The 57,671-nt window shown below is 56.9% G+C and carries 47 protein-coding genes and 2 pseudogenes (2 of these 49 running past the window's edge); 19 read left to right on the top strand and 30 right to left on the bottom strand.

Annotation, left to right across the window (positions count from 1 at the left end; translation table 11 throughout):
• From istA to AC5JQH_RS12040, 10 genes and pseudogenes are all read right to left on the bottom strand, one after another.
• On the bottom strand, nt 1–1,362 hold the 5' portion of the coding sequence (gene istA / locus AC5JQH_RS12085; protein WP_493805627.1) for an IS21-like element ISSpu5 family transposase. The gene continues 180 nt to the left of window position 1, outside the view; the window shows 1,362 of its 1,542 coding nt (coding positions 1–1,362); it begins with the start codon at nt 1,360–1,362; the stop codon falls past the left edge of the window.
• Between the two features lie 151 nt (nt 1,363–1,513).
• Nucleotides 1,514–2,029, bottom strand: a pseudogene (locus tag AC5JQH_RS12080) (APC family permease); the annotation flags it as partial.
• A 23-nt stretch (nt 2,030–2,052) separates the two neighbouring features.
• A pseudogene (locus tag AC5JQH_RS12075) lies at nt 2,053–2,337 on the bottom strand (hypothetical protein); the annotation flags it as partial.
• A 165-nt stretch (nt 2,338–2,502) separates the two neighbouring features.
• Nucleotides 2,503–3,606, bottom strand: a complete 1,104-nt coding sequence (locus tag AC5JQH_RS12070) for an ABC transporter permease (protein WP_493805626.1) — start codon at nt 3,604–3,606, stop codon at nt 2,503–2,505.
• A complete protein-coding gene (locus AC5JQH_RS12065) occupies nt 3,606–4,700 on the bottom strand; it encodes an ABC transporter permease (protein WP_008172528.1) in 1,095 nt (364 codons plus the stop codon). The genes AC5JQH_RS12070 and AC5JQH_RS12065 overlap by 1 nt, the downstream gene beginning before the upstream one ends.
• On the bottom strand, nt 4,697–6,427 hold the full coding sequence (locus tag AC5JQH_RS12060; protein ID WP_008172530.1) for an ATP-binding cassette domain-containing protein: 1,731 nt from the start codon (nt 6,425–6,427) through the stop codon (nt 4,697–4,699). Before AC5JQH_RS12060 ends, AC5JQH_RS12065 begins: the two co-directional genes overlap by 4 nt.
• Before the next feature lie 6 nt (nt 6,428–6,433).
• Nucleotides 6,434–7,396, bottom strand: a complete 963-nt coding sequence (locus AC5JQH_RS12055; RefSeq protein ID WP_493805625.1) for an HlyD family secretion protein — start codon at nt 7,394–7,396, stop codon at nt 6,434–6,436.
• Between the two features lie 175 nt (nt 7,397–7,571).
• Nucleotides 7,572–8,276 carry an MBL fold metallo-hydrolase RNA specificity domain-containing protein gene (locus AC5JQH_RS12050; RefSeq protein WP_493805624.1) on the bottom strand — a complete coding sequence of 235 codons (705 nt, stop codon included), beginning with the start codon at nt 8,274–8,276 and terminating at the stop codon, nt 7,572–7,574.
• 113 nt (nt 8,277–8,389) lie between these two features.
• On the bottom strand, nt 8,390–9,634 hold the full coding sequence (locus AC5JQH_RS12045; protein WP_493805623.1) for an alginate export family protein: 1,245 nt from the start codon (nt 9,632–9,634) through the stop codon (nt 8,390–8,392).
• 461 nt (nt 9,635–10,095) lie between these two features.
• On the bottom strand, nt 10,096–11,181 hold the full coding sequence (locus AC5JQH_RS12040) for an OprO/OprP family phosphate-selective porin (RefSeq protein ID WP_493805622.1): 1,086 nt from the start codon (nt 11,179–11,181) through the stop codon (nt 10,096–10,098).
• Between the two features lie 289 nt (nt 11,182–11,470).
• Between AC5JQH_RS12040 and AC5JQH_RS12035 the strand changes: the two genes are divergently transcribed.
• The 9 genes from AC5JQH_RS12035 to AC5JQH_RS11995 all read left to right on the top strand — a co-directional run bounded on the left by AC5JQH_RS12035 (nt 11,471) and on the right by AC5JQH_RS11995 (nt 24,087).
• Nucleotides 11,471–12,109 (top strand): TorF family putative porin, encoded by a 639-nt coding sequence (locus tag AC5JQH_RS12035; protein ID WP_493805621.1) that lies wholly within the window; start codon nt 11,471–11,473, stop codon nt 12,107–12,109.
• A 285-nt stretch (nt 12,110–12,394) separates the two neighbouring features.
• A complete protein-coding gene (locus tag AC5JQH_RS12030) occupies nt 12,395–12,721 on the top strand; it encodes a hypothetical protein (RefSeq protein WP_286715974.1) in 327 nt (108 codons plus the stop codon).
• Entirely contained in the window at nt 12,712–13,476 is a 765-nt protein-coding gene (locus AC5JQH_RS12025) for a TolC family protein (protein ID WP_475106594.1), read from the top strand. The genes AC5JQH_RS12030 and AC5JQH_RS12025 overlap by 10 nt, the downstream gene beginning before the upstream one ends.
• A gap of 63 nt (nt 13,477–13,539) precedes the next feature.
• Complete coding sequence (locus tag AC5JQH_RS12020) at nt 13,540–14,724, top strand: efflux RND transporter periplasmic adaptor subunit (RefSeq protein WP_036208657.1); 1,185 nt, start codon at nt 13,540–13,542, stop codon at nt 14,722–14,724.
• Nucleotides 14,725–14,738: 14 nt separating this feature from the next.
• Complete coding sequence (locus AC5JQH_RS12015; RefSeq protein WP_493805620.1) at nt 14,739–17,846, top strand: efflux RND transporter permease subunit; 3,108 nt, start codon at nt 14,739–14,741, stop codon at nt 17,844–17,846.
• Between the two features lie 17 nt (nt 17,847–17,863).
• Nucleotides 17,864–18,220 carry a P-II family nitrogen regulator gene (locus AC5JQH_RS12010; RefSeq protein ID WP_303291887.1) on the top strand — a complete coding sequence of 119 codons (357 nt, stop codon included), beginning with the start codon at nt 17,864–17,866 and terminating at the stop codon, nt 18,218–18,220.
• A gap of 285 nt (nt 18,221–18,505) precedes the next feature.
• Nucleotides 18,506–19,645, top strand: a complete 1,140-nt coding sequence (locus tag AC5JQH_RS12005) for a TolC family protein (RefSeq protein WP_493791856.1) — start codon at nt 18,506–18,508, stop codon at nt 19,643–19,645.
• A 21-nt stretch (nt 19,646–19,666) separates the two neighbouring features.
• On the top strand, nt 19,667–20,875 hold the full coding sequence (locus tag AC5JQH_RS12000) for an efflux RND transporter periplasmic adaptor subunit (protein WP_493791857.1): 1,209 nt from the start codon (nt 19,667–19,669) through the stop codon (nt 20,873–20,875).
• Between the two features lie 14 nt (nt 20,876–20,889).
• Entirely contained in the window at nt 20,890–24,087 is a 3,198-nt protein-coding gene (locus AC5JQH_RS11995; protein ID WP_493805619.1) for an efflux RND transporter permease subunit, read from the top strand.
• 52 nt (nt 24,088–24,139) lie between these two features.
• Here AC5JQH_RS11995 and AC5JQH_RS11990 read toward each other — a convergent pair whose 3' ends face one another.
• Both AC5JQH_RS11990 and AC5JQH_RS11985 read right to left on the bottom strand, forming a co-directional pair.
• Nucleotides 24,140–25,462 (bottom strand): ATP-binding protein, encoded by a 1,323-nt coding sequence (locus AC5JQH_RS11990; RefSeq protein ID WP_008174544.1) that lies wholly within the window; start codon nt 25,460–25,462, stop codon nt 24,140–24,142.
• Between the two features lie 25 nt (nt 25,463–25,487).
• Nucleotides 25,488–26,159, bottom strand: coding sequence for a response regulator transcription factor (locus AC5JQH_RS11985; protein ID WP_493792037.1), 672 nt, complete (start codon nt 26,157–26,159; stop codon nt 25,488–25,490).
• Nucleotides 26,160–26,407: 248 nt separating this feature from the next.
• Here AC5JQH_RS11985 and AC5JQH_RS11980 point away from each other — a divergent pair, with 248 nt between their 5' ends.
• Genes AC5JQH_RS11980 through AC5JQH_RS11970 form a run of 3 tightly spaced genes read left to right on the top strand, consistent with a single transcriptional unit; the run spans nt 26,408 to nt 29,370 of the window.
• Complete coding sequence (locus AC5JQH_RS11980; protein ID WP_493792038.1) at nt 26,408–26,878, top strand: GtrA family protein; 471 nt, start codon at nt 26,408–26,410, stop codon at nt 26,876–26,878.
• Nucleotides 26,862–27,890 (top strand): glycosyltransferase family 2 protein, encoded by a 1,029-nt coding sequence (locus tag AC5JQH_RS11975; protein WP_475165025.1) that lies wholly within the window; start codon nt 26,862–26,864, stop codon nt 27,888–27,890. The genes AC5JQH_RS11980 and AC5JQH_RS11975 overlap by 17 nt, the downstream gene beginning before the upstream one ends.
• Complete coding sequence (locus AC5JQH_RS11970) at nt 27,874–29,370, top strand: ArnT family glycosyltransferase (RefSeq protein WP_493805617.1); 1,497 nt, start codon at nt 27,874–27,876, stop codon at nt 29,368–29,370. The genes AC5JQH_RS11975 and AC5JQH_RS11970 overlap by 17 nt, the downstream gene beginning before the upstream one ends.
• A 75-nt stretch (nt 29,371–29,445) precedes the next feature.
• Here the strand turns inward: AC5JQH_RS11970 and AC5JQH_RS11965 are convergent, their stop codons facing one another.
• Together AC5JQH_RS11965 and AC5JQH_RS11960 are read right to left on the bottom strand one after the other, a co-directional pair.
• Nucleotides 29,446–30,768, bottom strand: a complete 1,323-nt coding sequence (locus tag AC5JQH_RS11965; RefSeq protein WP_493805618.1) for an ATP-binding protein — start codon at nt 30,766–30,768, stop codon at nt 29,446–29,448.
• Between the two features lie 25 nt (nt 30,769–30,793).
• Nucleotides 30,794–31,465 (bottom strand): response regulator transcription factor, encoded by a 672-nt coding sequence (locus tag AC5JQH_RS11960; RefSeq protein WP_493792037.1) that lies wholly within the window; start codon nt 31,463–31,465, stop codon nt 30,794–30,796.
• Nucleotides 31,466–31,713: 248 nt separating this feature from the next.
• On the opposite strand from AC5JQH_RS11960, the gene AC5JQH_RS11955 reads away from it, so the two are divergent.
• The 3 genes from AC5JQH_RS11955 to AC5JQH_RS11945 are packed head-to-tail and all read left to right on the top strand — an operon-like array spanning nt 31,714 to nt 34,676.
• The gene (locus AC5JQH_RS11955; protein ID WP_493792038.1) at nt 31,714–32,184 is read left to right on the top strand and encodes a GtrA family protein; all 471 of its coding nucleotides are present in this window, start codon (nt 31,714–31,716) and stop codon (nt 32,182–32,184) included.
• Nucleotides 32,168–33,196 carry a glycosyltransferase family 2 protein gene (locus AC5JQH_RS11950; RefSeq protein WP_475165025.1) on the top strand — a complete coding sequence of 343 codons (1,029 nt, stop codon included), beginning with the start codon at nt 32,168–32,170 and terminating at the stop codon, nt 33,194–33,196. Before AC5JQH_RS11955 ends, AC5JQH_RS11950 begins: the two co-directional genes overlap by 17 nt.
• Nucleotides 33,180–34,676, top strand: coding sequence for an ArnT family glycosyltransferase (locus tag AC5JQH_RS11945; RefSeq protein WP_493805617.1), 1,497 nt, complete (start codon nt 33,180–33,182; stop codon nt 34,674–34,676). The genes AC5JQH_RS11950 and AC5JQH_RS11945 overlap by 17 nt, the downstream gene beginning before the upstream one ends.
• 75 nt (nt 34,677–34,751) lie before the next feature.
• Here the strand turns inward: AC5JQH_RS11945 and AC5JQH_RS11940 are convergent, their stop codons facing one another.
• Together AC5JQH_RS11940 and AC5JQH_RS11935 are read right to left on the bottom strand one after the other, a co-directional pair.
• Nucleotides 34,752–36,074 carry an ATP-binding protein gene (locus tag AC5JQH_RS11940; RefSeq protein WP_493805616.1) on the bottom strand — a complete coding sequence of 441 codons (1,323 nt, stop codon included), beginning with the start codon at nt 36,072–36,074 and terminating at the stop codon, nt 34,752–34,754.
• Nucleotides 36,075–36,099: 25 nt separating this feature from the next.
• Nucleotides 36,100–36,771 carry a response regulator transcription factor gene (locus AC5JQH_RS11935; RefSeq protein ID WP_493805976.1) on the bottom strand — a complete coding sequence of 224 codons (672 nt, stop codon included), beginning with the start codon at nt 36,769–36,771 and terminating at the stop codon, nt 36,100–36,102.
• A gap of 207 nt (nt 36,772–36,978) precedes the next feature.
• Here AC5JQH_RS11935 and AC5JQH_RS11930 point away from each other — a divergent pair, with 207 nt between their 5' ends.
• Together AC5JQH_RS11930 and AC5JQH_RS11925 are read left to right on the top strand one after the other, a co-directional pair.
• Nucleotides 36,979–38,844 carry a copper resistance system multicopper oxidase gene (locus tag AC5JQH_RS11930; protein ID WP_493805615.1) on the top strand — a complete coding sequence of 622 codons (1,866 nt, stop codon included), beginning with the start codon at nt 36,979–36,981 and terminating at the stop codon, nt 38,842–38,844.
• An 11-nt stretch (nt 38,845–38,855) separates the two neighbouring features.
• Nucleotides 38,856–39,629 (top strand): copper resistance protein B, encoded by a 774-nt coding sequence (locus AC5JQH_RS11925; protein ID WP_493805614.1) that lies wholly within the window; start codon nt 38,856–38,858, stop codon nt 39,627–39,629.
• 167 nt (nt 39,630–39,796) lie between these two features.
• On the opposite strand, the gene AC5JQH_RS11920 is transcribed toward AC5JQH_RS11925, so the two are convergent.
• Complete coding sequence (locus tag AC5JQH_RS11920; RefSeq protein WP_493805613.1) at nt 39,797–41,179, bottom strand: hypothetical protein; 1,383 nt, start codon at nt 41,177–41,179, stop codon at nt 39,797–39,799.
• Between the two features lie 283 nt (nt 41,180–41,462).
• Here AC5JQH_RS11920 and AC5JQH_RS11915 point away from each other — a divergent pair, with 283 nt between their 5' ends.
• Nucleotides 41,463–41,711 carry a hypothetical protein gene (locus tag AC5JQH_RS11915; RefSeq protein ID WP_092031072.1) on the top strand — a complete coding sequence of 83 codons (249 nt, stop codon included), beginning with the start codon at nt 41,463–41,465 and terminating at the stop codon, nt 41,709–41,711.
• Nucleotides 41,660–42,163, top strand: coding sequence for a hypothetical protein (locus tag AC5JQH_RS11910; RefSeq protein ID WP_104270567.1), 504 nt, complete (start codon nt 41,660–41,662; stop codon nt 42,161–42,163). Before AC5JQH_RS11915 ends, AC5JQH_RS11910 begins: the two co-directional genes overlap by 52 nt.
• Before the next feature lie 208 nt (nt 42,164–42,371).
• Here the strand turns inward: AC5JQH_RS11910 and AC5JQH_RS11905 are convergent, their stop codons facing one another.
• The 13 genes from AC5JQH_RS11905 to nuoC all read right to left on the bottom strand — a co-directional run.
• Complete coding sequence (locus tag AC5JQH_RS11905) at nt 42,372–43,508, bottom strand: NAD(P)/FAD-dependent oxidoreductase (protein WP_158217735.1); 1,137 nt, start codon at nt 43,506–43,508, stop codon at nt 42,372–42,374.
• A gap of 100 nt (nt 43,509–43,608) precedes the next feature.
• Entirely contained in the window at nt 43,609–43,929 is a 321-nt protein-coding gene (locus AC5JQH_RS11900; protein WP_092031077.1) for a P-II family nitrogen regulator, read from the bottom strand.
• A 136-nt stretch (nt 43,930–44,065) separates the two neighbouring features.
• Nucleotides 44,066–45,511: an NADH-quinone oxidoreductase subunit NuoN gene (gene nuoN, locus AC5JQH_RS11895; RefSeq protein WP_413540213.1), complete on the bottom strand. Its 1,446-nt coding sequence runs from the start codon at nt 45,509–45,511 to the stop codon at nt 44,066–44,068.
• Nucleotides 45,508–47,031, bottom strand: coding sequence for an NADH-quinone oxidoreductase subunit M (gene nuoM / locus AC5JQH_RS11890; protein WP_008169470.1), 1,524 nt, complete (start codon nt 47,029–47,031; stop codon nt 45,508–45,510). Before nuoM ends, nuoN begins: the two co-directional genes overlap by 4 nt.
• Nucleotides 47,028–48,896 carry an NADH-quinone oxidoreductase subunit L gene (gene nuoL / locus AC5JQH_RS11885; RefSeq protein ID WP_008169468.1) on the bottom strand — a complete coding sequence of 623 codons (1,869 nt, stop codon included), beginning with the start codon at nt 48,894–48,896 and terminating at the stop codon, nt 47,028–47,030. Before nuoL ends, nuoM begins: the two co-directional genes overlap by 4 nt.
• Nucleotides 48,893–49,201, bottom strand: coding sequence for an NADH-quinone oxidoreductase subunit NuoK (gene nuoK / locus AC5JQH_RS11880; RefSeq protein ID WP_008169467.1), 309 nt, complete (start codon nt 49,199–49,201; stop codon nt 48,893–48,895). The genes nuoL and nuoK overlap by 4 nt, the downstream gene beginning before the upstream one ends.
• Nucleotides 49,198–49,722, bottom strand: a complete 525-nt coding sequence (gene nuoJ / locus AC5JQH_RS11875) for an NADH-quinone oxidoreductase subunit J (protein WP_491713932.1) — start codon at nt 49,720–49,722, stop codon at nt 49,198–49,200. The genes nuoK and nuoJ overlap by 4 nt, the downstream gene beginning before the upstream one ends.
• 18 nt (nt 49,723–49,740) lie before the next feature.
• On the bottom strand, nt 49,741–50,301 hold the full coding sequence (gene nuoI / locus AC5JQH_RS11870) for an NADH-quinone oxidoreductase subunit NuoI (RefSeq protein ID WP_039881756.1): 561 nt from the start codon (nt 50,299–50,301) through the stop codon (nt 49,741–49,743).
• A 9-nt stretch (nt 50,302–50,310) separates the two neighbouring features.
• Nucleotides 50,311–51,288, bottom strand: coding sequence for an NADH-quinone oxidoreductase subunit NuoH (nuoH, locus tag AC5JQH_RS11865; protein ID WP_008169464.1), 978 nt, complete (start codon nt 51,286–51,288; stop codon nt 50,311–50,313).
• Nucleotides 51,285–54,041, bottom strand: coding sequence for an NADH-quinone oxidoreductase subunit NuoG (gene nuoG, locus AC5JQH_RS11860; RefSeq protein WP_273017229.1), 2,757 nt, complete (start codon nt 54,039–54,041; stop codon nt 51,285–51,287). The genes nuoH and nuoG overlap by 4 nt, the downstream gene beginning before the upstream one ends.
• Nucleotides 54,042–54,101: 60 nt before the next feature.
• Complete coding sequence (gene nuoF / locus AC5JQH_RS11855; protein WP_008169462.1) at nt 54,102–55,502, bottom strand: NADH-quinone oxidoreductase subunit NuoF; 1,401 nt, start codon at nt 55,500–55,502, stop codon at nt 54,102–54,104.
• Nucleotides 55,499–56,014, bottom strand: a complete 516-nt coding sequence (nuoE, locus tag AC5JQH_RS11850) for an NADH-quinone oxidoreductase subunit NuoE (RefSeq protein WP_273017227.1) — start codon at nt 56,012–56,014, stop codon at nt 55,499–55,501. The genes nuoF and nuoE overlap by 4 nt, the downstream gene beginning before the upstream one ends.
• Nucleotides 56,014–57,671: the 3' portion of an NADH-quinone oxidoreductase subunit C/D gene (gene nuoC / locus AC5JQH_RS11845; protein ID WP_008169457.1), read on the bottom strand. It continues 121 nt past the right edge of the window; only the last 1,658 of its 1,779 coding nucleotides appear in the window; its start codon lies beyond the right edge, outside the window — the gene reads right to left on this strand; its stop codon occupies nt 56,014–56,016. Before nuoC ends, nuoE begins: the two co-directional genes overlap by 1 nt.

The raw sequence follows: 57,671 nt of genomic DNA, 5'->3' as shown, positions 1-57,671 counted from the left end.
GCTCTGGCCCAGCCGGAGAATGCCCAGACAGGACCGATAGGCCTGTTGCGGATGCTTTCTTGCCCCCAGCGCGGTACGGATAAGCTTTTCAGTTGCCGGTCCAGTCTTGGCTGCCCAGGCGGTCAGTCGCTCTGGGGTCCACTCGCCGGCTTGGCGATGGGACTCCGGCATGTGAGCGGCGATGGTGCTATGCCGACCCTTCTGATCCGAACGCCGGTGGCTGGCGATCCGGTTGCCCCGGTGGAAGCATTCGATGGTGTTGTGGGTGATCCGGACCTCCACCTCTTTCTTGATCAGGGTGTAGGGCACCGAGTAGTAGTGCCCATCGATGGCCACGTGGTAGTCGATGTGTACCCGGGCTTTTTTCCACTCGGCGTAGACATACGGCTCGGCGGGTAGCGGTTGTAGAACCGGCTGGTCCAGCTGTTTGAAGTGATCAAGCCGGCACCCGGGCAACTTGCGGAAGGGGCGGCTATTGAGCTTCTCCAACAGCTCACGGATGGTGGCGTTGAGCTGCCCCAGGGAGAAGTGCTGACGATGGCGCAGGGCCGCCAGGATCCAGCGCTCAACGATCAATACGCCACCTTCCACCTTGGCCTTGTCACGGGGCTTGCGAACCCGTGTAGGGACAACGGCCACGCCATAATGGCCAGCCATATCCTGATAGGTCGGATTGAGGTCCGGCTCGTAGCGATGGGCCTTGCTGACGCCGGAACGGAGGTTATCCGGAACCACCAGTTCCGGCACGCCGCCCAGGAACTCGAAGGCTCGGATGTGGGAGCCGATCCAGTCCGGCAGGGTCTGGCTCCAGGTGGCCTCGGCGCAGGTGTAATTGGACGCACCCATCACTGCCACAAAGACTTGCGCCTCATGGATCTCACCGGTGGTGCGGTCAATGACGGGCACCGTGTGCCCAGCATAGTCCACGAACAGCTTTTCACCGGCTCGGTGGTCCTGACGCATCACCAGATCCAGCTTGCCCTGCCAGGCCCGGTAGTGCTCGCAGAACCAGCTGTACTGGTAGCCATCCGGATTGGCTTCCCGGTACTCCTGCCAGAGCAGGAACAGGGTGACGTTCTTGCCCCGGAGTTCATCGTGGATTCGCTTCCAATCCGGAATGCCTCGGGCCTGTGCCGGCAGATCCGGTGGTGGCGGGAACAGCCGTTGCTCCAGCTGGGCTTCACTCAGATCCTCTGGCAGCGGCCAGCCAAGCTCCGCCTCAGCAGCACGCCGCAGATACTCGCTCACAGTGGGGCGACTGATGCCGCAGGCTGCGGCAACCTGCCGGTTACTCAGCCCTCGCTCCCACTTGAGGCGAAGGACTTCTTTGATTTTACGCATGGATAACCTCTTCGCTGGCATCTGACCCTCTCCGGATGAAAAGGAGCAGAGTACCGTTAGTTATCCCGCGCCGGACGTTTTGATGGGGAAATCAGGCAGCCTGCCAAGGTGGCAGCTTTCGCGTGGAATGGGTGGCAGGCTTCGTCTGGAATCAGTGGCAACCTTGGTCTGGAATACGCATGCCGCCGATTTTCAGGACGCCGATAAAGGAAGCCACACCCTGAATCATCCGGTTACCCAGCAGATTTATGAGAAACGCTGCCAGGATCAGTGACACCCCGAGAATGGGCACCATTCGCCCGCTTTCGTCGCCACCGAAGAGCTGCATGGTGTAGGAGCCGAACGTGCGGGCCAGAAAACTCTGGGCGATCACCATGGAAAAGTACATCAGCAAGGCGTTAAATGCGGTCGGCAGCCGGTTTCCGTAGGCCTTGTGTAAGTACATGCCGATACCGCCCGCAGACGGGTACGCATCGGAAATTTTGATGTAGGAATAAGCACTGAAACTGACGATCACGGCGGCCGCCAGAAACGCCAGGGGGAACAGAACGCCCGTCATCTGTGCCATCTGTCCGGTCAACGCAAAAATACCAGCGCCTATCATGACGCCGGTACCCAGCATGACGGTTCCTGGCAGGGTGAGACTGCCTTCCTGATAGCGAGTGGTTCTGTCTTGCTCCCTGCTCATTCAACCACCGGTTATTGTCGTTTCTATTTACGCTTCATAGGTGGGATTTTGGAACAGCAAAACGGATCATGTTTTGCGTTGGCCCGAACATTGTCGTCTGTAAACCGACACCACGCCAGTTTCCGCTGGGTCCACCACCCGGCCTGCAACCCGCCTCCGTGGGTTTTGATCAGTTCCATTAACTCGTCAAGAGACCAATGGGTTCCATCGTAGACGACATGCAGCTGGTTGTTCGGTTTGCGCTCGGCAAAATCAACACAGGGATGATGGTTGAGTTCATGGATGAAATCGCCCCACTGACTCTCGCCAAATCACTCACCATTTTGGCACGTAGATGCCGGTGAGGTGAGGAGGAGTCCATCCCATTGATTCAGGTTACTGATGAAAATGAATAATCACGGTAATCCTGATGCCTATGCGCCGTATCCTCTTGGCCGTGTAGCGACAAACGTCAGGCACTCACCCAACCGATCTCATTGTACCCGGCGTCGAAAGACCCAAAGGGAGAAAATAAACAGCGTGACACCGATTACCAGCAAGGCGAGAGCCTCATCCCAGAGAACCGCCAGGCCGGCGCCTTTGAGGAAAATACCGACGATGATATCCATGTAATAACGCAGTGGACTCAGCAGGGAGAGGCTTTGCAGGAAAGGCGGCATGGCTTCTACCGGCGTCAAACTGCCCGACAGGAACATCAGCGGGAAAAGTCCGAAAAAGGAGAGCAGCAACGCCTGCTGAAGGGTCCGGCTGTAGGCGGCAATCAGTACGCCCAGCGCAATCGCACTGAGCAAAAAGATGGCGGTCAGCACCAGAAATAAAAGCAGACTGCCCTGAAGGGGCACATCAAAGACTCTGACAATCACCAAACTCGGAAAGATGGACAGTACGCCCATGATCAGCGTGGGTGTGACCTTGGCCAGGAACAGTTCCAGGGTGGAAATGGGCGTCACCAGCAGCTGCTCGATAGTGCCTCGCTCCTTTTCCCGGACAATAGAGGCGGCCGGGTGAATAACGCCCACCATCATACCGGCCAGAGCAATCATCGATAACACGATAAAACCCGATGTTGTCAGATCGGGGTTATACCAGATACGGATCAGGGGTACCGCGACCCCCTTCTTCCCGGCAGCAGGGAGCGCTTCGCGCTCCTGGCGCTGGACGATCTGCAGAGCATCATTGACGGCATTGGCGGCAATGTTGGAATTGGTGCCGTCCTGGAGCAACTGGAGCTGAGCATTCTTGCCAGCGAGAAGAGCACCTTCGAACCCGGCGGGAACGACCAACACCATGGTGGCATCGCCTTTCTCCAGGAGGTCAGTGGCGGTTGCCACACGGGTTTCCTGAAATTTCAGGTCGAAGGTTTCGCTCACCGCAAATTTCTGGATCAACGAGCGACTCAAGGCGCTGCGATCCTCGTCCACCACCGCCAGGGGCAGGTGGCTTACATCAAAACTGAGCGCAACGGCACAAATGACGACTTCAATGGTGTAAAGCCAAAGTATCAGGGTCAGTATCAACCGGTCACGAAAGAACTGCACGAGCTCCTTGCGCAACAAACCAAATAAGGCAATTCCCATCAGGCCACCTTCTGCTTCATTCGCCAGGCCGCGAAGACAAATACCAGGACCGTATAGACGATCAACATCATCAGATTTGGCAGAACGGCTTCAAGGCCGGCTGATTTCAGTACGATGCCCCGGGAGATTTCCATAAAATAACCGGCAGGGAAAAGCCAGCTATACAGTTGCAGGGCAAGAGGCATGGTGAACAGAGGGAACAGAAAACCGGAAAACAAAAACGACGGCATCAAGGTGACAATCAGCGTTATCAACATGGCCGCCAACTGGGTACGGACCAGGGATGAGACCAACAGGCCGATACCCACCGTGGTCAGCACATAAACGAAAGCGGACGTCAGCAGCAGTATCGGGCTGCCGGCAATGGGGACCTGAAACCAGGCAAACCCCACCACCATGACCATAAGAATCTCCAGAAAAGCCACCAGACCGTAGGGCACCAGCTTGCCGACAACAAACTCGGTTGAGGTGACCGGCGATGCATAGATCTGCTCAATCGTACCGGTCTCTTTCTCACGCACGATCGCCAGGGCGGTCAGCAGGGGTGGGAACGCCATCAGGATCACGGCAAATAACCCGGGGATGACGAAATTGACGCTGCGCAGGGAGGGATTGAACCAGACCCTGGCCTGGACCCGGACGGCGCTCTGACGCGGGGCGGGGAAATTTGCGATTACCGCCTCGGCATAGGCCGATGCCAATCGACCCAGAACAGGATAGCCGCCGTCCACGATCACCTGGACAGGCGCCTCGTCGCCTCTGAGCAGTTGCCGGGCCAAGCCGGCTGGAATCACCACGCCCATGCTGATGGTCGAGCTTTGCAGTGCCGACTCCAGATCGCGGAGATCGGTCGTTTTCTGCTCTAATTGAAAATACCGCGAGCTGTCGAAACGGGCTGACAGGTCGCGGCTTGCCGGCGTGTTGTCCAGATCGTAAATGCCCACGGCAACCTGTTCCACATCCAGATTGACCGCATAGCCGAACAGAAAAAGCATGATCAGCGGCATGATCACGGCCAACGCAATGGTAACCGGGTCGCGAATCAGCTCGCGACTTTCCTTGACGATGAGGGCTCCAAGCCGATGAGCCTTCATGGTCCCAACGCCCGGGAATTGGCCGTTCCCGCCTGTTCTATGGCCGCCGTGAAGAGCATCTCCACCGTGGCGTCGGCTTCGAGGCCGAGCGAATGATTCAGCGATGATCGGCTACCGTGTGCAAGCAGCCGCCCGTCCAGCATTAACGCCAAACGATCACAATAGGCCGCTTCCTCCAGGTAGTGGGTAGTGACCAGCACGGTCATACCGCTGGCGGCCAGCTCACGGATAACCCGCCAGAAACGGTACCGGGCGACGGGATCGACACCCGAGGTGGGCTCATCAAGGAACAAGACCCGGGGCCGGTGAAGCAGGCTGCAGGCCAGCGCCAGACGCTGGCGCAAGGCACTTGAAAGATCACCGGTGAGCTTGTCGGGAATATCTGTCAGCCCCGTTACTTCCCTGGCCCAGTCGATCGCAGCCCGCGCCGCGCCTCCGGCCAGGCCGTAGGCATTGGCAAAGAAGCGGAGATTCTCCCAGGGGGTCAGTTCCAGATAGAGTGAAAACCGTTGTGACATATAACCAATTTGCCGGCGCAATGCGGTGCTACCCCCGCCGGAGCTCACCCCGGCCACCCGGGCGTTGCCCTCATCGATGGCCACCAGCCCGCACAAGGCCCTGATCAGGGTTGTCTTGCCCGCCCCGTTGGGCCCCAGCAACGCAAGCAGTTCGCCAGATGGCGCCTCGAAACTCACCCGGTCAACGGCCTTGAAATGTCCGAAGCGGACGCTCAGGCCGGTGGCCACCAGCCCTTCCTCTTTTCCCCTGTCTTGCCGGGCCAATTCCGGAAACTGCTGCTCGCCGGCCCTCCTGTCCGTCCGCAGCACAAACAGATCCTCGAGCCGGGGCTCGGCCGCCGCCAGGTGGGTTCCCTCGGGCAATAACTCGGCGAGCTGGTTTTCAGCGATGTCCGCGTTCATCACCAGTCGCAGGTGATCCGGCAACCACTGCACTGAATGGACGCTGTCAATTTGAGCCAGGATGCCGGACAACTCCCGCAAGCCTCGTCCGGTATCTCCAGCATTTACAGTGAACACCCTTCCGGCGGCGGGCCTCAGCAGCTCTTCCAGCGACCCATCCGCAAGAACGCGGCCCTGTTCCAGCAGCAGTATCCTGTCGCAGCGCTCCGCCTCGTCCATGTAGGAGGTAGCCACAACCATGGTCAGGCCCTGCGACCGGAAGCGGTCGAGCATGGTCCAGAGATGGCGCCGGGACAGGGGGTCGACGCCGAGCCCCGGTTCGTCAAGGATCAGCAGCTCCGGTTCATGGACCAGATTGGTACATAGCGACAACTTTTTCCGCATGCCACCGGACAGTTTGGCGGCGGGCCTGTCAGTAAAGCGGCCAAGCCCCGACATGGATAGCAACCTTTCTGAACGCTCCCGATAGAGTTCGTCGGGCACATCCCGGATGCGAGCGGCAAAGCTCAGGTTTTCCTTGACGCTGAGTCGATCGTAAAGCGTAAATCCCTGGGACATATAGCCAATCCGGGCAGCAACCTGCTTGGCCTCACGACGGGTATCGAAGCCCAGGACCCGGCATTCCCCCACAGTGGGGTCCAGGATGCCAGCCAACATCTGTAACAGCGTCGTCTTGCCAGCGCCATCAGCACCGACAATGCCCACTCGTTGGCCGCGATCAACGGAAACATCCAGTGGCTCGATGACAACATTGTCTCCGAATTGGCGGCCAAGGCCTTTGGCGACGATGGGTTCCGGGGAAGACATGACGGCTCAGCGCGCCGGAACCGAGAGGGTCGCTGGCCACTCGGCGTCCGGATCCCAGCGAATCCAGGCATCTGCCGGCATACCCGGTTTCAGAGCATCGGCCGGATTATCCAGCACCAGGGTAACGCCATAGACCATCCGAACTCTCTCGTCGGGCATGTGGACATCGCGGGGGGTGAACTGGGCGAAATCGTCAATCCTGCCGACTTTGGCGGAAAAGTCCCCGGGCAAACCGTCCACGCGGATTCTGGCGGGATCCCCCAAGCTGATCCGGTTGAGGATATCACCGGGGACATAGACCTTGAGTTCGAGCTGCTGCAGATTCACCATCGTGGCCAGCGGCTGGCCGGTATCGACAACCTCTCCCGTCTCCACCGCCCGGATCAGGATGGTTCCGGAGAGCGGCGCGGCAACCTCCGCTTTGTCCAGTTGCGATTCAGCCAGTGCCACCTGCGCCGCCCTTGCAGCCACCTGTTCTTCGGCGGCATCCTTCTGCCGCTGGAGAGACTCAAGTCGGCCCCGGGCCTCACTGACGGCATTTTCCGCCTGATCCAGATCACTCGAGCTGGCCAGATTGCGGGACCGCAAGTCCCGGATCCGCTGCCGTTGTTTCTCGGCATTCTTGAGATGATGACGCCAGGTGGTGATTTGGCTGTCGAAGCCGTCACGGACTTCCCGCGCCGAGGCCAGCTCGGCCTGTGCCGAGCGCAGGCGGTCTCTGGCATCGGCGGGGTCGATCACGGCTACCGTGTCGCCAGCCGAAACCTTGCTGCCTTCCGCGAGATGGTGCTCGATGACCCGACCGGCCACTTCGGCCTCGATCCGCACTTCCCGCCCCTCGATATGGCCATTGCCATAGACGATTCCCTGCGGCAAGGGCTCTTCCCCAAACAGAACAAAAACCCCATAAGAACCGCCGGCGAGCACCAACACCGCTATCAGAGACCAGAGCCAGGATTGGGATTTCACCAAACACTCCTTATGACATTACTGTTCAGGTTGGAGCCGGGATCAGGGCCACTGCCTCTCACTCCAGCCAATGAGATCGCCCACTCTAGCACACGGCAGCCGCCGCGACCAAGGTCGTTGCCGGATCTTAAGCGGCTCATTCAGGTCGCCCTCGAAGATGGCCGTCAGGGCATCGTCAAAGACGCAAAATGGATTGGTAGCCTGCCACATCCACCTCAAACCGGGTGTTCTGACGCAAGTGATCCTTCATGGCCTCCAGCGCATCAGGGTCTCCATGAATCAAGTTGATCGGCGTTTCGGGGGCTAAGTCACTTTGAGCCAGCCACTGTTCAATCTCTGTGAAATCTCCATGCCCGGAAAGCCCACTCAACACCTCCAGCCGGGCCTTGACCGGAATCCAGTCGCCGTGGATCTTGATCCTTTCCGCTCCATCAACCATTTTGGCGCCTCGTGTCCCCCCTGCCTGATAACCGGCAAAGATAACGGTTGTACGGTGCTGGCCGAGGAGACGTTTGAAGTGATGAAGAATGCGACCGCCCGTTGCCATACCGCTGCCTGCAATAATTACGTGCGGGTAGGCCTGGTCAGCCAGCGCCTTGGAGTCTTGGACGCTGCGGCTATAGTGAACGGTGCTGCACATTTCATGGCATTCTGAACTGCTCAACCGATGCTGATCTTCGTAGCGGCAGTAAATCTCAGAAACATCAATCGCCATGGGGCTATCCAGATAAACTGGCAACCTTGGAATTCGTCCCGCCTTCATCAGGTCGGTGAGCATATGCTGCAAGACCTGCGCTCTGCCCACGGCAAAGGCCGGAATCAGTATATTGCCCCCTTTGTCGACCGTTTCGTTAACGATGTCCGCCAGTTGTGACAGCAAATCCACGTCTTCGTGGCGACGATCGCCATATGTTGACTCCAGCATCTGATGTACTGAAACCAGGTCAGACTGAGCCACCAGGCGAATGTCTGTTCACCGCAATAGTGATAAGGTCAGAACTTGACCTCTCCCCACAACCAGGCCTTGTCCGTATCCACGCCACGACCATCGGCGGCATAGCTGGCGAACTTGGCACCCACCGTGTAGTGCTTGTTGATCGGGTAGACAGCCAGCAGCCCCAGCTCGGAGCCATAGCTCAGGCTATTGATGTCACTGCTGTAGTCATGATAAACGGCCAGCCACTTGACCCCCTTTGCTGAGGCACCCGCCGATACGTATAGATCCTGCAGGCCATCGTCCGGGGTGACCAGGAACTGGTCGGCCCAACCGTTCATCGCGTGAAGCGTCGCCAGAGGCGTCTGGAATGACCGGCCGTCGTCCGACTCCAGAGTCTCCATACCCACCTTAAAGGTCAGGCCGTAGACTGCGAGCCCCACTTCCGCCAGCCAATAAGCGGCCTCAAAGCTTTGCGGGTTGTCTGCATAGTCTTTCTGGATTGCGTACTCCAGGGTGTACAGGACCCTGGCGTCTTCCGATACATCGGTGCCACCTGCGAACCGCAAACCAAAATTCTGGGTTGAGTTGACGTCTGCGTTGGTAAAGTCGAAAAGATAAACGTAAGTGGTCAGGGTTCCGGCAGCCAAGCCATGATACTGTGCGTTGAAAATCGGCGACTGCATTGGGAAATTGCCATTAGGGCTGGCATCCGAGAACACCCGGTTAGCATTGTAAAGATAGCCCGCTGTGATCTTCGTGTCCGGAAGCGACTCGTTGGTGCCGACAAAGGCATCGAAGGTTTGCTCATTCTGGCGCCAGCCAACCGTACCGATAAACCGGTGATTGTCCAGAGCAAAGCGCTGACGGCCGTAGGTCAGGCTGGTATCCGAAAAACCTTTGTAACGCACGTAAATTTGGTTGACTTCGGTTTCCGTCGGATCAGCGACTACTGAGTGATCGGTTATGCCATTGATGGTGCTATTGTAGTTCTCATTCCCCACAGCGGACACATCTTCCGCCTCGGCAAACACCTCAAACCCCTTAAAATCACCAGTCCGGTACCCCAGTCGGGTTCGAACGGTAGAAGCATGGGCTTGATCAAGAGGGTTGTCCTGATCCACAAATTCGTAACGGTAACGAACATCAAGCGAAACCTTTCCCCCGGTTAAGGCTTCGGTAAAGGTCATGGACAGGACAGGCGTTGCGGCAGAGGCCAGAACCGAACCAATGGCAAAGACAAGCAACGACTTCTGATTTTTTTGGCCATTCCTGGCAGTGAGCGGAGTTAGCATCATTTTCATCCTAGTGGTACCTTCAGCGGCCGCATAAACGGTTGAATGGAGTCAATATTTCATCGATAAGTCGCTCATTCAGTTTAGGGCGCCAATGTCAGCGACAACCTTGATATCGGTCAGATTGAACCTGACTCTCAAGGGGTACCTCCATAGGCTCACAGGCAAAAAGAGCTGAACAACGCGCCACCACCTTGTACGTCTTGCAAAGCCGTCCATACGGGCCTCATTTTTTCAGGAATACAGCCGGATCAGAGCTTAACTGCACCTTCAGGCTGTCCAACTGATGGGGTCCACCTCAATGTACACCAGAAACCTCAGATGAACTTTATTAGCGGGGGGTGGGGGTGGGGGTGGGGGGGGGCAGACAAAAGCATGGGCAGATTAATATCTGCCCAAAACCTGAGTATTTCATTAACTCTCAAGAACTATATCAAACCGCAAAACTCATTCAAGCGACCTCCATGCGGTCAAAATGCATATTGTAACCTCGCACGCACTTCATCTCCGCTAGCGCCATTGGCTTCTTCGCCATCCATGTAGCTCATTCCAAGTCGAACATTCTTGTTGGCGTAATAGTTAACGCCCAGTGTTGTTTGCTCACCGTCGGTCGTGGCCAGCCCCACGTCACTGTATTTTCCGTCACCATCCTCAAAGCGGGCAACAACTTCCCAGGCCCCTTTGGGTGATGCCGGTTTTACCCGCTTGAATGCTCCGGCTTTGTAAGGACGGCTTTCGCCGGTGATGATCCAGCCAAGCTGTACGTAATAGCCATCAACATCCACCTGGCCTTCCTCGGAATCGAAATATTCGGCCTGGGCATGGAAGGGCCCGGAAGCGCCGGCGAGCTCCAGATTAAACGTATCGACCTCCTCGGCCTGAGTGTCGGCATCACGCGTGGTATAACCCGCACCAAGATGAACAACCATATTGTTCGTTTGAATCGGTGCAACCGTGCCCCGTGCGGTTACTGCCGTGTTATTGAAATCGTCGCTGCCATTGCCGTCTGCCTCGAAGTAGCCGATACCGTAGGTCCAGTTGCTGCCTTTGCCGCTGAGCTGGATGCCGCCGCTGCGACCGGGGGTATAACGCTCGGTCATGGCGGATCGCTCAAGGGCCGAGATGTCTTTTGAACTCGTTAATTGTTCCAGGCCGAATGGCTCTTTCTGCTTACCAATAGTCACGGTTGCAGCTGAGCCAAATCCCAGGTAGCGAATGTACAGGTCCTCAGCGGTCCCGCCGTCGGCGCCATCACTCTCAGCCACGTTGAACTGGGTCTTGTACGCCCAGTCGCCAAAGTGGCCCTTGGCGTAGAGGCGTGCCCGGCGCACATCGAAATCGGTAGTGTCAACACCGTTGTCGTCAGACTGCGTGGCGTCGTAATCCCACTGAATGCGCCCGCCGAGCTGAAAAGACGCAGAGTTATCCGACACTTTCACTTTGATACCGCTGTCGGTATCGATCACAAGGTCTTCGCCGCTGGTCGTAACGTTTCCGGCCTGTGCAGCAGAAGCGGCAGAAATCGCCAAAGCCAAGCCCAAATATTTCTTGCTCATGATCTGTCTCACCTTTTTCGGTTTGCTTGTGTGTGTTGAAGCGCTATTAAAGTCTATTTGGCAAAGATTACAGAATGGTTACAGAGAATGCATCAAAACAGGGCGCTGGTCCGGGCCGGTGACAGACTCCGCAGGTTCTGGGGCGCTAGGTGTTGGGTCGTTTTTCGGGGGCAAGCTCAGAATGTGCCGATTTGTCTCTATAATAATGATAAAAAAGAATAAATAAGATGTGGCAAGACTTTTGCTCAATCATATTTGGAGCAATGAAACCCAACCGAAGGCATCCATTATGAAGAAGCAGTTTTTCACCAAATCCGGATTTATCAGTATCACTTTGCTTGCAGCACTTCAGGCTGCGGCTGTCCAGGGAGGGTTGGATTATGAGCATGCGTCGGGCTTCTACGCCGGTGGTTGGGGTTCCAATGTCGATTTTGGTGACGGCACCAGCTATGAGCTTGATCTTTATGCCGGATTCTCCGGCTCTGTGGAAGAACTGGGTTATGACGTTGGGTACATTTATTATGCGTATCCTGACGCGCCGGACTCCATCGACTTCGGCGAACTGTACGGCGAGATCAGTTATGGCATTGCGGCCATCGGCCTGGCCTACACGATCAACAGCGACACCAGTGGTGATGGGGTGTTCGTGCAGGGGGATGCCTATTACTACGCCTCTGTTGGGGTGCCTCTGGAGGACAGCTACAGTGCCGGTGTGACGCTTGGCTATTACGACTTCGCTGATGACGGCAAGGCTTCTGTCGGCGAGGCAAGTTATTCACACGTCGCCGCCAACGTTACAAAGGATGCGGGAAACTTCGGTTCTTTCAGTGTTAACGTGGAGTACGCGGACATTGAGTCAACCGACGCGCTTGGCTCTGTCAACTCGGATGATCCGAAGTTCTGGCTGGGTTGGAGCAGGAGTTTCTGATCGGCCAAGTGATCACAAGCAATTCAGATCCAGAATAAAAAGCCGGCCCAAATGACGGGCCGGTTTTTATTTATCATGCAAGAACCCACCATCGTGCGCCTGCCTTGACGCCCGGTGACTCGACATCCTCGCCCTTACCTCTGCCCCCCCCTGCCGCCAAAGCTCATTTCTTATCCGGTGCCTGAATTTCAAACTGTATTAAAGGTTTGTCTGTAAGGTCGTTCCAGATTCCCACGCAAAAATGCTGACTCACTGACCTCAGTCAAACAGCCAGGATGATACTGAATGAACAAACGATTGTTGTTGTGCGCGATGATAGTTCCGGGAGCCTTGGCCGTCTCTCCTATGGTGTCGGCCCAGGCAAAAGAGAGTGTGTCGCTGAAAGAATATCAGCAGGCCAAAGCCAGCCAGGCTGTTTCCCTGAACCAGGCCATGGTGATGGCTTTCGAGAATAGCCCGGTATTGGCTTTGAGGCGGGCCGCGGTCTCGATACAGCAGGGACAGCTTGATCATGCCAGCCGCTGGGCGCCGAGCAATCCAGAGTTTGAGTTGGGGGCCCGTCAGGCCCCGGATCAGGCCGACGAGTCCCTGGAATATGGGAAATGTCCGTAAAACAGGGTAAACAAACCCGGATTGATCTCAATACCGCAGTCATTGGGCTTGCCAGGGCCCGGAATCAAAAAGCCTCGGCGGAACAAAAGCTCGAGCAATCAAAAATTGACCTTACCGAAGTGCTCGGGGTGTCCCCCTCCGATGCCGTTGGGGTGACCGGCGAGCTTGATGTGACGCTCGAAGACCTGCCTCCGACCAGCCAGCTTGTCGAGATGGCACAGAGTCAGAGAGCGGACCTGAAAGCGGCGGCCGCCAGAATTGCAGCGGATGAATCTGGCCTTGAAGTTGCGAAAAGCCTGACGATTCCAAATCTGAAAGTCTTCGGATTTTATGATCGTGAGGAAGGCTCCAACCTTTTCGGTGCAGGGGTGTCGATGCCTTTGACCGTTTTTCATGATTATTCCGGTGAGCAGAGACAAGCTGCTGCGCGGCTGAAAACCTCCGAGCTTGAGGCAGAGGCCTTGCGCCTGGCTACAGAGCGTCAGGTTGTGTCAGCTGTGGCCCGGTACGAATCCACCGCCGTTCGGCTGCGCCAGATGAACGAGTCGATCCTGGAGCGTTCAGAGGAAACATTACAGTTGATGCAGAAAGCACTTCGGGCGGGCAAGGTCGGTGCCTCGGATGTTCTGGCGGCACAGGACAATCTCCTGTCGGTAAGGCAGGAATACGTTCAGGCGCAGAACGATTATATCGATGCCGTCCGGGCGCTGGAGATAAGCACAGGAGGTGCTCTGTCGATGTCAGCCGGTTCCTGAGGGTATGAAACTCAAAATTGACCGTTCTCTTAGTACCGTTCTCTAAATATTGAGGGTGAATGAATGATTCGCAATCTGAAGATACTGTTAATAGTTGTCGGCGCTCTGAGCTTGCAGCAGGCATACGCTGCCGGAGAAGCCGAGGGTGACCAGCACGAAAATGAAGAAGCCGAGCATGCCGGAGAGGAAAACCAGTCCCGCCAGATCCATCTGACGCCGGAGCAGACAGAGTTACTGTCGATTCAGACTGTGGCGGCTGCCAAGGGGCGCGCTGGCGCAATTGTTACGGCACCTGCCGAGATTCAGTATGTGCCGGACCGCGTGGCCGAGGTTGGTCCGCTGCTGGAGGGAAAACTGACAGGGTTGGCGGTTGATCTGGGGGATCGTGTCAATAAGGGGCAGTTACTGGCAACCCTGAACAGTGTGGAGCTGGCCCGGATTCGCTCCCGGTTAATCTCGCTGGAGGCCCGCAAAGAAGCGGCCGAGTCTGACTACAATCGTGAAAGGGAGTTGCAGGGACAGGGTATTTCCAGTGAAGAAGAGTTCCTGGATGCCAAGGCTGCCTTTCTTGAAACAAAAGCGGAGTACGATTCCGTGCGGGAACAACTGGCGGTTTACGGCAGCGAGTCGTCAGGTGACAGTGGGGGGCTGGCGCAATACGCGCTCCGCTCACCCATTGAAGGGCGTGTCGAGCAGATGCATGTTCGTCTGGGGCAAACGCTGAGTCCGTCGGATACGCCTTTCATCGTGGCGGATGCCTCGGTGTTGTGGGCCATTCTTCAGGTGTCCGAATCCGATATTGACCAGATTTCAACGGGAGACGAGGTTCAGATTTCCTCCAGGGATTCAAGTTCTGACCGGTTTCACAGTGGGCAGGTATCCTGGGTGTCGAGCATGCTCGATGAAAAGACCCGCACCATCCCGGTTCGCGTTGTGCTGGAGTCTCCCAGAGGCGACCTTCGCCCGAATACCTATGCCACGGCCAGAATCATGACGGAATCGGAGGCCTCACTGCCGCTGGTTCCGGATGATGCGGTTCAAACCATTGGCGATGACTCCGTTGTGTTTGTTCCGGGCGATGAGAAAGGGGCTTACAAGGCGGTTCCCGTCACGCTTGGCAAGGAGGCAAACGACTGGATCGAGATCAAGTCCGGCATCAGCGCAAACACGGAAGTGGTTTCAGTAGGCGCTTTTGATCTGATGTCGGCCATTACCGCCAGTGGCCGCAGCGCCGCTCACGGACACTAAACCCCGGGGGGAGCATGATCAACGCAATTGTGAATTATGCGCTGAACAATCGTCTGATGACGCTTGTTTTTGCGATCGCCGTGATCGTTGCCGGCGTATTTTCATTTCAAAAACTGCCGGTGGATGCGTTTCCGGACGCGACGCCGACCATGGTTCAGGTGTTTACCACCAGTCCTGGTCTGTCGCCGGTTGATATCGAAACGCTGATTTCCTATCCCGTTGAGATCAGCATGTATGGAATTCCCAAGCTGGAAAAAGTGCAGAGCACGTCGATTTTCGGGTTGTCGCGGGTGACCATCTATTTCGAAGATGGCACCGATATCTACTTCGCCAGGCGGCTGGTAAACGAACGGCTTTCCGAGGCCAAGCGCCAGATTCCCGAAGGGATGGGGCAGCCGGAACTCGGGCCCATAGCGAGCGGTCTTGGGCGCATCCTGATGTATTCCCTGGAAGCTGAGGATAAGGATCAATACAGCCTGCAGGAAATCCGCACGATCCAGGACTGGATTGTCAAGCCCCAGCTCAGAACCGTGCCGGGTGTAACCGGTGTGCTGTCCATCGGCGGCGAGGTAAAACAGTATCAGGTCAATATCGATGCGCAGAAGCTTCAGGCAAGGAACCTGACAGTGTCTGACGTTCGCGGCGCCCTCACCCAGAATAATCGGAACGTCGGCGCCTCTTTCATTACGCGAGGAGGTGAAGAGTATATAGTTCGCGGCTACGGTTGGGTTAATTCAGGTACCGAGGGCATCGAGGACATCCAGAACATCATTGTGTCCAAGAGTGAGGGAGAGTCTCCTATTTATGTCAGGGATGTGGCAGAGGTTAGCCTTGGACCGGCAATTCGCCGCGGCGCGGAGGTGTCCTCGGGCGAGGAGTCCGTGGGCGGCTACGTGATGAAGCTGATCGGAACCAACACCAGTCAGGTACTCGAGGACGTCAACGCAAAAATCGATGATCTGAACAAGTCACTTCCCGAAGGGCTGAAAATAGAGGCTTATTACTCCCAGGCGGAGTTGGTGGGCAAGGCCATAGGCACTGTCGAGAAAGCATTACTTGAGGGCTCGGTTCTGGTGCTGGTGTTCCTCTATCTGTTCCTCGGAAATATACGTTCCACACTGATCGTGGTGGCGACCTTGCCGTTGTCTGTGCTTTTCGCATTCATTGCGATGCGGATTTCGGGCCTGTCCGCCAATCTGATGAGTCTGGGGGGGCTGGCTATCGGCATCGGTATGATGGTGGACGGCGCCGTTGTGATGATAGAGAACATCTTCCGACATCTGGAAGAACGATCAGAGGAAAAGGTCAGTGTTCTGAGGCTTGTAGGTGAATCTGCCCGGGAAGTGGCTCGTCCGATTGTGTTTGCCATTGGCATCATTATTATCGTTTTTCTGCCGCTGGTTACGCTGCAGGGCGTTGAGGGCAAGCTGTTTTCGCCCATGGCCTACACCATCAGTTTTGCGTTGATCGGTGCGCTGTTACTCGCGTTGACGTTGGTGCCGGTTCTGGCCTCGCTGTCATTCAAGATGGGTGGACAACACAAAGAGCCGAAGCTGGTTCTGTTCCTGAACCGGCTATACAAGCCGGTGGTGAATACTGTCGTCAAAGCCCCTAAAATTGTAATGGGCGTGGCCGTCATTGCCTTTGCCGGCAGTCTCCTGCTGTTTCCCTATCTCGGGAGCGAGTTCGTGCCCACGCTCAGGGAAGGCACGTTCCAGATTCGCTCGACACTGCCTCCTGGAGCCAGTCTTGAATCCGCCATCAAGTATGGCAAACGGATTCAGTCCGTTGTCGATGAATTTCCAGAGGTCACCGGCACCTATGCCAGGATCGGTCGTGCCGAGGTGGGCGGTGATCCTGAACCCGTGAACGTTGTCGCGACGCTCGTCAATCTGAAGCCTCTGGATCAGTGGCGAGAAGATGTGAGCTATGAGGACCTTCAGAGCCGGATTGCGGAGTCTTTGGATGAGCGGGTTCCCGGGCTTGCCAACAATCTGTCACAACCGATTCAGCTCAGAACCGACGAACTCCTCTCAGGCGTTCAGGCGCAACTGGTTGCCAGCATTTTCGGCGACGACCTCGACGAGTTGGGCCGGATCGGCAAGGAAGTGGCGGCCCTGGCGAAAGAGGTGCCGGGGGCAACGGATGTGCGCGCTCAGCAGAGCGCAGGTAAAAAACAGATCGTTATTCGCCCCGACCGTGAAGTGCTGGCGCAGTTTGGCATCAGCATTGATAACCTGATGAGTACGGTCGAAACCGGGATTGGCGGTAAAGGCGCGGGGCTGGTCTTCGACGGTGTCCGGCGATTTGAGATCTTCGCCCGGCTGCAAGAGTCCTATCGCGGGTCCATCGATGAAATCAGAAAGCTTCCCCTCCGGGGTAATAGTGGCGAGCTCATCCCGCTTTCACGGGTGGCCGATGTTGAAATGTACGCTGGCCCCAAAAAAATTTCGCGCTCCAATGCCAGTCGGCGACAGTACGTGCAGATGAACGTACGTGGTCGCGATATGGGCGGTGTTGTTCAGGATTTGCGCAAGCGGATCGAGGAGCAAGTGGACATGCCGCCGGGGTATTTCGTGGAGTTCGGCGGTCAGTTTGAGAACCAGGAAAGGGCCATGGCGCGGCTGGCGATCGTTGTGCCCATTACCCTGGCGCTTATTTTCCTGCTTCTCTTTTCGGCATTCAGTAGTCTTCGCTATGCGGCGCTGATCTTCATGAATGTGCCCTTTGCGGTTACTGGTGGCATTGTCGCGCTGTTTGTGACGGGGCTTTACCTCTCTGTGCCCGCTGCCGTGGGATTCATCGCGGTGTTCGGCGTAGCCGTACTGAACGGTGTGGTGATGGTGAGCTACATCAATCAGTTGCGGGACGAAGGCTACGAAGTCATTGAAGCAGTCAAGTTGGGTGCTCAACGCCGTTTGCGGCCGGTTCTGATGACCGCCTCTGTGGCTATTCTGGGGCTGATTCCCCTGCTGCTGGCCGATGGCATTGGCTCTAATGTCCAACGGCCACTGGCAACGGTTGTGGTTGGCGGTCTGATCACTTCAACGCTGCTGACGCTGGTGGTGTTGCCCAGTGTGTACCAGTGGTTTGCATCTGAACGTCGTGACGTTTCAGTCTGATAGTCAGGAGACGGTTTATGTATGAAATAAAAGCGTATGTCAGAGAAGTGATGGCAGGGCATGTGGTTGATGCTCTGGCCAGAGTCAAGGGCGTGACAAGCATTGCTGTCGTGTCTCTCAGCGAATTTGGTCATCTGGTCGGCGATGAGTCGCCTCTGGAGAAAGTGAAGATGGTCAAGCTGGAAATAGACGTAGCGACCGATGATGTCGCTGGTGAAGTTGTGGAACTCATTGTCAGAACGGGCAGAACCCAGAATGGGCACCCGGGTGACGGCAAGGTACTTGTATCCCGCCTGGTTCGGGCTGTTCGTATCGACGATGGTGCGACCGACGAGAGCGCACTTCAACCGGCATCAAACCAGCGCTTTTCCTAGATTGGATGGCGGCATCGTGGCCATGAGTCGCGATGCCGCTTCTCCCCGCCCTTATTGAGGAGCACTTTCAAGTTCCCTGAGCTAATGCCTTCCAAATTCAAGTTCATTTCAACCTTTTCACTTACTATCTCCACCTCTACCTACCTTGTCATGGGCGTCTCGCCCCCATGAATTGTGGCTAACAACCCCTTCGGGAGAAAGTCGATGAAGGCAAGCAAGCACTCGCCCAGAGCGTTGCTGTGTTCAGTACTATTGTCCATTCCTCTGTTCGGTCAAGCGGAGACTGTGAATTGGACAAATTGGCTCACTGGCCAGATAAGCAAGCATCCGGATGTCATGGCGGCGACAGAGCAGGCGGCAGCCCGGGATGCGGATGCTGAGGCAAGCGAACAACCGCTGTATAACCCGGAGCTGTCTGTTGGAGCAGACAGAAATGGCAGTGACAACAACTTTGTGGCAGGGCTATCACAAACGATCGATTGGTCTGATCAACAGGGTGCGCTAAAGGACAAGGCAAAGCTGATCAGGCTTTCCGCTGAAGCTGATTTGAACGAGGCGGTTTTGGCACAAACGTCCGAGTCGCTGTTTGCGCTTGTCGAGTGGCGCGCGGCGACGCGTGCCGAAGAAATTGCGGAATCCCAGCAACACCGTCTGGATGCCTTGCTGGAGCAGGTTGAGCAACGCCAGCAGGCGGGCGACCTGGGGAGTACCGATGCAGAGTTGCTTTTTTTAAGCCTTTCTCAGCAGCTCAGTGAACTCGCCCAGGCAAAGGCTGCGGTTGATCAGGCGCAAGCCCGGGTCAGAGAGCTTCTGCCGGATTGGCGGCCTCAGGATGGGGGGATCCCCGGGCACATTTGGCCGGCTCTTGCTTCCAGGGTCGATAACGACAATTTGCTGGATCATCCGTCAATTGCTGCTGCCCGCGCGAGGTGGCAGGTGCTGCGGAGCGAAGCCGAGGTGGTCAGTCGCAGAGCGACGGCATCTCCCACGGTCGGGCTGAGCGGAGGGCGTGATGGCGGTGAGAGCCTGGTTGGCCTGACGTTCTCGATCCCTCTGAATGTCCGTAATAACTACCGTGCCGAAGTCCAGGCTGCCAACCGACGATCATTAGAGGCCGAAGCTCGGTTTCAGGCACTTTATCGGAAGCAGCAGTATGGTCTGGCGGGCGCCCGAGCTGCCTGGAAGCGATACGACACCCAACTCAGCCGATGGACAGAACTCTCCCAGGGGCGTGTACAGCGAAGTGCTGATTTGCTTGAGAAGCAGTGGCAGGTCGGCGACCTCTCCACCTCTGAGTATCTCCAGGCGCTGGGCCAGCGCGCGGAGAGCCTGAAAACCGGTATTGAACTGGAAAAGCAGGCGCAGTTGGGTCTGATTGAGCTCTTGAGCCAGTCTGGCGAACTGATCACCCTCTTCCAATACTAGTCTGGAAACTGGATATTCATTATGAAAAAAACTCTGATTTCTGTATTCGCATTGACGTTGCTTACAGCCCCACTTTCTTTTGTACAGGCAGAGGAAGATGCTCATCAGGAAGCCGGTCATGATCATGCTGCCAGTGGCGACGATCATCAGGAAGTCACCGGTGAGAAGGGCGAGCATAAGGAAGATCATGGTGAAGAAGGTGAGCATGAAGAGGAAAAAGCAACTACCGCAAGCATCAATGCCAAACAGAAAGAGCTCGCCGGCATTGAAGTAGCAACCCTCGAAAGCAAGCGCGTTGACTATGAAATCTACGCTCCCGGTGAGCTGCTGACCAACGGCTATACCAGCTATCACGTGTCCCCCCGGGTTGCCTCAGTGGTGCTGCGGCGTCACGTGGAACTGGGTGAGCACGTAACCAAGGGCCAGCCGCTGGTAACCCTGTTCAGTGAGACGGTGGCACAGGCGCAGGCGGATTACAGGAAAGCTTTTCCTGCATGGAAGCGAATCAGCGGGCTGGGTCGTTCCGTGGTTGGCGATCAGCGGTTCAATACAGCGAAAGCCAACATTGAAGCAGCAAGGGCGACTCTGCTTGCTTACGGGCTGAACGATGATGACATTGGTGCGTTGAAGGCCAGCGGGGTGGATAGTCTCGGTGAATACATGCTCAGGGCTCGCGTGGATGGTGCAGTACTGACCGATGAGTTTGAGCAAGGACAAAGAGTTGAGGCTGGCCAGCCGCTGGTGACTCTTGCTGATGAGAGTGAGCTTTGGGTAGAAGCCCATCTGCCAGCAAGCTCCGACATTGTTCTAGAGAAGGGCGCGGAAGCCGAAGTCAGGGCAGCGGGTCGTATGGGCGTGGCAACGGTGTCCCAGGAAGCCCACACCATTGATCCTGTGACCCGCACGCGGATTGTCAGGCTGGAGCTGGACAATCCTGAAGATCGTTTTCATCCAGGAATGTTCGCAGATGTGTATTTTCGTTTTAAGACCAGCGAGCCGGTGCTTGCCGTGCCGGAGACTGCATTGATGCGTGGCGCGGACGGCGACTGGACGGTCTATGTGGAAGAGGCCGAAGGCGAGTATGAACCCGTGGAAGTGGAACTGGGCCGCTCAATTGGCGGGCTCCGTGAGGTTTCCGGCCTGGCTGCGGGTCAACGAGTCGTTTTGCGGGGCGCATTTTTTGTGGCCTCTGAGATTGCCAAAGGCGGCTTTGATCCGCACAACCACTGATTCCGGGAGCCATTATGTTCAACCGAGTTGTCGACTGGGCGGTTCAGAACCGCCTGTTGGTTCTTATTGCGCTTGCAGTGCTTATCGCCACGGCCGCGTTTCAGATACCAAAACTGAATCTTGATGCTTTCCCCGACGTTACAAACGTCCAGGTCGCTGTTAATACAGAGGCGCCCGGACTTGCGGCTGAGGAAGTCGAGCAGCTGATCACCTATCCCATTGAAGCGGTGATGTATGCGTTGCCGGATGTTGAGGAGGTTCGGTCCATCTCCAAAACCGGGTTGTCTGGTGTCACCGTGGTCTTTAAAGAGGGCACGGATATCTATTTCGCGCGCCAACTGGTTTTCGAGCGGTTGCAGGCCGCGCGGGAGCTGATTCCGGACGGGGTCGGGGTGCCTGAAATGGGGCCGAATACGTCCGGTCTTGGCCAGGTCTACCAGTACTTGCTGATAGCGGACCCGGATTCGGGGTACGACGCAATGGAATTGCGCAGCTTGCACGACTGGCTGGTCAAACTGTTGCTGATACCGGCTGAAGGGGTTACGGAAATCCTGTCGTTTGGCGGAGAGGTCCGCCAGTACCAGGTTAACCTGAACCCGGCGCGAATGCTGTCCTATGACTTATCACAGAACGACATCATGGAAGCTCTGGAGAACAACAACTCCAATGTCGGCGGTTGGTACATGGGCCGCGGGCAGGAGCAACTGGTTATCCGTGGTATGGGCTGGTTGGGCAGTGGCGAGGAGGGCCTGGAGCAGATCCGACAAGTACCCGTGAAAACCAGTGATGGCATTACAGTGACAGTGAACGATGTCGCCGAGGTAGCGCTGGGCACTGAAATTCGCCAGGGTGCGGTAACCATGACCCGGAAGGATGAAGCCGGTCAGGTTGAACAACTGGGTGAAGTGGTTTCTGGCATTGTACTCAAACGAATGGGGGCCAACACAAAAGCCACCATCGACGGCATCGAGGCCCGCGTTGATCGCATAAACCAGGCGCTTCCGAGTGGGGTTCGTTTTGAGCCCTATTACAACCAGGCGGATCTGGTGACCAAGGCCGTAGAGACGGTGACCAATGCGCTTCTGTTGGCTTTTGTGTTTATTGCGATCGTGCTTGCCCTGTTCCTGATGAATCTGCGGGCAACAACGCTGGTGCTGCTTTCAATCCCGATTTCCATCGGGATTGCCCTGATGATCATGGCCTGGTTCGGTCTCTCGGCCAACCTGATGTCTCTGGGCGGTATTGCTGTGGCAATTGGCATGCTGGTGGATGGCTCTGTTGTTATGGTTGAGAACATGTTCAAGCATCTGACCCATCCTGATGCTAAGCATGACGACCATCGGGATGAGTTGGCTGGAGATGACCCCGATCCATTGGACGCGTCACACGATGATCATGGCATTGCCCATCGTCTCCAGGAAGCCGGCCGGGAAGTGGCGCGGCCGATTTTTTTCGCGACGGCGATTATCCTGGTCGTTTTCATGCCTCTGTTCAGCTTCGAAGGTGTGGAAGCCAAGCTGTTCCAGCCAATGGCAATCAGCATCATGCTGGCTATCGTGTCGGCGGTGATCGTCGCTCTGGTGGTTGTACCCGCGCTGGCGTCATACATGTTCCGTAAGGGTATCCGGGAGCGGGAAAGCTTCATTCTAAAACCCCTGGAAAAGCTCTATCGCATGGGGCTTGCCTGGTCACTGAAGCATAGCCGCGTGGTTGTTGGCGCGGCGGCGGTTCTTGTTGTACTGGCGGCGCTGATTGTTCCACGACTGGGCACGGAGTTCGTGCCTGAACTGGAAGAGGGCACGATTAACCTCCGGGTGACCCTGGCCCCTTCATCAAGCCTCGATACGGCGCTTGAAGTGGCGCCGAAACTGGAGGCCATGCTGATGGAATTTCCAGAGGTGACCTACGCCCTGTCCCGGGCTGGCCGAGCGGAAATAGGCGGCGATCCGGAGCCCGTCAACAACATCGAAATCTACATTGGCCTCAAGCCAACAGCCGAGTGGACCAGCGCCAGTAATCGCTATGAATTGCAGGCCCTGTTTGAGGCGAAGCTCGAACAGCACCCGGGGCTACTGTTTAACTTTTCTCAGCCTATTGCAACTCGGGTTGATGAATTGCTGTCAGGTGTCCGCGCGGAACTGGCCATCAAACTCTTTGGCCCGGATCTCGACGTACTGGCGGAGAAAGGCCAGCAGATTGAAGCGGCGGTCCGAACAGTTCAGGGAACACGAGACGTGGCCATGGAGCAGATTGCCGGTGAAGCGCAGTTGGTGGTTCAGCCAGACCGTCAGGCACTTTCCCGGTACGGACTCGCCGTGTCTGATGTGATGAGTGTCGTCCGGGACGGACTGGGTGGTGCCGCCGCGGGCCAGATCATCAACGGAAATGAGCGGTACGATATCTATGTGCGCCTGGCCAAACGTTTCCGGGAAGACCGGGATGCCATTGCTGATCTCAGGTTGCAGGCGCCTTCCGGAGCCTGGGTGAGACTCGGTGATGTGGCCGATGTGTCTATTGAGTCCGGCCCGCCCCAGGTGCGCCGCGACGACGTTCAGCGCCGTGTGGTCATTCAGTCCAATGTGCAGGGTCGTGACATGGGCAGTGTGGTTGTCGATATTCAGGATACCATCGCGTCAGAAGTGAACCTTCCCCCCGGCTATTCGGTGGATATTGGTGGTCAGTTCGAAAACCAGCAGCGAGCTCAGAAACGATTGACCATTGTGGTACCTGTATCTCTGGGGCTGATTGCGCTGTTGCTCTACTTCGCTTTCAGTTCGGTTGGTCAAGCGCTGTTGATTCTGGTCAACGTGCCGCTTGCCGTAATTGGTGGTGTCTTTTCGCTCTGGGTCTCCGGCCAGTATCTTTCAGTGCCCAGTTCCGTTGGATTTATCACACTGTTTGGTGTGGCGGTGCTTAACGGGGTCGTTATGGTCGAAAGCATCAATCAGCGAATACAGGATGGGTTGAACGTGGATGCCGCGGTGTTTGAAGGTGCCGTCTCCCGTTTACGTCCTGTCTTGATGACAGCAATAACCTCGGCGCTCGGCTTGATACCGATGCTGTTGTCGACGGGCGTGGGAGCGGAAATCCAGAAGCCACTGGCCAGCGTGATTGTTGGTGGTCTCGTGACTGCAACTTTCCTGACACTCTTTGTTTTGCCGGTTCTGTTCGGTCGCTTTTCAAGAGCCAAGGTGAGTGATATCCAACGGTAAAAAATGGGAGAAGCCGCGCTGCGTCATCGACGGTTGCCTTTCTGGAGGTTTTCTAATCCGGAAGTGGCAGTAGAATGACAATGCTGGCTCCTCCGTTTTTTGAGGTACCCATGTTCATCTGTCCGAGGTTGTCTTCGACAATCTCGGACACGATGGACAATCCGAGCCCAAAACCGGCGACCGTTTCATCCAGCCTGGTACCCCTGTTCATGACAGTGGCTGCCGCCTCGGGAGAAATTCCGGGGCCATCGTCCGCTACTTCTATGGAGAGTCCTGATGACGTGCGGGCGATTGTAACGTCGACGGTTGTCTGGCACCACTTCCCGCCATTTTCGAGTAAATTGCCAAGTAGCTCTGAAAGATCCTGCCGTTCCATTGGCCAGCTGAAGTTTTCAGGTAAGTTGGTGTGGAGGCGAAAAACCGTGTCAGGGAAGATTTTTTCCATAACGGTGATGACACTTGCCGTGATTTCAACCGGCATGCACGTCCGTCCCATCTGTCTGCCTGATATGTCTGCTTTGCTCATCCGGTATTTCAGGGATTTGTCAAGCTCCCGCAAGTTAGAGGCCATAAACACAACATCCTCCCGGGACGGAGGCAAGGTATCGATATCCGACAAAATGGCAAGATTGGCAGAAATAGAGGTTTTGACCAGGTGAGAGAGATCGGAATTCAGGCGGCGGTGGCGGTCCAGCCGCCGGTTTGACAGCTCGAGCAAATCATTGAGCTGCCGGATCAGCGGACGAAACTCTTCCGGCACGTGAGGGTTCAGACGACTTTGTTTCCCGGATTGGAGCCGTCTCAGGTCCTCTTTTATCCTACTGATGGGCTTTAACGTCAGATGTGTGGTGGTTCCAATCAGTGCCAGCAGTATCGCCAGAAGAACGGCCGAGGCACCGAGCAATGTCAGGTGGGCCTTCAGCGGTCGTTCAGAGAGCGCCCCCTCGGTTTCAAGAACGGTGATTGAGGCCAGCTTTCCAGTAGCAGTGAACGTACGTCTAAGCCCAAAAAGCGTGTTCGCGCCCTGCGCTATGTGAATAAAACCCTCGGGCTTATCCACAACGCCCTGCATTTGGCTCAGGTCAAAGTTGTTGCTCGTCAGGACGCTCCCGCCTGCCGTTTCGATGATGATGGCATGCCCCAGAAGCATTTCAAACTGATGGATCATGTTCCTGAGGTCGTCAGTTGTCGGGGACTCGGCTTCAATGATTGCCTGAAAGTTTTCCAGCTCTTTACTCAGGTGTTGTTTCCTGGACTCGTCCGATAGTTGTTTTATCACGTAGGCATGTGAAAAGAATATCAGGGTGAAATAGACGAGGCTGAAAACAGCCCCATACTGAATGGCTGTTCTTCGGATACTCTTTGGAGCTGGCATATGTTGACCTGGTTCGTTCGGGCGTTCAGCCAGTAGGATCTTTTTCGAAGAAGTAGCCCTGGCCACGCAAAGTCTTGATTTTATTGCCCCCTATTATTTTTCTAAGCCGGGTTATGTAAACCTGAACGACATTTCTGGCGGGGCATCTTTCTATGTTGTAGAGGGTTTCAACCAGTTCATCCTGTGAAAATACCCTGTCTGGTGAACGCAGGAAACACTGCAAAAGGCGGAATTCAGTGGCTGTCAGTCTGAACTCTTTCTGGTCGGGCGTGGTCAGCGTTCGGTAGCTGGCGTTGAGACGAAATCCGTCGACACTGATTTGATCTGTTGTTCTGCCATCCTTCCTTCGGATAATTGCATTGAGCCGGGCTTTCAGTTCATCAAACTCAAACGGTTTGGGAAGGTAATCGTCGGCACCCGCGTTCAACCCTTCTACTCTCTCAGTCCAGTTGGAGCGTGCGGTTAGAATAAGGATGGCCTCTTTTTTCCCGTTTTTTCTCCATCTTTGCATTAAAGACAGTCCATTTTCATCGGGCAGTCCGATATCGAGAATAACGGCCTGGTAGGAGCTTGTTTCAATCAACGAGTCTGCTTCTTTGCCGGTTTTGGCGACATCGACTGTGTAGTGCGCCTGCGCAAGCCAGTCCGATATTTTTTTGGCAAGTACCGCATTGTCTTCAACAATCAGAATTTTCATTTGTAAGCGCCGTTTTTCGTGGTGGGAAAGTTTCGCCAGTCTGCCATGGATTGTACCAGTAACGGCAACTCCCCAGAAAAACAGCAACCCGTTAAAAATGGGGGGTTACCGGTCGACTTTTCAGTTTGATTTCGGTTTCACCTGGTAGGATCAATAGTCGAGTCACGAACGCAAGAAGCTGTATATACATGGTTTTAGGAGCAACCTATGAGCGATGGACATTTCTATGCAGGTGTGTCCAGATTCTGGTGCCCGATGTTTCTGAAGAGTCAATGTTCACCATTTCCGGAATTGTTGTTGAAACATCGGGCACGGGTGTGTCGGCCAGGATGAAGAAGGTTCCCTTTAAAAGAATAAGTGGATTTATTGCCGCCGGAGGAATGGCAACCCTTTTCCATTGGGCGGCCATGTCCGGCCTGGTTCTGCTTGGCATGGCCCCCGTAGCAGCCACCTTTTCTGGAAGCGTTGTAGGAGCGGTTACCAACTACTGGTTGCAGCGAACTTTGGCCTTTCCAAACGCACGCCCACACATCCAGGCCATCTGGCGATATGCCTTTTCCTGTTCACTCGCAGCTCTCCTGAACGTTCTGATCTTTTTAGTCCTGCATCAACTGTTTGAAATCTCTGTTGTGCCTGCTCAGCTTCTAACCACTGCGGCTGTCGCTGTATTTAACTATGTTGTCTACCAAAGGCTGGTGTTTCATGAACAAACCTCTTGAGACTTCCCGTGCGCCGAATGAATCAGAGCTGCTTTCCCTGGTGGTTCCGGTGTTCAATGAGCGTTCGATGCTTCCCCTATTCTTTGAGCATGTATTGCCGATCCTTGCGAGCCTCGATATTCGCTCGGAGATCGTGGTTGTGGACGATGGTAGCGAGGATGGCAGTGCCGAATTTGTTAGGACTTTCATTAAAAGGAAATCGAGCATCCGTCTCGTCAAGCTAAGCCGCAACTTTGGCAAAGAGGCAGCGGTAACAGCAGGGCTGGAGCATGCCAAGGGGGATGCGGTGATCGTTCTGGATGCGGACCTTCAGGATCCACCTGAATACATTCCCGAGATGGTCAGGAGTTGGAAGTCCGGCTTTGATGTCGTTCTGATGCAACGTCGATCACGTGTAGGCGAGAGTTTTCTCAAGCGCTGGAGTGCGCACCTTTTCTATCGCTTGCTGAATAAGACCAGTCGCACTGAAATCCCGGTCGACACGGGTGATTTCCGATTGATGAGCAGGCGGGCAGTTGATGCCCTTCTCCGGTTAGGAGAGCGCAACCGCTACATGAAGGGACTCTTTGCCTGGGTTGGTATGCCAGCGACGATCATCGAATACGACCGGGCATTGAGAGTGGCTGGCGAGAGTAAGTGGGACTACCCGGGCCTGGTCGGCCTGGCCCTTGAAGGCCTGACTTCCTTCTCAGTGTCACCTCTCAGATGGGCAACGCTTGTCGGCTTGCTGGCCGCCTCCGTTGGTGGATTGTTCGGTGTCTGGATTGTAGCGAAGGCAATAATGCTCGGCGATCCGACTGACGGCTACCCATCGTTAATCGCCCTCATCAGTTTTCTGGGCGGCATACAACTGGTGAGCGTTGGTATCGTTGGTGAGTATGTGGGCAAAACCTACATCGAATCGAAACAGCGACCACTGTATCTGACCGAAGAAGTGGTCGAGAACAAAGAGGTATCAAGCCGAGACCAAATCAGCAACTTCAGAGGCGTCAAGAATGATAAAGCGATTTGAGCCCTGGTTCTGGGTACTGGCTGCCGTATTGTTCAGTCGCTTTATCGGAATGACGCTGTTTCCCTTCGTGGATACAACGGAGCCCCGATACGCTGAAATCGCTCGGTTAATGGCTGAATCCGGGGACTGGATAACGCCCTGGTTTGAACCCGGCGTTCCGTTCTGGGGGAAGCCTCCCCTGTCATTCTGGGCTCAAGCGGCCTCTCTAAAGATATTTGGACTGTCTGAATTCTCATTGCGGCTACCGGCATGGTTCGCCACGATTGGAATCGTATGGCTGACGTGGTGCCTCGCAAATCATGCGCGAGGTGCTGCGGTCGCTCGGTGGTCTACTCTTGTGCTTTCCACGATGGCACTCACTTATATCAGTGCTGGCGCAGTCATGACGGATACATTCCTGGTTTTTGGAACGACCCTCTCTCTGGTGAGCATGTGGTTCGTGCTTTCGGGCCGGTCTGACTATTGGCGCTGGTGGTTTTTCGTGGGCCTGGCTATCGGCTTGTTGTCAAAGGGACCGTTGGCTGTTGTATTGACCGTTACCCCCCTGGTGCTATGGGCTGCTATTTTCAGGCAGCAGTTACAACCGTTAAAAAAATTACCCTGGCTTCTTGGCTCACTTCTGACACTGGCGATTGCCGTGCCATGGTACGTGCTCGCTGAATTGAAAACGCCCGGGTTCCTCAACTATTTCATCATTGGCGAACACTTTAGCCGGTTTCTGCACCCCGGGTGGGCTGGCGATTTGTACGGTAGTGCCCATGACCGGCCCAAGGGCATGATCTGGATATTCTGGCTTTGGGCTTCATTCCCCTGGGGTATCATTGGCTTGGTTGGCTTTGGCCTTGCGGCGGCGCGAGGCAAAACAAAGGATATATTCACTGGTGCTGTTCAAGACGCCTCAACGCTGTATCTGTTGTTTTGTGCGATAACGCCAATGCTGTTCTTTACCCTGGCAGGCAACACGCTCTGGACTTACATACTTCCTTCTCTGCCGTTCTCGGCCATTCTGATTGCCGGATGGGTGTCGCAGCTCAATTTACGTCCCTGGTCCAGAATCAGGTCGGGTGCTGTATTACTTGCACCCGTTCTCATTACCCTTTATGTGTTCATAGGTGTGAGCGGAGTAAAACCACTAAAAACCGAGAAGCAATTGATAGGCCGGTATGAGAGCATTCAGCAAGCGGGAGACGGTCCAATCTTTTACATTGGCAAGATGCCATTTTCCGCACGTTTTTATTCGTTGGGCGACGCTGTCGAAATCACCTCCACAGAATTCGACAGTCTGCTGGACGCTGACGGGTACGCCAGGGTCTTTGCCGCAATTCCAAACGATGCGGTAGATAAGGTTCTTGGTCCGCGGGCCACTGACGCTCAGAAGTTGGGGGAGAACGAACGGTACCAGCTATTCTCGATCGATCTTCCGCCAACAGACAGCCAGAATGACCCCGTTGATTCTGAATTAAACTCGAAGAATGATTAATGACGCAGCTGATTACTGCTAAAACTGAGTCTTTGAAGGCCGGATTTTCAAGATGGCTGGCCTTTTGGCAGTGATCTAGTCCGGAAATGGCAGTAAAATCAGAATCCTGGCTCCTCCGTTTTTCGAGGATCCGATTTCCAGGTGTCCGAGGTTGTCTTCGACAATCTCGGACACGATGGACAATCCGAGCCCAAAACCCGCGACCGTTTCATCCAGCCTGGCACCCCTGTTCATGACAGTGGCTGCCGCCTCGGGAGAAATTCCGGGGCCATCGTCCGCTACTTCTATGGAGAGTCCTGATGACGTGCGGGCGATTGTAACGTCGACGGTTGTCTGGCACCACTTCCCGCCATTTTCGAGTAAATTGCCAAGTAGCTCTGAAAGATCCTGTCGCTCCATTGGCCAGCTGAAGTTTTCAGGTAAGTTGGTGTGGAGGCGAAAAACCGTGTCAGGGAAGATTTTTTCCATAACGGTGATGACACTTGCCGTGATTTCAACCGGCATGCACGTCCGTCCCATCTGTCTGCCTGATATGTCTGCTTTGCTCATCCGGTATTTCAGGGATTTGTCAAGCTCCCGCAAGTTAGAGGCCATAAACACAACATCCTCCCGGGACGGAGGCAAGGTATCGATATCCGACAAAATGGCAAGATTGGCAGAAATAGAGGTTTTGACCAGGTGAGAGAGATCGGAATTCAGGCGGCGGTGGCGGTCCAGCCGCCGGTTTGACAGCTCGAGCAAATCATTGAGCTGCCGGATCAGCGGACGAAACTCTTCCGGCACGTGAGGGTTCAGACGACTTTGTTTCCCGGATTGGAGCCGTCTCAGGTCCTCTTTTATCCTACTGATGGGCTTTAACGTCAGATGTGTGGTGGTTCCAATCAGTGCCAGCAGTATCGCCAGAAGAACGGCCGAGGCACCGAGCAATGTCAGGTGGGCCTTCAGCGGTCGTTCAGAGAGCGCCCCCTCGGTTTCAAGAACGGTGATTGAGGCCAGCTTTCCAGTAGCAGTGAACGTACGTCTAAGCCCAAAAAGCGTGTTCGCGCCCTGCGCTATGTGAATAAAACCCTCGGGCTTATCCACAACGCCCTGCATTTGGCTCAGGTCAAAGTTGTTGCTCGTCAGGACGCTCCCGCCTGCCGTTTCGATGATGATGGCATGCCCCAGAAGCATTTCAAACTGATGGATCATGTTCCTGAGGTCGTCAGTTGTCGGGGACTCGGCTTCAATGATTGCCTGAAAGTTTTCCAGCTCTTTACTCAGGTGTTGTTTCCTGGACTCGTCCGATAGTTGTTTTATCACGTAGGCATGTGAAAAGAATATCAGGGTGAAATAGACGAGGCTGAAAACAGCCCCATACTGAATGGCTGTTCTTCGGATACTCTTTGGAGCTGGCATATGTTGACCTGGTTCGTTCGGGCGTTCAGCCAGTAGGATCTTTTTCGAAGAAGTAGCCCTGGCCACGCAAAGTCTTGATTTTATTGCCCCCTATTATTTTTCTAAGCCGGGTTATGTAAACCTGAACGACATTTCTGGCGGGGCATCTTTCTATGTTGTAGAGGGTTTCAACCAGTTCATCCTGTGAAAATACCCTGTCTGGTGAACGCAGGAAACACTGCAAAAGGCGGAATTCAGTGGCTGTCAGTCTGAACTCTTTCTGGTCGGGCGTGGTCAGCGTTCGGTAGCTGGCGTTGAGACGAAATCCGTCGACACTGATTTGATCTGTTGTTCTGCCATCCTTCCTTCGGATAATTGCATTGAGCCGGGCTTTCAGTTCATCAAACTCAAACGGTTTGGGAAGGTAATCGTCGGCACCCGCGTTCAACCCTTCTACTCTCTCAGTCCAGTTGGAGCGTGCGGTTAGAATAAGGATGGCCTCTTTTTTCCCGTTTTTTCTCCATCTTTGCATTAAAGACAGTCCATTTTCATCGGGCAGTCCGATATCGAGAATAACGGCCTGGTAGGAGCTTGTTTCAATCAACGAGTCTGCTTCTTTGCCGGTTTTGGCGACATCGACTGTGTAGTGCGCCTGCGCAAGCCAGTCCGATATTTTTTTGGCAAGTACCGCATTGTCCTCAACAATCAGAATTTTCATTTGTAAGCGCCGTTTTTCGTGGTGGGAAAGTTTCGCCAGTCTGCCATGGATTGTACCAGTAACGGCAACTCCCCAGAAAAACAGCAACCCGTTAAAAATGGGGGGTTACCGGTCGACTTTTCAGTTTGATTTCGGTTTCACCTGGTAGGATCAATAGTCGAGTCACGAACGCAAGAAGCTGTATATACATGGTTTTAGGAGCAACCTATGAGCGATGGACATTTCTATGCAGGTGTGTCCAGATTCTGGTGCCCGATGTTTCTGAAGAGTCAATGTTCACCATTTCCGGAATTGTTGTTGAAACATCGGGCACGGGTGTGTCGGCCAGGATGAAGAAGGTTCCCTTTAAAAGAATAAGTGGATTTATTGCCGCCGGAGGAATGGCAACCCTTTTCCATTGGGCGGCCATGTCCGGCCTGGTTCTGCTTGGCATGGCCCCCGTAGCAGCCACCTTTTCTGGAAGCGTTGTAGGAGCGGTTACCAACTACTGGTTGCAGCGAACTTTGGCCTTTCCAAACGCACGCCCACACATCCAGGCCATCTGGCGATATGCCTTTTCCTGTTCACTCGCAGCTCTCCTGAACGTTCTGATCTTTTTAGTCCTGCATCAACTGTTTGAAATCTCTGTTGTGCCTGCTCAGCTTCTAACCACTGCGGCTGTCGCTGTATTTAACTATGTTGTCTACCAAAGGCTGGTGTTTCATGAACAAACCTCTTGAGACTTCCCGTGCGCCGAATGAATCAGAGCTGCTTTCCCTGGTGGTTCCGGTGTTCAATGAGCGTTCGATGCTTCCCCTATTCTTTGAGCATGTATTGCCGATCCTTGCGAGCCTCGATATTCGCTCGGAGATCGTGGTTGTGGACGATGGTAGCGAGGATGGCAGTGCCGAATTTGTTAGGACTTTCATTAAAAGGAAATCGAGCATCCGTCTCGTCAAGCTAAGCCGCAACTTTGGCAAAGAGGCAGCGGTAACAGCAGGGCTGGAGCATGCCAAGGGGGATGCGGTGATCGTTCTGGATGCGGACCTTCAGGATCCACCTGAATACATTCCCGAGATGGTCAGGAGTTGGAAGTCCGGCTTTGATGTCGTTCTGATGCAACGTCGATCACGTGTAGGCGAGAGTTTTCTCAAGCGCTGGAGTGCGCACCTTTTCTATCGCTTGCTGAATAAGACCAGTCGCACTGAAATCCCGGTCGACACGGGTGATTTCCGATTGATGAGCAGGCGGGCAGTTGATGCCCTTCTCCGGTTAGGAGAGCGCAACCGCTACATGAAGGGACTCTTTGCCTGGGTTGGTATGCCAGCGACGATCATCGAATACGACCGGGCATTGAGAGTGGCTGGCGAGAGTAAGTGGGACTACCCGGGCCTGGTCGGCCTGGCCCTTGAAGGCCTGACTTCCTTCTCAGTGTCACCTCTCAGATGGGCAACGCTTGTCGGCTTGCTGGCCGCCTCCGTTGGTGGATTGTTCGGTGTCTGGATTGTAGCGAAGGCAATAATGCTCGGCGATCCGACTGACGGCTACCCATCGTTAATCGCCCTCATCAGTTTTCTGGGCGGCATACAACTGGTGAGCGTTGGTATCGTTGGTGAGTATGTGGGCAAAACCTACATCGAATCGAAACAGCGACCACTGTATCTGACCGAAGAAGTGGTCGAGAACAAAGAGGTATCAAGCCGAGACCAAATCAGCAACTTCAGAGGCGTCAAGAATGATAAAGCGATTTGAGCCCTGGTTCTGGGTACTGGCTGCCGTATTGTTCAGTCGCTTTATCGGAATGACGCTGTTTCCCTTCGTGGATACAACGGAGCCCCGATACGCTGAAATCGCTCGGTTAATGGCTGAATCCGGGGACTGGATAACGCCCTGGTTTGAACCCGGCGTTCCGTTCTGGGGGAAGCCTCCCCTGTCATTCTGGGCTCAAGCGGCCTCTCTAAAGATATTTGGACTGTCTGAATTCTCATTGCGGCTACCGGCATGGTTCGCCACGATTGGAATCGTATGGCTGACGTGGTGCCTCGCAAATCATGCGCGAGGTGCTGCGGTCGCTCGGTGGTCTACTCTTGTGCTTTCCACGATGGCACTCACTTATATCAGTGCTGGCGCAGTCATGACGGATACATTCCTGGTTTTTGGAACGACCCTCTCTCTGGTGAGCATGTGGTTCGTGCTTTCGGGCCGGTCTGACTATTGGCGCTGGTGGTTTTTCGTGGGCCTGGCTATCGGCTTGTTGTCAAAGGGACCGTTGGCTGTTGTATTGACCGTTACCCCCCTGGTGCTATGGGCTGCTATTTTCAGGCAGCAGTTACAACCGTTAAAAAAATTACCCTGGCTTCTTGGCTCACTTCTGACACTGGCGATTGCCGTGCCATGGTACGTGCTCGCTGAATTGAAAACGCCCGGGTTCCTCAACTATTTCATCATTGGCGAACACTTTAGCCGGTTTCTGCACCCCGGGTGGGCTGGCGATTTGTACGGTAGTGCCCATGACCGGCCCAAGGGCATGATCTGGATATTCTGGCTTTGGGCTTCATTCCCCTGGGGTATCATTGGCTTGGTTGGCTTTGGCCTTGCGGCGGCGCGAGGCAAAACAAAGGATATATTCACTGGTGCTGTTCAAGACGCCTCAACGCTGTATCTGTTGTTTTGTGCGATAACGCCAATGCTGTTCTTTACCCTGGCAGGCAACACGCTCTGGACTTACATACTTCCTTCTCTGCCGTTCTCGGCCATTCTGATTGCCGGATGGGTGTCGCAGCTCAATTTACGTCCCTGGTCCAGAATCAGGTCGGGTGCTGTATTACTTGCACCCGTTCTCATTACCCTTTATGTGTTCATAGGTGTGAGCGGAGTAAAACCACTAAAAACCGAGAAGCAATTGATAGGCCGGTATGAGAGCATTCAGCAAGCGGGAGACGGTCCAATCTTTTACATTGGCAAGATGCCATTTTCCGCACGTTTTTATTCGTTGGGCGACGCTGTCGAAATCACCTCCACAGAATTCGACAGTCTGCTGGACGCTGACGGGTACGCCAGGGTCTTTGCCGCAATTCCAAACGATGCGGTAGATAAGGTTCTTGGTCCGCGGGCCACTGACGCTCAGAAGTTGGGGGAGAACGAACGGTACCAGCTATTCTCGATCGATCTTCCGCCAACAGACAGCCAGAATGACCCCGTTGATTCTGAATTAAACTCGAAGAATGATTAATGACGCAGCTGATTACTGCTAAAACTGAGTCTTTGAAGGCCGGATTTTCAAGATGGCTGGCCTTTTGGCAGTGATCTAGTCCGGAAATGGCAGTAAAATCAGAATCCTGGCTCCTCCGTTTTTCGAGGATCCGATTTCCAGGTGTCCGAGGTTGTCTTCGACAATCTCGGACACGATGGACAATCCGAGCCCAAAACCCGCGACCGTTTCATCCAGCCTGGCACCCCTGTTCATGACAGTGGCTGCCGCCTCGGGAGAAATTCCGGGGCCATCGTCCGCTACTTCTATGGAGAGTCCTGATGACGTGCGGGCGATTGTAACGTCGACGGTTGTCTGGCACCACTTCCCGCCATTTTCGAGTAAATTGCCAAGTAGCTCTGAAAGATCCTGTCGCTCCATTGGCCAGCTGAAGTTTTCAGGTAAGTTGGTGTGGAGGCGAAAAACCGTGTCAGGGAAGATTTTTTCCATAACGGTGATGACACTTGCCGTGATTTCAACCGGCATGCACGTCCGTCCCATCTGTCTGCCTGATATGTCTGCTTTGCTCATCCGGTATTTCAGGGATTTGTCAAGCTCCCGCAAGTTAGAGGCCATAAACACAACATCCTCCCGGGACGGAGGCAAGGTATCGATATCCGACAAAATGGCAAGATTGGCAGAAATAGAGGTTTTGACCAGGTGAGAGAGATCGGAATTCAGGCGGCGGTGGCGGTCCAGCCGCCGGTTTGACAGCTCGAGCAAATCATTGAGCTGCCGGATCAGCGGACGAAACTCTTCCGGCACGTGAGGGTTCAGACGACTTTGTTTCCCGGATTGGAGCCGTCTCAGGTCCTCTTTTATCCTACTGATGGGCTTTAACGTCAGATGTGTGGTGGTTCCAATCAGTGCCAGCAGTATCGCCAGAAGAACGGCCGAGGCATCGAGCAATGTCAGGTGGGCCTTCAGCGGTCGTTCAGAGAGCGCCCCCTCGGTTTCAAGAACGGTGATTGAGGCCAGCTTTCCAGTAGCAGTGAACGTACGTCTAAGCCCAAAAAGCGTGTTCGCGCCCTGCGCTATGTGAATAAAACCCTCGGGCTTATCCACAACGCCCTGCATTTGGCTCAGGTCAAAGTTGTTGCTCGTCAGGACGCTCCCGCCTGCCGTTTCGATGATGATGGCATGCCCCAGAAGCATTTCAAACTGATGGATCATGTTCCTGAGGTCGTCAGTTGTCGGGGACTCGGCTTCAATGATTGCCTGAAAGTTTTCCAGCTCTTTACTCAGGTGTTGTTTCCTGGACTCGTCCGATAGTTGTTTTATCACGTAGGCATGTGAAAAGAATATCAGGGTGAAATAGACGAGGCTGAAAACAGCCCCATACTGAATGGCTGTTCTTCGGATACTCTTTGGAGCTGGCATATGTTGACCTGGTTCGTTCGGGCGTTCAGCCAGTAGGATCTTTTTCGAAGAAGTAGCCCTGGCCACGCAAAGTCTTGATTTTATTGCCCCCTATTATTTTTCTGAGCCTGGCTATATAGACCTGAACAACATTTCTGGTGGGGCATCTTTCTATGTTGTAGAGGGTTTCAACCAGGTCGTCCTGGGAAAACACCCGGTCCGGTGAACGGAGGAAACACTGCAAAAGGCGGAATTCCGTAGCTGTCAGTCTGAACTCTTTCTGGTCGGGCGTGGTAAGCGTTCGGTAGGTGGCGTTGAGATGAAATCCGTCGACGCTGATCTGGTCTGTCGTTCTGCCGTCCTTTCTGCGGATAATCGCACTGAGCCGGGCTTTCAGTTCATCAAACTCAAACGGTTTGGGAAGGTAATCGTCGGCACCCGCGTTCAACCCTTCTACTCTCTCAGTCCAGTTGGAGCGTGCGGTCAGAATAAGGATGGCCTCTTTTTTCCCGTTTTTTCTCCATCTTTGCATTAAAGACAGTCCATTTTCATCGGGCAGTCCGATATCGAGAATAACGGCCTGGTAGGAGCTTGTTTCAATCAACGAGTCTGCTTCTTTGCCGGTTTTGGCGACATCGACTGTGTAGTGCGCCTGCGCAAGCCAGTCCGATATTTTTTTGGCAAGTACCGCATTGTCTTCAACAATCAGAATTTTCATTTGTAAGCGCCGTTTTTCGTGGTGGGAAAGTTTCGCCAGTCTGCCATGGATTGTACCAGTAACGGCAACTCCCCAGAAAAACAGCAACCCGTTAAAAATGGGGGGTTACCGGTCGACTTTTCAGTTTGATTTCAGTTGCACCGGGTAGCGTCAACAATCGAGCCACGAACGCGAGAAGCTGTATATACATGGTTTTAGGAGCAACCTATGAGCGATAGACATTTCTATGCAGGTGTGTCCAGGCGGCGCCTTATCCAAGGAGCTGCCACGATGGGACTTCTTGCCGGTTTCGACAGCTTGTTGCCGGCCTATGCTAGAGGACAACTGGACAACACGAACGCATTTCACACCGTGCGTAATGGCGCTGACATCTACGACCTGACCGTCGCGAGAACACCTCTCAAGATAGGGGGCAGAGTCTCGGAACAGCCCATCACCATCAACGGCACTCTGCCAGCGCCTCTGGTGCGCCTCAAACAGGGGCGCGAGGCAATCTTGCGTGTCACCAATACGCTACCGGAGGCAACATCCATTCACTGGCACGGTCTGATTCTGCCGTACCAGATGGATGGCGTTCCTGGCGTCAGCTTTCCCGGCATCATGCCCGGCGAAACGTTTGAGTACCGTTTCCCGGTCGAACAGCACGGCACCTACTGGTACCACAGCCACTCTGGCCTTCAGGAACAGCTGGGCCATTATGGGCCGATTATCATTGATCCTGCCGAGCCGGAATCGGTGGCCTACGATCGCGAATACGTTGTGGTCCTCTCCGACTGGACCTTTGATTCTCCCGACGACGTATTCCGGAATCTGAAAGTGGCGGAGGGCTACTACAACTACAACCAGCGCACCGTTGGCGACTTCTTCAAGGATGTTGAAACCATGGGCTGGGATGCTGCGTGGAGCAAAGCCGGCATGTGGGGCAGAATGCGAATGAGCCCCCGGGATATTCTGGATGTAACCGCTTCTGAATATACCTACCTGATGAACGGGTCGCCTTCCGCCAGCAACTGGACCGGGCTGTTCCGTCCCGGCGAGAAAATTCGCCTGAGATTCATCAATGCCTCGGCGATGACCTTCTTTGATGTCCGTGTCCCGGGCCTCCCGATGACGGTTATTTCCGCTGACGGCCAACCAGTGCAACCCGTAGAAACGGATGAATTCCGCATTGGCGTGGCGGAAACCTACGACGTGATTGTACAGCCAACCGACACGGCTCACACCGTGTTTGCCCAGTCACAGGATCGGTCGGGGTATGTGCACGGAACGTTGGCTACCCGCAAGGGAGTGGAGGCGCCAGTGCCGCCCATGTATCCGCGAACCGAGCGCGGTATGGCCGCCATGGGCATGGGCGCGATGAGCATGGGCGCCATGGGCAAGGACGGCGATATGAACATGGACAGCGGCATGGACATGGGTGGCAAGATGGAAATGATGTCAGGCAGCAACGACAAAGCCCATGGCAAAATGATGATGGATGGCACCGGCTCGGGAATGAGCAAGATGAACTCCGACAAAGCAACGATGAATGAGGTCCCGACGGCGGGTCGGCCGATATCCCATGGCCCCGACAATCACGGTCCCGGCGCAGCCATGGTGGCTTCCAGCCCGCAATCGCGTCTGGATGACCCTGGTGTAGGCTTTGAAACAGCCAACCATCGGGTGCTGACTTATTCCCAGTTGCAGAGCATTGAGGGCTGGCCCGACAAGCGCCCGGCCGAACGCGAGGTGGAACTGCACCTTACCGGCAATATGGAACGTTACATGTGGTCGTTCGACGGCAAAAAGTTCTCTGAAGTCGATGGCCCGGTCAAGTTCTACCATGGCGAGCGCCTGCGATTGATCCTCGTCAACGACTCGATGATGGATCACCCCATTCACCTGCATGGCATGTGGATGGAACTGGAAACCGGTGCAGGTGAATATCGTCCACGCAAACACACGATTTCCGTCAAACCCGGCGAGCGTGTATCCGCGCTGATCACAGCGGATGCACCGGGTGACTGGGCTTTCCATTGCCACCTTTTGTACCACATGGACGCAGGCATGTTTCGTGTCGTGTCGGTCGTTTAACGGGATAGGGGATGAACATTATGATGAATCGCATCAAGTGGGTTGTGGGTGCCTCAGCCTTAGCGCTTGCCTCGGGAGCCGGCGCCGCCGGTACTGGCGTTCAGGCCGAACCGGACTGGACGCTGCCGATACACGACAACCAGGTGTTTGGCCAGGTTCTGTTTGACCGGATGGAATACCAGCGTGACGGCGACAACGAATTGGCCCTGTGGGACGCCCAGGCCTGGATTGGTAAAGATCGCAATCGGCTCTGGGTCGAAACGGAAGGTGAGACTGATCTATCCAGCGACAGCGGCGACATCGAAAATTTTGATGTGCAGTACAGCTATCGCTTCGATCGCTTCTGGGATATACAGACAGGATTGGGTGCCCAGACAACGTTTGGCCCCAGCCCTAATAAGGAGCGCTATTCGGCCATTGTTGGATTGCAGGGACTTGCCCCCTACTGGTTTGAGGTAGACACAAATCTCCGAGTCACCGACGACGGTGACGTGTCATACGATCTTGAAGCCGAGTACGACTGGCTGCTGACCCAAAGGCTCATTTTGCAGGGCCGCGGCGAAACGCTCGTTGCCTTCAGCGATGTTGAGGAGTGGGGCGTCGGTAGTGGCATCAATAATGTGGGCCTGGGGCTCCGTCTGAGATACCACTTTTCGAGGGAGTTTGCGCCCTACGTGGGTGTTTCTTACACCCGCTTTCTGGGCAACACAGAGGACCTTCGTGAGCGCGAGGGGGAAGACGTCGAGTCCTCCAGCTTCGTGGCGGGCGTCCGGTGGTGGTTTTAGTACGATAATGCCCAGTAGAAAAGGCTGGCCCCTTTGCGTGGGTCAGCTAGTGTCCTCATTTGGAGGATTTCGTCAAAATCATTGCCGACCTTCCGCATGTTCGGCTCAATGACAAACGGCCGGACTAAGGCCCGGCCGTTGTATCAGATCATGAAATTACACGTTGATCAGTAACTGATATTGACCATAGCTACGACCTTATAGGTATCCTCCGGGTTATCTCCGTAGAAGTCTCCCATGAAACCGTAAGAACCGCGGAGGCTGATGTCATACACGCCGGCAAACTTTTTACCAAGCTGAGCAGCGACTTCAGTACCAAGGGTTGAGCCGTTGGCCTGAGCAGCGCTGTCGGGCGCGTCGTCGGCAGCGCGGAAGTATCCTGTGCCGTACTTCAGGTAGTAGTCGTTGGAAAGTTCCTGATGACCCGAGACTATCAGCCCCATCAGACCATACCCTTGGTAAGCCGCATCCTTAACTGACCTAGCACCCTGGGCACCATTGTTGTAGTAGAAGTCTGTTCCGAAGATTTGCAGATTGCTGCTATTCAGCTCCCAGCCTGACTGGTTTGCCGCGAAGCGATCTGCACCGTTGCTGCTGTCGTCAGCCGGGATGTAGATGCCGTGAATCTTGAGGCTTGCATTGCCCCAATGCCTCTGGGCATACAGATTCAACATGTACGTGTCGCCATCTGTTGCGTCAGAGTCACGCCCGGACGACTTTTTGTAAAGTACCGAGCCGCTATAGGCCATTTTGTTATAGGTAAAATCGGCGTAGGCACCGAAATAGTTGTCATCCGTTCGAGCCGCCGTACCATTCAGAGCATCCGGACTGCTGTTGCTGATCTGAGCTCCGGTAAGGCCGTAGTGGAAAACCTCGCTGGGATGAAGTTCGGCACTCAACATGTAGAAGTCCACGTCGTCCGCAGAATCTCTATCGTTTTCTTCCCACTTGAACCAGCCACCTGTCAGCGTGGCCATACCAACATTGCCCGCAAAGGAGATGCCATTCATGTCGTCGTTGGTAACAAGGCTCTCGTACTTGCCGAAGCCATACCCCTGGACGCCCGCTCGCACCTTCCAGTCGCTGTTCGGCACCTTCAGTTCAGCGTAGACATTTTTGGTCTCAACGCCAACGCCGTCGGCGCTGAGTTTGCCGCAATTGTCACCCTGGCAGCTTCCCTTCTCACCCCAGGGAGAATCGAGCTCACCGTACCAAACCAGGCTCACGTTATCGTTGAGGTCGCCGGTGATCTTTGCACGCAGGCGCTGATCAACAAAGGCTTTGCTGCTATCACTGGGCGCGCCAAACTCTTCTCCACGCGCGGCCAGATTTTGTGTTTCTGAGGTAGCCTGAAGGCGGTAATAACCGTTCACCGTGAAGGGGGAATCGCCTTTCTTGAGCTCTTCCACTTCAGCCGTCAGTTGATTTATTTCAACCTTCAGGTCTTCTACGGTTGGTGACGCACGCCCGACCGGCTCCGCGGCCAACGCCGGTGTTGCTACTAAAGCTATCGCCAGCGGAGCGCTTATTGATTTGAAGATTTTGCTCACCTGAAACTCCTTATTTTAATTTTCATATCGACAACGATTTATTGCCTCAATATGGATGTGCCAGTTAAACGGCATTTAATCTTGACGCACAAAGTTTGTAGTGGTCAACTGAAACGAACCTGAATTTTCAGCTAAATTTCATTTTCCCGATTTTCGTACTGACATCCCCACCCGTCAGACTGTCAGACCTGCCGACGCATCAAAGAGGCTATTTCGCCCCCAGCGCCCATCTTGGAGAGGTGCTATGATTGCTCACTATTGAAAGGCATACTGGGCGCCAAGCATGCAATCCGACCATTTGGCGCATGAAATCGAGATGGCCGCAATGAACCGACGAGTTATCTCCTTGCTGCTGCCGTTGTTTTTGGGTGGACCGGTTCTGGCCATTTCCGAATTATCGGGTGGTCAGGAGGCCGCTGCGATGAAGGGTTGCGATTTCAACTTCGGCTGCCTGAAGTTATTAGATTGGCTGGATAGATTATGCATTGTTCACGTCGACCATCACGTAGAGGCTGGTTCCTGTTTTTTTTAATCTGGTCTGTCAGCTTTTTGCTGCATTTTTTTTGGGAAATGATCCAGGTGCCTTTCTTTACAGGGATGATGGAGGCGTCCCATGGTGCGGTCGTCTGGCTGTGCACGCGGGCGGCAATCGGCGATGCCAATATTGCACTATTTGCCTATGGCGTCGCCGCAGCGGCAACTAAAGATGGCTTTTGGATACAGGGGCGGTGGCGCCGCCATGCTTTAGGAGCGTATTTTGCTACCGGTCTGCTTATAACCATAGTCTTTGAAGCCTGGGCCACAGGCGCAGGCCAGCGCTGGAGCTACAATGATTCTATGCCCCTGTTTCCCTTCCTTGGCACAGGTATCGCCCCTCTAGCGCAGTGGATTATCGTTCCAACAGTCTCGCTCTTTGGTTTGCGTTGGCTCTACAGAGGCTGGCTTGATCTCAGACGTCAGGGCCGCGATCACCCCCAGCAATGAATGCCGGAGCCCCGGGCATCATATAAACCGCCCTACAGACAACTGCACATCCACACCAATCACGAGTGTGGCGGTCAGCGACACTACACTATTGATGATTGCCACCATTGCCAGACGTAGACAAGTACGATCACAATAATACGATGTTCCACTGTGACTGATCGACTCATCCATCACTCAACTCCGAAGTCCTTGCGAACGGTTGGCATTACGTATGCCACTCCCGGCCATGCCGGCACCAGATACAGCCGCAGTCGACGTGATTGCAGCTTATATCCCGTCGCTGGCTCCGCAAATGCAAACCCGCCAACGGCGCCAGCAGACGCCTGGCAAGTGTGGGCCGGTAGAGACGGCGCAAAAACTCGCGCGCATCCAGATGGTTTTCCTGGCGGCGCATGCACCAGCGATAACCGCGGTTACCCAGCAGCCCATAAAACGCGCGGTTCACCAACGCCGCCGCCATCGGACGCTCCAGGGATTCTCGCCAAAGCCGGTTGTAGTCGTCACCATGCAGCAGACTGCGTGCGGCCAGCACGCCGGAGGTGATGGCCGCGCGCATCCCGAAGCCCCACAGCGTATCCTGGAAACCGGCCTGCTCACCCGCTACCGGGTGCACCCCGGACAATGCGGTTACAGGGATACGGAAGTTTCCAACACCGCCGTGCGGCTGAGGATTCATCATCTCCATGCCGGCCAGCCTCTGAAACGCACTGACAGTTCGCTCCACATACTTTGCTTCATCCCTGAAACCAGTAAACATGCAACTCTTTACCGTTCCCTTGCCTCCCATTACCAAAAGGTAGGCATACCCTTTAGGGGCAAGGTTGTTATCACAAATTGCCCAGAAACCGTCCGGCATGGATGTATCGAAATGATAGCCGACCGCAATGGCATCGGCGGCCTTTGGGCCAGTCGCCAGGATGGCCGGGCCCCGGGCATGCCGCAGCCGGCTTTTGAAATGCACCTGCACGCCCAGTTCCCTGGCCTGTCTCAGCAACGCCGTGTCCAATGTGTCTGGCCCGGAGCCACGCTCCACCAGGTAGAACAGCGGCTCAATGCTCTCAATGGCGTACGGGGAATCCCAGGCATCAAAGGCGGTACCCCGGCGGCATGGAACTCGCTTGAAGTCGGTGGTGATTCCGAGTTCCTGCAACACCGCCAGGGCATCCTGCTGCGTGCTCCAGTTCTCCAACCCCTGAAGGTCCCGTTTGAAGCGGTGCCCCACCTCGGCCCGGGCCTCATGCACGATGACTGACCGCCCCGCGCGCGCCAGTGTGATGGCGGCTGCCAGCCCGGCCGGCCCGGCGCCGGCAATCTCGACCGCGCCATTTCTGTTGTCTGACATCATGGCTCCGATACCAGTCCCAGCCTCGTTGACGCCCATCATGTCCGCACCCGCCTTCCCCTCACCTTGTCACAAAGACATAAGACACAGCGATACCCGATCACTGGGCCTCCTTGAAGTCACGGATGTGCAGCAGGTCTTCCACCGGCAGCACGGCTATGATTCCGTCGCTGGCAAGCCCCTTGTGCACCGTTCGGGCAATGAGGTCAACGATCTCGTCTGCCTGCTCGGCTTCCGTGAATATCTCCACGCGAACGGAATCGGCCATGGTGTCCTTGGCATAGTAGTTTTTATATCTGCCACGGCCATGGGTTTTAGACACAGTCATACCGGAAAAACCAGCCGCGATCAGCGCATCCTCTACTTTCTTCAAGTCCAGGCTGGAGAAGATCGCAGTCACTTTGCAAAACTTCGTATTCATTTCGCCTCCTCGTCAGTGAGCTGAAGAAGGATCGCTCCGGTTCTTCGGCTTGAAAATGACAGTTAATCACCCACAACTGAACTGACACTGAAAATAGGGAACAATCTGAAACCAGCCGAGGCTATACTGATTTAAGTCAAAGAAGCCTGGCCGCCCAGGCGAGACCCGCCACCCAGTCAATAAACGGCACCGGGTAAATACCCAGCAGCAGTATTGAGACGGCAACAATCAGAAGGGCGAGTTTCTCTACCCGACCCCGGCCGGCATCCGCCACCGCCTGCTGCATACCCGGTTCGCGCAGATACAGGGTGACGATCACCCTCAGGTAGTAGAACAGCCCGATAACGCTGCCGATAACGATCCCTCCAACAAGCCACCACCGGCTGCCTTCCACACCCAGGGCGATGATATAGAATTTACCGAAGAATCCGGCGGTCAGCGGAATGCCGGCCAGGGACAACATGCTCAGAGTCAATAATGCTGCCAGCCAGGGGCTGTGCCAGAACAGTCCCCTGTAATGGTGCAACCCGGAGGCATCCTCGCCACTGCCGGTGCCGGAGACATGCATAATCACGCCAAACGCCCCCATGGTGGCCACAATATAGGTGAACAGGTAAACCCCGGTGGTTTCCAACGCCAGGGGGCCACCTACTATAACGGCCACCAGCAGGTAGCCCATATGGGCGATGGAAGAGTAGCCCAGCAGGCGCTTCAGGTCAGGCTGGAACAGGGCCAGCAGGTTGCCACCGAACATGCTGAGAAGAGCCAGCAGGCTGATCAGGCCAAGGAGCCATCCACTGCCGAAGACCGGGGCCACCAGTACCAGCCGCAGCAATACCAGAAACACCGCCAGTTTGCTCACCGTGGCCAGCACAGTGGTCGCCGGCGCCAGACCTCCCTGGTATACGTCCGGTGTCCACTGGTGAAACGGTATGATGGACAACTTGAACCCCAGCCCCACCAGTAACAGTGCGGCGCCGCCCAGAATCCAGGGGTCCGGACTGCCAGCAACCCCCGCGGCGAGTGCCGTCAGCTCAAGGTGGCCGGTGCGGGCATAGATCAACGCCATGCCAAACAGCAGAAAGGCGGTGGCGGCGGCGGACAATATGAGGTATTTGATCCCCGCCTCCAGGGACCGTTCTGTCCGGAAACTGTACGCCACCATGCCGTACAAAGGCATCGACAGCAATTCAAGGCTGATGAACAGGGTGGCCAGGTGGTTGCTGGCCACAAGGCCCAGGGCACCCGTTACCGCGCAAAGCAACAGCAGGTAAAACTCTTCCCGCGGCCCCCTGTAGCCGGCCAGGTAACCATGGCTCATGGCGGCGATAAACAGGCCGCTCACCAACACCAGCGCGCTGCCCATGAGGGCAAGGCCGTCAAAGATCATCAGCGGCGGCGAAGAGGGCGCGGCCGAGGCCAGCGGCAGGCTCGCCAGGGCCAGGGCCAGACCGCTGACAGTGACCGCCGCGGTACCACCGTGGTGGCGTCGCCAGGCGACGCCCAGCATTACCAGTACGGCTGTCGAGGCGACAATAAGCAGGGGCAGCAGCCCCACAAGATCGATCAGGGTCAGCATCAGTTCATCCCTCCTGCCCGGACCGGGCCCGCCATGAACAGGTCCGCCACCGGCCGGACCATTGACGCCGTGGTATCAAGCAGGGGTTGCGGATTCAGGCCCACTGCCAGGGTGAGTCCGATCAAGGCCAACATCATGCCGTACTCCCGCACATCCGGACCCGCGAGCAGGCCCGGTTGTTGTTCGCGACCGAAATGCACCCGCTGCATCATCAGCAGTGAATAGATCGCGCCAAGCACCAGCCCGGCGCTGGCGATGACCACCACCACCGGAGCGCTGCGGAAGGTACCGAACAGTACCATGAACTCGCCAAGGAAATTGGCCGTGGCGGGCATCCCCAGAGAGGCCGCCAGGAAAAACAAGGTCACGCCGGGCAACACCGGTATTCGGCCCCAGAGCCCGCCCATGCGACGCATATCCCGGGTATGAATGCGTTCAAAGAGCTGGCCACTGAGAATGAACAGAGCGGCACTGGAGAACGCATGGGCCACCATGAGTACGATTGCGCCCTGGATCGCCAGTTCGGATCCGGAATAAACGGCAATCAGCACGAACCCCATATGGGATATGCTGGCATAGGCAATCAGCCGCTTGATATCCTGCTGGCCGCAGGCCAGGACCGCGCCGTAAATAATACCCACGACCCCCAGCGCCATGGCCACCGGCGCAAAGGCCTGGGACTGTTCCGGAAACAACGGAATCGCAAAGCGCAGCATGCCGTAGGCGGCGGTTTTCAGCAGAATGCCCGCAAGGTCCACGCTGCCGGCAGTGGGCGCCTGGGCGTGCGCATCCGGCAGCCAGCCATGAAAAGGCACGACAGGCAGCTTCACCGCAAAGGCAATAAAAAACCCGAGCATAATCCAGAAGGACAGATTGTCGGGCACGTCGGCGTTCAACAGTGCGTCATAGCTGAAGGTTATCTCGCCGGAGCTGGTGTAATGCACGAACACCAGCGCAAGGATCGCCACCAGCATCAGCAGGCCGCTGGCCTGGGTGTAGATGAAGAAGCGGGTGGCGGCACGAATCCGGGTTTGCCCCGGGGAGCCGCTGTGCCCCCAGAGGGCAATCAGAAAATACATGGGTACCAGCATCACTTCCCAGAACAGGAAGAACAGGAGCAGGTCCAGCGCCAGAAACACACCCACCACGCCGCCCAGAACAAACAGCAGATTCAGATGAAAAAAGCCCACCCGCTCGACAATCTCTTTCCATGAGCAAAGTACCGCCAAGGCACCGAGAAAGCCGGTCAGCGCAATCAGGATCAGCGACAAGCCGTCCAGAGCCAGATGAATCTCGATGCCAAAACGAGGAATCCAGGGGACTCGCCACTCCAGCAGCCACGGTCTCTCGCCGGCGCCATAGGCGCTGAAATCACCGCCTGCCCAAAGCACGACGCTGACCGCCAGCACGAACAGCATGGTGGCCAGGGCAATCCAGCGCGGCGCCTGTTCGCCCCAACGCTCCGAGTGCCAGCACAGCATGCCACCGAGGAAGGGAATCAGAATCAGCCAGAACAGAATCATGCGCCACCTCCCTGAGTCATTACCAGGCCAACCAGTATCACCGTGGCACCGAATACCATCACTTTGGCGTAAGTCCGCAGCTGGCCGTCCTGGGACCGCACCAGGCCCGCATTGCACAGGCGGGCAATCACGGCCGGCAGGTTCATCCCCAGGTTAATAAAGTCGAAACGCAGCACGCGTACCAGGGCCTGCCAGGGCCGGACCAGTGTCCGGTCGAACAGGGCATCGAAGCCCCAGGCCCGGTTGAACAGGATCCAGAGCCGCGCCCCCAGGCCCCGACCGACCTTTGCGTCAAGCCACCGGCGCCGCGCCAGGAACAGCCAGCCAGCCAGAGCCAGGCCAGCAAGCACCGCTCCGGTCGCCAGGAACTGAAACAGGGTGTGGCCGGCGTTCGTGGCATCATCGGGGGGCGGCGGGAACACCACCTCAAGCCCCGGGTACAGCCAGGCACCAACGAAGGTGGAAAGCACGGCCAGGATTGCCAAAGGCAGGTGATGCCTGAGGGGACTGGTGCCCGGCCGGGGATGGCGTGCATGATCACTGCGGGGCTGGCCATGAAAAATGCCCAGGATCAGCCGCACCGTGTACAGGCCGGTTAGCACGGCTCCGGTCAGACCCGCCGCGAACAGTCCGTAGTGGCCCGAGGCCATGGCCTGCCAGAGAATCTCGTCCTTGCTGAAGAAGCCCGCGGTTACCAGCGGCAATGCCACCAGCGACGCGCCCCCCGCCAGGAAACCGGCATAGGCGACCGGCAGTTTGCGCCAGAGCCCACCCAGCCGGCTCAGATCCTGTTCATGGTGGCAACTGATGATAACGGCCCCGGCTGAAAGGAACAGCAATGCCTTGAAGAAGGCGTGGGTCATCAGGTGAAAAATGGCCGCGTCAAACGCCCCGACCCCCAGCGCCAGGAACATGTAGCCGATCTGGCTCATGGTGGAATAGGCCAGCACCCGCTTGATGTCGGTCTGGGCCAGGGCCGCGAAGGCCGCCAGCAACAGCGACAGGGCTCCGATGATGCCCACCAGCCACATCACATCCGGTGCCAGCAGGAACAGCCCGTTCAGGCGTGCAATCAGATAAACGCCGGCGGTCACCATGGTGGCCGCGTGGATCAGGGCCGACACCGGAGTGGGGCCTGCCATGGCATCCGGCAGCCAGGTGTGCAGCGGCACCTGTGCAGACTTGCCCAGGGCACCGCCAAGGACCAGCAATGCCGCAAGATTGGCAGTGACACTCCCCTCGGCCCAGACCCGTGGTGCCTGCTCCAGCACCAATCCGATATCGAGGGTGCCGAGTTCCACGAAGATCAGGAACAGCCCCAGGGCAAGGAATACGTCACCTGTGCGGGTCACGATAAACGCCTTGAACGCCGCCCGCCCATTAGCTTCGTTCTGATAGTAGTAGCCGATAAGGCCGTAGCTGCAAAGGCCAACGCCTTCCCAACCGAGAAACAGCAACAGCAGGTTATCGGCCAGCACCAGCACCAGCATGCTGAACACAAACAGGTTCATCCAGGCATAGAAGCGGGTTATACCGGCCTCGCCCACCATGTACCAGACAGCGAACAGGTGAATCAGGAAACCCACGCCGGTGATGATCGACATCATGACCAGCGAGAGACGATCAACCACCACGCCCATGGTCGGCTGGAACTCGCCCACGGAAACCCAGGTCCAGAGCGTGAACCCCTGGCTGTCGCCGGAGAAGGTCAGCAGGGCCCAGGCGGTGGCCAGCGCGGCCAGCCCCACGCTGCCCACGCCAATGGCCGCGCTGGCCCGCGGTCCCAGCCGCCCGCCGGAAAAGCCGAGAACAATGGCACCGGCCAGAGGTAACAGAAATGACAGTAAAGTCGCAGCCATCATCATCCACGCATCCTGCTGACTTCGTGCAGCTCAAGTGAACGGAAACGCTGGTAAAGCTGTATCATCAGCGCCAGGCCGACGCTGGCCTCGGCTGCCGCCAGGGTGATGACCAGCAGGAACATGGCCTGCCCGTCCGGCTGGTTCCAGGCGGTGCTGCCCACCACAAAGGCCAGCGCGGCGGCATTGAGCATGACTTCCAGGCTCATGAGAACGAACAGCATACTGCGCCTCAGCATCAACCCGGCCAACCCCAGGCTGAACAGAATAACGGCCAGGATCAGGCCATGCTCCATCGGGATACCAGTCATCGGGTGCCTCCACGGTTGCGATTGCCCCGGGGTTTGTTGCGCCGGCCCACGTGGGACGCCGTCACCAGCGCCGCCAGCAGCAGAATGGCGGCCAGCTCCACCACTATCAGCCATGGGCCGAACAGGGTGAGGCCGATGTCCCGGGCGGTTATCAGCTCACCGTCAATGGTCATGCCTGCCTGCCCGTCGCTGATCAGCGCCACCAGCGCCACCAGCAACACCAGAGCCAGCAGCGACGGCCCGAGCCAGTAGCCCGGACGTAGCCACAGGGGATCCCGCTTGGCCTCCGGACGCAGGTTGAGCATCATCACCACGAACACGAACAGCACCATTATGGCGCCGGCATAGACGATAATCTCGAGAGCACCGGCAAAGGGCGCACCCAGGGCGAAGAACACCAGGGCGACGGCAATCAGCGAAACAATCAGGTACACCACCGCATGCACCGGACTGGAGCCGCTGATAAGACCGACCGTGGCCAGCACCGCCACCAGGCCGCTAAGGTAGAATCCCGGTTCCATCAGTAGTTCCTTTTTTGGTCAGGGTAAAAGCGTACGGACATCCTCCGGGACCTCCTCGTTCTGTGCCTCACCTTTATCCTTGCCGGCGATAGCCATGCCGGCAACCTTGTAAAAGTGGTAGTCGTGGTCCTTGCCGGGGCCGTTGATCAGCAGATCTTCCTTCTCGTACACCAACTGCTGACGCTGGTACTCGCCCATCTCGAAATCCGGTGTCAACTGGATGGCGGAGGTGGGGCAGGCCTCTTCACACATGCCGCAGAAAATGCAACGGGAAAAGTTGATGCGGAAGAACTCCGGATACCAGCGGCCGTCGTCTTTTTCACCTTTCTGCAGGGAAATACAATCCACCGGGCAGGCCACCGCGCAAAGGTTGCACGCCACGCATCGTTCTTCGCCGTCCGGATCCCGGGTGAGTATGATGCGGCCCCGGTACCGGGGAGGCAGATAAACCTCCTCTTCCGGATAGTTCACGGTTTCCCGCTTGCGGAAGCCGTGCATGAATACCATCCACATGGTACGCAACAGCGACCAACTGGCCGGTATCAGCCATAACACCGACAACACCTTGTTTTTTCGCATCTTTCCTCCCTATGAACCGGTCAGTAGCAGCACCGCCCCGGTAGCCAGCAGATTGACCAGGGTCAGCGGCAGACACACCCGCCAGCCAAAGCTCATCACCCGGTCATACCTGGGCCGTGGCAGCGATGCCCGGAGCAGGATAAACAGCATCAGGAAGAAGCTGGTCTTGAGGGCAAACCACACAATGGGTGGCAGCCAGGGGCCCTGCCAGCCGCCGAAAAACAATGTCACGATCAGCGCGGAAACCAGCACCATGCCCACGTATTCGCCAATGAAAAACATGCCGAACTTCATACCGGAGTACTCGACATGGTAACCATCCGCCAGTTCCTGTTCCGCCTCCGGCTGGTCGAAAGGGTGGCGGTGTGTCACCGCGATGCCGGCGATCAGAAATGTGACGAAACCCAGGAACTGGGGAATCACGAACCACAGGCCTTCCTGGGCCGCGACGATGTCGCGCAGGTTGAAGGAGCCGGCCATGGCCACCACACCCATGAGCGACAGCCCCATGAACACTTCGTAGGACAGGGTCTGGGCCGAGGCTCGCAACGCGCCGAGCAAGGCATACTTATTGCCACTGGCCCAGCCACCGATTAACACCGCGTAGACGTTGATGCCGGCCAGCGCGAGGAAGAACAGCAGCCCGATGTGCATGTCCGCCACCCCCCACCCCGGTGTTATGGGGATAATAACGAAAGACAGCAGCAGGGAAGCGAAGGCAAGGTTGGGTGCCAGCATAAACAGGGCGCGGCTGGCAAAGGGCGGAGTCCAGTCTTCCTTGAAAAAGATCTTCAGCATATCGGCAATCAGTTGAAGAGTGCCGAATGGCCCTACCCGGTTGGGACCATAACGATCCTGCCAGAGGCCCAGCAGCCGACGTTCGACCACGGTCAGTGCCGCTCCCACCACGACCACGGCAAGCAGGATCACCAGCGCCTGGAACATGGCCCAGAGAGTGGCTGCCAGTTGTGGAGTCCACCAGCTCATGACTCACCTCCCGTGGGTTTTCCTAAAGTGAGTGTCGCGCCCTGCCCCAGGCCGGGCAACAATCCCGCGGGCAGGCCAGCCCAGCCGGGGGGCCAGTCTTCCTGCTCCGATACCGTAATGTCCGGACCGCCAAACAGCATCAGGCTGTCGCCCTCACGCACACCAAGCAGCGTCAGACTGTCGCCGTCGCGCACGCCCAGCGCCTCGGCATCCGGGCGGGCCAGGATGACCACCGGCGCGGTCATCCGCTGCCGGACAGGTTCAGCCCGGGCAGACGTTTCCTCGCCCCCGAACACCCGTGGCAACACCAGCGCCCGCAGCCCGCTGCTGTCAGTGGCGCCGTCATCAAAGACCGGGTCGGGGTATTCGCGATGGCCGGGCTGAGGCCGAATCAATCTTATGCCCGGGTCCCCTCCGCGCAGGTGACCGCCCACTTCATCGGTGAACTTGTTCCACGCCTGCGGGGAATTCCAGCCCGGCGCCCAGGCGAAAGGTATCTGCTGCCGGGGCCGGTCAAATCCGCTGTAGCCTTCCATGGAGTAAGCGAAGGGTGTATCGGTATCCTGTGGCGGGCGGGGTTCATTTACATCGAGGTTGGCGCGCATGGCGGTGCGGCCGCTGTAACGCTGGGGCTCACGGGCCAGCCGCAGGCCCTCTATGCGATAATCGGGCCCGGGCGCGGCATCCACAATCCCGGCCAGGCCTGGATGGGCCCCGGCGCAGGCCCGGGTGGCCAGATCCAGGCTGATATCCCCGGGGGCTTCGCCCCGCAGCCCGGCGGCCAGGGTGTGTAACCAGCGCCAGCTCTCGTGAATTCGGGTCTCGGGGCGCAGGTAGGCCGGTTCGAACACCCGGAAGAAGCGCTGGGCCCGCCCTTCCAGATTTACCAGGGTTCCGCTCCCTTCCGCGAAACTGGCAGCAGGCAGGATGAAGTCCGCCCCCTCGGCGGTTCTCGTCCGCTGGTGGTCCAGCACCACGCGGGTGTTGGCACGGGCCAGGGCCTGCTCCACCCGGTCGGCGGGCAGGCGTTGATACAGGTCGTTCTCCAGCACCACCACCGCATCGGCCCGGCCCTCACTCAACTCATCCAGCGCCCAGTCCAGTGTCTGCCCCCCCATGAGCGACAGCCCGGTGCTGTTGGCCTCCCGCCGGATCAACACCAGCCCACCCTGCGCTGCCCGCCTGGACAGGGCCCGGGCAACCGCACCGGCGGCTTCCAGGATGGCCTCGCTGGCGAGGGAGCCGCCGCTGACAACCAGCGGCCGCGCCGCTTTTAACAGGCTGACGGCGATTTCTCCGGCCCGCTCCTGGCTGGCCGGGTCGAGGCCGTCCACCGGGGGCGCCGCCGGGTCGATGGCATGAGCCACCGCGAAACCGAGCCGGGCGATATCATCCGGCGCCAGGGCATGGCGGGCGACAGCGACACTGTCCAGCTCGGTGGGCGCTGGCCAGACAATGTGCAGCGGGTGGTACCGGTCCTGCCCCAGGGTCTTGACGGCCTCGGCATTCCAGGCCGGCACGCCGATCTTTTCAGCCAGTTCTTCCCGCCGTGACAGCACAGCCTGACGCAGATTCAGCCCCAGGCGCGCGGCGCTCTGGACCGGGTCCTCGCCCAGCACCAGAATGGCATCGTGGCGTTCTATTTCCCGGGGTGTCGGGGTGGGCAGTCCCGACGTTTCCTGCAGCCGGTTCATTATGGCCAGGCACGCCTGCTCCCGGGACTCTATCCCGGTGGAAAAGTTTTCCGGCCCCACCATGGCCAATAGCTGGTGATTGCTTTCCAGACTGGCCCGGGGCGATCCGATGCCGATGATGCGCCGGGCCTGACGCAGGGCGCCGGTGATACGCTCCAGGGCCGGATCCACCCCCAGCGTCACGGCCTCCTGCCCCGGCCGTTCGGTCCATTCCGGAACCCGTGGCCGGTCGGCGCGGTTGACGTATCCGTAACCAAACCGGCCGCGGTCACAGAGGAAGTGGCTGTTAACCTCACCGTGGTAGCGGTTTTCGATGCGGCGAATCTCGCCGTAGCGTTCCCCGGGGCTGATGTTGCAACCGACCGCGCACTGGTGGCAGATGCCGGGGGCATACTGCAGGTCCCACTTTCGGGTGTAGTGATCGGAATGACTCTGGTCGGTGAACACCCCAGTGGGGCAGACTTCGGTGAGGTTGCCGGAGAACGGGCTTTCCAGTGTGCCTTCGGCGTATCGTCCGAAGTAGATGTTGTCCCGGGCACCAAAGGCGCCCAGATCGGTGCCACCGGCGTAGTCGTTGTAAAAGCGCACGCACCGGTAGCAGGTAATGCAGCGGTTCATTTCGTGGGCGATGAACGGCCCCAGGTACTGGTTGCGGCGAGTGCGCTTGTTGAACCGGTAGCGGCGGCGGTCATGGCCGGTCATTACCGTCATGTCCTGCAGGTGGCAATGGCCGCCCTCCTCGCACACCGGGCAGTCGTGGGGGTGATTGATCATCAGCCACTCCACCACACTGGCCCGGAAAGCCCGGGCTTCCTCGTCATCGATATCGATTCGGGTCTGGTCCGCCGCCGGGGTCATACAGGACATGACCAGAACGCCCTTGTTGTCGTCCTTGTCCTTGTACTGGCGCACCGCGCACTGGCGACAGGCGCCGACACTTCCCATGGCCGGATGCCAGCAGAAATAGGGAATATCCAGGCCCAGTGACAGACAGGCCTGGAGCAGGTTGTGCGCCCCGTTGACCTCGTAGGTTTTTCCGTCCACGTGAATCGTCGCCATGCTTGCTTCTGCCTTCACCTAGAAAGTACGATCACTGTTTGTTGAAAGTGACTGTTGAAACTAACGGTTGTTTGCCGGCGCGTCCGCTGCGACCCGGTCCGGAACGCCCCGGGTGTCGCCGCTTACCTTGCCAATGCCCTGCTCAAACTCCTGCCGGAAGTGCCGCAGCGCTGTTTCCAGCGGCATGGCGGCGCCAGGGGCAAGGGCGCAGAAGGTCAGCCCCGGGCCACAGTCCGCCGCCAGCTTGTCGAGCAATTCGATGTCGCCGGCCTGCCCCTGTCCCTTTTCCAGGTCCCGGAGCAGTTTTACCACCCAGGGCAGACCATCACGGCACGGAGTGCACCAGCCGCAGGATTCCCGGGCGAAGAACTCCTCCAGGTTGCGCATCAGCGATACCATGCCCCGGTCCTCGGGGACCGCCATCATCAGGCCGGTGCCCAGCCGGCTGCCGACATTGGCGATAGAGTCAAAGTCCAGGGGCAGCTCCAGATGCTCCGGCAACAGGAAGCCGGTGCTGGTGCCGCCGGGCAACCACGTCTTGAGCCGACGGCCTTGCTGCAGCCCCCCGGCCCGGTCGAGCAGCTCGGCCCCGGTGACGCCCATGGGCAGCTCCCAGAGGCCCGGCTCCGCAACCGGCCCCGACACGCCATAAAGCTTGGTGCCGCCGTCACCGGTACGGTTGCCGGACAGGTTCTGATACCAGTCAGCGCCATGGAGAATCACGGCGGGTATGTTGCACAGGGTCTCGACGTTGTTAACCACCGTGGGCCTGCCCCAGGCTCCGGACTGGCCGGGGAACGGCGGCTTGGCCCGGGGATTGGCGCGCTTCCCCTCCAGTGCATTGATCAGAGCCGTTTCCTCGCCGCAGATGTAGCGCCCCGCCCCGGTATGCACCGCGATGTCGAAATCGAACCCGCTGCCATCAATATCCGGCCCCAGCCAGCCGGCTTCGCGGGCCTCATCAATGGCCCGGTTCAGCACCCGGGCCGCCTCCACGTATTCACCCCGCAGAAAAATGTAGCCTTGCCGGGCGTTGTTGGCCCGGGCTCCGAGGATCATCCCCTCAATCAGCAGGTGGGGTTGCTGCTCCATCAGCAACCGGTCCTTGAAGGTGCCCGGTTCCATTTCATCCGCGTTGCAGATCAGGTAGCCCCGGGGCATGTCACCCCCCTGCAGAGTCAGGCTCCACTTGACGCCAGCGGAAAAACCGGCGCCGCCCCGGCCACGCACATTGGCGTCTTTCACCACGGTGATGATGCCCTGGGGGTCGCTCTCGGCCAATGCCCGGCGGACCGACTGATAACCATCCTTATCCAGATATTCGCCGAGCCAGACCACCTCGCCGTCGTCCCTCAGCCTCCAGGTCAGCGGATGGGTTTCGGGTTGACGCTCGGTACCGGATTGCCGTATCCGGCTGTGATAACGCAGCGGGTTGCCTTGACCTGAGGTGGATCCGCTCATTCGTAGCCCTCCAGCAGGTCGGACAGATCCTCCGGTGTGACCGGCCCGAAGGTTTCGCCGTCAATCATCAGCGCCGGGGCACCGTCACAGGCGCCGAGACAACACACGGGTAACAGGGTGAAGCGGCCATCGGCGGTGGTGGCGCCGTAGTCCACTCCCAGCTTCTCCACCAGGGCCTGTTTCAGCGTTTCATACCCGGTCAGGAAGCAGGAGCTGCTGTCGCAGACCAGGATCACATGGCGCCCTACCGGCTGACGGAAAATCAGGCTGTAAAAGGTAGCCACGCCGTCCACCGCGGCGAATCCCAGGCCCAGCAACCGCCCGATGGCCATGATGGCACCGTCGGGAACCCAGCCATGGCGGCGCTGGACGATTTTCAACGCCTCGATACAAGCGGCCTGGGGCTGCTCGTAGTGTTCCTTTTCCCGGAGAATCGCGGCTTCGTCGTCCGGGTGCAGTTCAAAACGGTCACTGCCGATCAGTTCGGTTGTGTGCGGGGTTGTTGCCATCATCAGCGATCCACGTCTGCCATTACGAAATCGATACTGCCCAGGTGGGCGATCATGTCCGGCACGAAGCCTCCGCGCATCAAGGACGGTATCTGCTGCAGGTGCGGAAAGCTCGGAGTCCGGATGCGGGTTCGGTAGCTCATGTTATTGCCGTCGCTGGTCAGGTAATAACTGTTTATGCCTTTGGTGGCCTCCACCATTTGCAGGGATTCGCCGGGTTTCAGAACCGGACCCCAGGACACCTGCAGAAAGTGCGTGATCAGCGTTTCGATGTGCTGCAACATCCGCTCCCTGGGTGGCGGGGTGGTCAACGGGTGGTCCGCCTTGTAGTCGCCCGCGGGCATGTGATCGACGCATTGCTGAATAATGCGCAGGCTCTGCCGCATTTCCTCAATACGCAGCTGGCCCCGGTCAAAAACGTCTCCGTGCTGCCCCAGAGGCACCTCGAAGTCGAAGTTCTCATAGCCGGAATAGGGCCGCTGTTTGCGCAGATCGAAGTTGCAGCCAGTGGCCCGCAGGTTGGGACCGGTCACGCCCCATTCCAGGGCCTCGGTGGTGGTGAAGGCAGCCACATGCCGGGTCCGCTCCCGCACCAGGGCGTTTTTCATCATGGCCAGCTCGTATTCCCGCAGCCGCGGCGGCATCCAGTCAAGGAACTCCTGCACCAGTTGCTGCCAGCCCACGGGCAGGTCCTGGGCAAGGCCGCCGATCCGGTACCAGGCCGGATGCATGCGAAAACCGGTGATGCCCTCAATCACCTTGTAGGCCCGCTGGCGGTCAGTGAAGCTGTAGAACACCGGCGACATGGCGCCCAGATCCTGCAGGTAGGTCCCCAGGAACAGCAAATGGCTGCTAATACGGAACATCTCCGCCATCATCACCCGGACCGTCTTGACCCGGTCGGGCACCTCGATACCCGCCAGTTTCTCAACCGCAAGGACATAGGGAAGGTTGTTCATTACGCCGCCGGTGTAGTCGATGCGGTCGGTATAGGGAATGAAGCTGTGCCAGGTCTGGCGCTCGGCCATTTTTTCCGCGCCCCGGTGGTGATAGCCAATATCCGGCACGCAGTCGATGATCTCCTCGCCGTCCAGTTGAAGCACGATCCGGAAGGCACCGTGGGCAGAGGGATGATTGGGGCCCAGATTGAGGAACATGAACTCGCTGCCATCCCGCTCACGCTGCATGCCCCAGGCTTCCGGTTCGAATTTCAGCGCCTCCTGCTCCGTCTGCTGCCCCTCCACTGTCAGGGTGTAGGGGTCGAATTCCGTGGCCCGCGCGGGATAGTCCTTGCGTAATGGGTGGCCATGCCAGGTGGGCGGCATGAGCAGCCGTTGCAGATGGGGATGGCCGGTTGCGGTAATGCCGAACAGATCCCAGATTTCCCGCTCATACCAGTTGGCATTGGCAAACACCCGGGTCACGCTTGGCAGGTTCGGGTCGCCACCGGTCAGCGCCACCTTGATGATCAGGTCTTCATTACGATCCACCGACAGCAGATGATAGAAGACCGTGAAATCCGCGGCTGGTAGCCCGTCACGGTGGGCACGGAGCCGCTCGTCCACGGCAGAGAGATCGTAAAGCATGGAAAAAGACGCCGGCGGCGCCTTCAGGTGGCGCAGTATCTCCACTATCCGCTCACGTCGCACCCACAGCACCG

Source organism: Marinobacter sp. H13 (assembly GCF_059072335.1).
The sequence above is the reverse complement of the archived record's forward strand: the minus strand, read 5'-3'. Positions and strand labels throughout refer to the sequence as shown.

What these genes read in the sequence shown, in the direction of transcription:
- AC5JQH_RS12070 (WP_493805626.1), bottom strand. Translation starts at nt 3,606, where the DNA reads ATGGGAATTGCCTTATTTGGTTTGTTGCGCAAGGAGCTCGTGCAGTTC.
- AC5JQH_RS12065 (WP_008172528.1), bottom strand. Translation starts at nt 4,700, where the DNA reads ATGAAGGCTCATCGGCTTGGAGCCCTCATCGTCAAGGAAAGTCGCGAG.
- AC5JQH_RS12060 (WP_008172530.1), bottom strand. Translation starts at nt 6,427, where the DNA reads ATGTCTTCCCCGGAACCCATCGTCGCCAAAGGCCTTGGCCGCCAATTC.
- AC5JQH_RS12045 (WP_493805623.1), bottom strand. Translation starts at nt 9,634, where the DNA reads ATGAAAATGATGCTAACTCCGCTCACTGCCAGGAATGGCCAAAAAAAT.
- AC5JQH_RS12040 (WP_493805622.1), bottom strand. Translation starts at nt 11,181, where the DNA reads ATGAGCAAGAAATATTTGGGCTTGGCTTTGGCGATTTCTGCCGCTTCT.
- AC5JQH_RS12035 (WP_493805621.1), top strand. Translation starts at nt 11,471, where the DNA reads ATGAAGAAGCAGTTTTTCACCAAATCCGGATTTATCAGTATCACTTTG.
- AC5JQH_RS12030 (WP_286715974.1), top strand. Translation starts at nt 12,395, where the DNA reads ATGAACAAACGATTGTTGTTGTGCGCGATGATAGTTCCGGGAGCCTTG.
- AC5JQH_RS12025 (WP_475106594.1), top strand. Translation starts at nt 12,712, where the DNA reads ATGTCCGTAAAACAGGGTAAACAAACCCGGATTGATCTCAATACCGCA.
- AC5JQH_RS12020 (WP_036208657.1), top strand. Translation starts at nt 13,540, where the DNA reads ATGATTCGCAATCTGAAGATACTGTTAATAGTTGTCGGCGCTCTGAGC.
- AC5JQH_RS12015 (WP_493805620.1), top strand. Translation starts at nt 14,739, where the DNA reads ATGATCAACGCAATTGTGAATTATGCGCTGAACAATCGTCTGATGACG.
- AC5JQH_RS12010 (WP_303291887.1), top strand. Translation starts at nt 17,864, where the DNA reads ATGTATGAAATAAAAGCGTATGTCAGAGAAGTGATGGCAGGGCATGTG.
- AC5JQH_RS12000 (WP_493791857.1), top strand. Translation starts at nt 19,667, where the DNA reads ATGAAAAAAACTCTGATTTCTGTATTCGCATTGACGTTGCTTACAGCC.
- AC5JQH_RS11995 (WP_493805619.1), top strand. Translation starts at nt 20,890, where the DNA reads ATGTTCAACCGAGTTGTCGACTGGGCGGTTCAGAACCGCCTGTTGGTT.
- AC5JQH_RS11990 (WP_008174544.1), bottom strand. Translation starts at nt 25,462, where the DNA reads ATGCCAGCTCCAAAGAGTATCCGAAGAACAGCCATTCAGTATGGGGCT.
- AC5JQH_RS11985 (WP_493792037.1), bottom strand. Translation starts at nt 26,159, where the DNA reads ATGAAAATTCTGATTGTTGAAGACAATGCGGTACTTGCCAAAAAAATA.
- AC5JQH_RS11975 (WP_475165025.1), top strand. Translation starts at nt 26,862, where the DNA reads ATGAACAAACCTCTTGAGACTTCCCGTGCGCCGAATGAATCAGAGCTG.
- AC5JQH_RS11970 (WP_493805617.1), top strand. Translation starts at nt 27,874, where the DNA reads ATGATAAAGCGATTTGAGCCCTGGTTCTGGGTACTGGCTGCCGTATTG.
- AC5JQH_RS11965 (WP_493805618.1), bottom strand. Translation starts at nt 30,768, where the DNA reads ATGCCAGCTCCAAAGAGTATCCGAAGAACAGCCATTCAGTATGGGGCT.
- AC5JQH_RS11960 (WP_493792037.1), bottom strand. Translation starts at nt 31,465, where the DNA reads ATGAAAATTCTGATTGTTGAGGACAATGCGGTACTTGCCAAAAAAATA.
- AC5JQH_RS11950 (WP_475165025.1), top strand. Translation starts at nt 32,168, where the DNA reads ATGAACAAACCTCTTGAGACTTCCCGTGCGCCGAATGAATCAGAGCTG.
- AC5JQH_RS11945 (WP_493805617.1), top strand. Translation starts at nt 33,180, where the DNA reads ATGATAAAGCGATTTGAGCCCTGGTTCTGGGTACTGGCTGCCGTATTG.
- AC5JQH_RS11940 (WP_493805616.1), bottom strand. Translation starts at nt 36,074, where the DNA reads ATGCCAGCTCCAAAGAGTATCCGAAGAACAGCCATTCAGTATGGGGCT.
- AC5JQH_RS11935 (WP_493805976.1), bottom strand. Translation starts at nt 36,771, where the DNA reads ATGAAAATTCTGATTGTTGAAGACAATGCGGTACTTGCCAAAAAAATA.
- AC5JQH_RS11930 (WP_493805615.1), top strand. Translation starts at nt 36,979, where the DNA reads ATGAGCGATAGACATTTCTATGCAGGTGTGTCCAGGCGGCGCCTTATC.
- AC5JQH_RS11925 (WP_493805614.1), top strand. Translation starts at nt 38,856, where the DNA reads ATGAACATTATGATGAATCGCATCAAGTGGGTTGTGGGTGCCTCAGCC.
- AC5JQH_RS11915 (WP_092031072.1), top strand. Translation starts at nt 41,463, where the DNA reads ATGCAATCCGACCATTTGGCGCATGAAATCGAGATGGCCGCAATGAAC.
- AC5JQH_RS11910 (WP_104270567.1), top strand. Translation starts at nt 41,660, where the DNA reads ATGCATTGTTCACGTCGACCATCACGTAGAGGCTGGTTCCTGTTTTTT.
- AC5JQH_RS11905 (WP_158217735.1), bottom strand. Translation starts at nt 43,508, where the DNA reads ATGTCAGACAACAGAAATGGCGCGGTCGAGATTGCCGGCGCCGGGCCG.
- AC5JQH_RS11900 (WP_092031077.1), bottom strand. Translation starts at nt 43,929, where the DNA reads ATGAATACGAAGTTTTGCAAAGTGACTGCGATCTTCTCCAGCCTGGAC.
- nuoM (WP_008169470.1), bottom strand. Translation starts at nt 47,031, where the DNA reads ATGATTCTGTTCTGGCTGATTCTGATTCCCTTCCTCGGTGGCATGCTG.
- nuoL (WP_008169468.1), bottom strand. Translation starts at nt 48,896, where the DNA reads ATGATGATGGCTGCGACTTTACTGTCATTTCTGTTACCTCTGGCCGGT.
- nuoK (WP_008169467.1), bottom strand. Translation starts at nt 49,201, where the DNA reads ATGACTGGTATCCCGATGGAGCATGGCCTGATCCTGGCCGTTATTCTG.
- nuoJ (WP_491713932.1), bottom strand. Translation starts at nt 49,722, where the DNA reads ATGGAACCGGGATTCTACCTTAGCGGCCTGGTGGCGGTGCTGGCCACG.
- nuoI (WP_039881756.1), bottom strand. Translation starts at nt 50,301, where the DNA reads ATGCGAAAAAACAAGGTGTTGTCGGTGTTATGGCTGATACCGGCCAGT.
- nuoH (WP_008169464.1), bottom strand. Translation starts at nt 51,288, where the DNA reads ATGAGCTGGTGGACTCCACAACTGGCAGCCACTCTCTGGGCCATGTTC.
- nuoG (WP_273017229.1), bottom strand. Translation starts at nt 54,041, where the DNA reads ATGGCGACGATTCACGTGGACGGAAAAACCTACGAGGTCAACGGGGCG.
- nuoF (WP_008169462.1), bottom strand. Translation starts at nt 55,502, where the DNA reads ATGAGCGGATCCACCTCAGGTCAAGGCAACCCGCTGCGTTATCACAGC.
- nuoE (WP_273017227.1), bottom strand. Translation starts at nt 56,014, where the DNA reads ATGATGGCAACAACCCCGCACACAACCGAACTGATCGGCAGTGACCGT.